General features: G+C 53.9%; 38 protein-coding genes (2 of these 38 only partly in view). 26 read left to right on the top strand and 12 right to left on the bottom strand.

Annotated elements, in window-relative coordinates; genetic code table 11:
• Window positions 1-62 carry the 3' end of a Sip1-related alpha-galactosidase gene (locus tag SCARR_RS03470; RefSeq protein WP_136060125.1) on the top strand. The gene continues 3280 nt to the left of window position 1, outside the view, so 62 of the gene's 3342 nt are visible here — the last part of the coding sequence; its start codon lies beyond the left edge, outside the window; the stop codon is at window positions 60-62.
• A 63-nt stretch (window positions 63-125) separates the two neighbouring features.
• On the opposite strand, the gene SCARR_RS03465 is transcribed toward SCARR_RS03470, so the two are convergent.
• From SCARR_RS03465 to SCARR_RS03455, 3 genes are read right to left on the bottom strand one after another with little or no spacing between them, the layout of a single operon-like run.
• Window positions 126-653 (bottom strand): protein-disulfide reductase DsbD domain-containing protein, encoded by a 528-nt coding sequence (locus tag SCARR_RS03465; RefSeq protein WP_136060124.1) that lies wholly within the window; start codon window positions 651-653, stop codon window positions 126-128.
• Between the two features lie 7 nt (window positions 654-660).
• A complete protein-coding gene (locus SCARR_RS03460) occupies window positions 661-2100 on the bottom strand; it encodes a sulfatase (protein ID WP_136060123.1) in 1440 nt (479 codons plus the stop codon).
• 6 nt (window positions 2101-2106) lie between these two features.
• Window positions 2107-4152, bottom strand: a complete 2046-nt coding sequence (locus SCARR_RS03455) for a Sip1-related alpha-galactosidase (protein WP_136060122.1) — start codon at window positions 4150-4152, stop codon at window positions 2107-2109.
• A gap of 174 nt (window positions 4153-4326) precedes the next feature.
• Here SCARR_RS03455 and SCARR_RS03450 point away from each other — a divergent pair, with 174 nt between their 5' ends.
• Both SCARR_RS03450 and SCARR_RS28035 read left to right on the top strand, forming a co-directional pair.
• On the top strand, window positions 4327-5964 hold the full coding sequence (locus tag SCARR_RS03450; RefSeq protein ID WP_136060121.1) for a sulfatase: 1638 nt from the start codon (window positions 4327-4329) through the stop codon (window positions 5962-5964).
• 23 nt (window positions 5965-5987) lie between these two features.
• Window positions 5988-6140 (top strand): hypothetical protein, encoded by a 153-nt coding sequence (locus tag SCARR_RS28035; protein ID WP_168432965.1) that lies wholly within the window; start codon window positions 5988-5990, stop codon window positions 6138-6140.
• Between the two features lie 159 nt (window positions 6141-6299).
• Here SCARR_RS28035 and SCARR_RS03445 read toward each other — a convergent pair whose 3' ends face one another.
• The 7 genes from SCARR_RS03445 to SCARR_RS03415 all read right to left on the bottom strand — a co-directional run bounded on the left by SCARR_RS03445 (window position 6300) and on the right by SCARR_RS03415 (window position 14435).
• Complete coding sequence (locus SCARR_RS03445; RefSeq protein ID WP_246044442.1) at window positions 6300-7082, bottom strand: CBM96 family carbohydrate-binding protein; 783 nt, start codon at window positions 7080-7082, stop codon at window positions 6300-6302.
• Complete coding sequence (locus SCARR_RS03440) at window positions 7022-7474, bottom strand: putative Ig domain-containing protein (protein WP_168432964.1); 453 nt, start codon at window positions 7472-7474, stop codon at window positions 7022-7024. Before SCARR_RS03440 ends, SCARR_RS03445 begins: the two co-directional genes overlap by 61 nt.
• A 212-nt stretch (window positions 7475-7686) precedes the next feature.
• Window positions 7687-8418, bottom strand: a complete 732-nt coding sequence (locus tag SCARR_RS03435; RefSeq protein ID WP_136060118.1) for a hypothetical protein — start codon at window positions 8416-8418, stop codon at window positions 7687-7689.
• 99 nt (window positions 8419-8517) lie between these two features.
• Window positions 8518-10155, bottom strand: a complete 1638-nt coding sequence (locus tag SCARR_RS03430) for a hypothetical protein (protein ID WP_136060117.1) — start codon at window positions 10153-10155, stop codon at window positions 8518-8520.
• A gap of 320 nt (window positions 10156-10475) precedes the next feature.
• Window positions 10476-11858 carry a sulfatase family protein gene (locus SCARR_RS03425; protein WP_136060116.1) on the bottom strand — a complete coding sequence of 461 codons (1383 nt, stop codon included), beginning with the start codon at window positions 11856-11858 and terminating at the stop codon, window positions 10476-10478.
• Between the two features lie 124 nt (window positions 11859-11982).
• A complete protein-coding gene (locus SCARR_RS03420; RefSeq protein WP_136060115.1) occupies window positions 11983-12855 on the bottom strand; it encodes a helix-turn-helix domain-containing protein in 873 nt (290 codons plus the stop codon).
• An 89-nt stretch (window positions 12856-12944) separates the two neighbouring features.
• Window positions 12945-14435, bottom strand: a complete 1491-nt coding sequence (locus SCARR_RS03415; protein WP_136060114.1) for a sulfatase-like hydrolase/transferase — start codon at window positions 14433-14435, stop codon at window positions 12945-12947.
• Between the two features lie 242 nt (window positions 14436-14677).
• Here SCARR_RS03415 and SCARR_RS03410 point away from each other — a divergent pair, with 242 nt between their 5' ends.
• From SCARR_RS03410 to SCARR_RS03370, 10 genes are all read left to right on the top strand, one after another.
• Entirely contained in the window at window positions 14678-16564 is a 1887-nt protein-coding gene (locus SCARR_RS03410; RefSeq protein ID WP_136060113.1) for an endo-1,4-beta-xylanase, read from the top strand.
• Window positions 16565-16574: 10 nt separating this feature from the next.
• Entirely contained in the window at window positions 16575-17645 is a 1071-nt protein-coding gene (locus SCARR_RS03405; protein WP_136060112.1) for a glycoside hydrolase family 130 protein, read from the top strand.
• Between the two features lie 21 nt (window positions 17646-17666).
• Window positions 17667-19085 carry a sulfatase gene (locus SCARR_RS03400; protein WP_168432963.1) on the top strand — a complete coding sequence of 473 codons (1419 nt, stop codon included), beginning with the start codon at window positions 17667-17669 and terminating at the stop codon, window positions 19083-19085.
• Complete coding sequence (locus SCARR_RS03395; RefSeq protein ID WP_222846163.1) at window positions 19082-21220, top strand: glycoside hydrolase family 52 protein; 2139 nt, start codon at window positions 19082-19084, stop codon at window positions 21218-21220. Before SCARR_RS03400 ends, SCARR_RS03395 begins: the two co-directional genes overlap by 4 nt.
• The gene (locus tag SCARR_RS03390) at window positions 21217-23022 is read left to right on the top strand and encodes an arylsulfatase (RefSeq protein WP_136060110.1); all 1806 of its coding nucleotides are present in this window, start codon (window positions 21217-21219) and stop codon (window positions 23020-23022) included. The genes SCARR_RS03395 and SCARR_RS03390 overlap by 4 nt, the downstream gene beginning before the upstream one ends.
• 25 nt (window positions 23023-23047) lie before the next feature.
• Window positions 23048-24655 carry a sulfatase family protein gene (locus SCARR_RS03385; protein WP_136060109.1) on the top strand — a complete coding sequence of 536 codons (1608 nt, stop codon included), beginning with the start codon at window positions 23048-23050 and terminating at the stop codon, window positions 24653-24655.
• 11 nt (window positions 24656-24666) lie between these two features.
• Window positions 24667-26097: an MFS transporter gene (locus SCARR_RS03380; protein ID WP_136060108.1), complete on the top strand. Its 1431-nt coding sequence runs from the start codon at window positions 24667-24669 to the stop codon at window positions 26095-26097.
• Window positions 26098-26122: 25 nt separating this feature from the next.
• On the top strand, window positions 26123-27589 hold the full coding sequence (locus SCARR_RS03375) for a sulfatase (RefSeq protein WP_168432962.1): 1467 nt from the start codon (window positions 26123-26125) through the stop codon (window positions 27587-27589).
• A gap of 108 nt (window positions 27590-27697) precedes the next feature.
• Complete coding sequence (locus tag SCARR_RS28030; protein ID WP_168432961.1) at window positions 27698-27859, top strand: hypothetical protein; 162 nt, start codon at window positions 27698-27700, stop codon at window positions 27857-27859.
• 5 nt (window positions 27860-27864) lie between these two features.
• Window positions 27865-28467: an RNA polymerase sigma factor gene (locus SCARR_RS03370; RefSeq protein WP_136060106.1), complete on the top strand. Its 603-nt coding sequence runs from the start codon at window positions 27865-27867 to the stop codon at window positions 28465-28467.
• A gap of 80 nt (window positions 28468-28547) precedes the next feature.
• On the opposite strand, the gene SCARR_RS03365 is transcribed toward SCARR_RS03370, so the two are convergent.
• Window positions 28548-30662 (bottom strand): serine/threonine protein kinase, encoded by a 2115-nt coding sequence (locus SCARR_RS03365; RefSeq protein WP_136060105.1) that lies wholly within the window; start codon window positions 30660-30662, stop codon window positions 28548-28550.
• Window positions 30663-30992: 330 nt separating this feature from the next.
• Between SCARR_RS03365 and SCARR_RS03360 the strand changes: the two genes are divergently transcribed.
• The 5 genes from SCARR_RS03360 to SCARR_RS03340 all read left to right on the top strand — a co-directional run bounded on the left by SCARR_RS03360 (window position 30993) and on the right by SCARR_RS03340 (window position 44547).
• Window positions 30993-33320: a hypothetical protein gene (locus SCARR_RS03360; RefSeq protein WP_136060104.1), complete on the top strand. Its 2328-nt coding sequence runs from the start codon at window positions 30993-30995 to the stop codon at window positions 33318-33320.
• A gap of 83 nt (window positions 33321-33403) precedes the next feature.
• Window positions 33404-34171 (top strand): PEP-CTERM sorting domain-containing protein, encoded by a 768-nt coding sequence (locus SCARR_RS03355; protein ID WP_136060103.1) that lies wholly within the window; start codon window positions 33404-33406, stop codon window positions 34169-34171.
• A gap of 491 nt (window positions 34172-34662) precedes the next feature.
• Window positions 34663-38205 carry a BNR-4 repeat-containing protein gene (locus SCARR_RS03350; RefSeq protein WP_136060102.1) on the top strand — a complete coding sequence of 1181 codons (3543 nt, stop codon included), beginning with the start codon at window positions 34663-34665 and terminating at the stop codon, window positions 38203-38205.
• Complete coding sequence (locus SCARR_RS03345) at window positions 38205-41021, top strand: BNR-4 repeat-containing protein (protein WP_136060101.1); 2817 nt, start codon at window positions 38205-38207, stop codon at window positions 41019-41021. The genes SCARR_RS03350 and SCARR_RS03345 overlap by 1 nt, the downstream gene beginning before the upstream one ends.
• Window positions 41022-41244: 223 nt before the next feature.
• Window positions 41245-44547 (top strand): BNR-4 repeat-containing protein, encoded by a 3303-nt coding sequence (locus SCARR_RS03340; protein WP_168432960.1) that lies wholly within the window; start codon window positions 41245-41247, stop codon window positions 44545-44547.
• 112 nt (window positions 44548-44659) lie between these two features.
• Here the strand turns inward: SCARR_RS03340 and SCARR_RS03335 are convergent, their stop codons facing one another.
• Entirely contained in the window at window positions 44660-45715 is a 1056-nt protein-coding gene (locus SCARR_RS03335; RefSeq protein WP_136060099.1) for a glycoside hydrolase family 43 protein, read from the bottom strand.
• 383 nt (window positions 45716-46098) lie between these two features.
• Between SCARR_RS03335 and SCARR_RS03330 the strand changes: the two genes are divergently transcribed.
• The 8 genes from SCARR_RS03330 to SCARR_RS03295 all read left to right on the top strand — a co-directional run.
• On the top strand, window positions 46099-47892 hold the full coding sequence (locus tag SCARR_RS03330) for a glycoside hydrolase family 2 protein (RefSeq protein ID WP_136060098.1): 1794 nt from the start codon (window positions 46099-46101) through the stop codon (window positions 47890-47892).
• Between the two features lie 65 nt (window positions 47893-47957).
• A complete protein-coding gene (locus tag SCARR_RS03325; protein WP_136060097.1) occupies window positions 47958-49757 on the top strand; it encodes a glycoside hydrolase family 3 protein in 1800 nt (599 codons plus the stop codon).
• A gap of 72 nt (window positions 49758-49829) precedes the next feature.
• Window positions 49830-51833 carry a DUF2264 domain-containing protein gene (locus SCARR_RS03320; RefSeq protein WP_136060096.1) on the top strand — a complete coding sequence of 668 codons (2004 nt, stop codon included), beginning with the start codon at window positions 49830-49832 and terminating at the stop codon, window positions 51831-51833.
• 14 nt (window positions 51834-51847) lie between these two features.
• Window positions 51848-53251 (top strand): sulfatase, encoded by a 1404-nt coding sequence (locus tag SCARR_RS03315; protein WP_136060095.1) that lies wholly within the window; start codon window positions 51848-51850, stop codon window positions 53249-53251.
• A gap of 26 nt (window positions 53252-53277) precedes the next feature.
• Window positions 53278-54162, top strand: coding sequence for an HAD hydrolase-like protein (locus SCARR_RS03310; protein ID WP_136060094.1), 885 nt, complete (start codon window positions 53278-53280; stop codon window positions 54160-54162).
• A gap of 1 nt (window position 54163) precedes the next feature.
• On the top strand, window positions 54164-55345 hold the full coding sequence (locus SCARR_RS03305) for an alginate lyase family protein (protein ID WP_168432959.1): 1182 nt from the start codon (window positions 54164-54166) through the stop codon (window positions 55343-55345).
• Between the two features lie 235 nt (window positions 55346-55580).
• The gene (locus tag SCARR_RS03300) at window positions 55581-56735 is read left to right on the top strand and encodes a hypothetical protein (RefSeq protein WP_136060092.1); all 1155 of its coding nucleotides are present in this window, start codon (window positions 55581-55583) and stop codon (window positions 56733-56735) included.
• Between the two features lie 318 nt (window positions 56736-57053).
• Window positions 57054-57671, top strand: partial view of a glycoside hydrolase family protein gene (locus SCARR_RS03295; RefSeq protein ID WP_222846162.1) — the 5' portion only. The gene runs 567 nt beyond the window's last position; the window shows 618 of its 1185 coding nt (coding positions 1-618); its start codon is at window positions 57054-57056; its stop codon lies off the right edge, out of view.

Here is a 57671-nt window from a genome sequence, read left to right as displayed (position 1 = left end):
TGCACGAAGTTGATCTCGCCACATCTGTCGGATTCTTCAAGATCGAGGCCCGGATTCAATAGCTGGTGCAGTACAAGACAGCAGAAGCGAGGAACTGGTCCATCTTGGCAGGGTTCTTTGTCGGGCTATTGCTTTTCCAGTGTGAACGACAGGTTGATCGTCTCTTTCTTGGGCGGCATGCAGACACCGGAGTCGAGGCAAAGCTGATATCCTGCCGTAACGGCCACGGTTCGGGGTTCGAAGGCGTATCCAGAGAGGGTCTTTATGGGTTTCTTCAAGATGAAGATGCCGTGGTATACTGTGTTCCCGTTAGGATCCTTTTCACCTTCGGGGCAGATCGTTTCGCCGAACTCCAATCCCTTGATTCCCGTAGTGGTGACGGTCATGAAGTTGAAGGATTTACTGACCGTTGCGTGCTGCCCCTCGGGAATGTTGTAGATGATCTGGAGTTCCTTTCCGGTAATCCGCGCCGACACCAACGGGAGCTTTGCGGCATCCAGGGTTTCGTCTGGTTCTGCGGTTGCGGGTTTTGCCGGGGCCAGCTTTAATTCACCCTGAGCGGTCACTTTGACGGGGAGTGCTGTGCTTGCTTTTTCGGCCATTGCGATGGTGGCAACGGCCAATGTTATGAGTATAAAGAATTTATGATTCATGATATTCCTATAGGGATGTCAGGCCGAGGCGCTGTTCAACCGCTTCCTTGTATTTTTCTGGCGGCGGGGGCATTCCCGCCATGTTCTGCTTGAGGAATTGAGTGAGCCGTTTCTGCAACTCTTTTGCTGCTTCGGGATACTGATCGATGAGGTTGGTGGTTTCGCCGATGTCCTTGTTGAGGTCGTAAAGCTCATCACCGTCCCCGTTGAAGAACATGAGATATTTCATGCCGCTTTTTTCGTCGAATATAGCGGCGTTGGCGCGTTGCCCCCATTTTTCGCGCGTGTCCGGGAAATACCAGACAAACTCGCGCGGCGGCAGCTGTTTCCCGGCAAAGACAGGAAGCAGGGAGGTGCTGTCGTTCGCGGGAGCCGTTTGCCCCGTCGCGTCCATAACGGTATTGAACACATCGCCAATATATATGCAGTGGTTGTATTCGGATCCGGGTTGGATATTCCCTTTCCATGCCATGAACGCGGGCACGCGAACGCCGGCCTCGTAGGTGGAGTTCTTTCCCCCGTTGAGCGGAACGCACGGTATCGAGTCGGTGGTGGAGCCGTTGTCTGAAAAGAAGATGAACAACGTATTGTCGTATTCGCCTATGGCTTTAAGCTTGTCGATCACGCGACCGACGGAGTCATCGACGGTTTCAATCATGCCCGCATAGACCGGATTGGTTTCGCTGGTAATCAGGTCCTTGCCGGTTTTGGGATCGTGGCGAACGGTTTTTTCCAATCCCATCTGCTTGATCTTGCGTTCATATTTTTTGATCAGCTCCAGTTTGGCCTCTTTTTGATTGTGGACGGAGTAGTACCAAAAGTTCAGGTAGAAGGGCTGGTCGGGCTTGCGCGCATCGATCAGTTTGAGGGCTTCCTCTGTCAGGCGGTCGGTGAGCTGCTCGCCCTCTTGGCCGCCTTTCTTGAGCATCGGCACGCTGTTGCGGTTGTGTGCTTTGCCGTTCCAGAGGTAGGGCCAGAAATAGGAACCGGGACCCCACGCCGTCCAACCGGCAATGTTGGCATCGAAACCGAGGTTTTCGGGATAGGTTTTATCCTTTTCGTTGCCCATATGCCATTTGCCGACGTGCCAGTTCTGGTAGCCCGCTTCTTTTAGATATTGCGGAAGAATTTTCTGTCCCTTGGGAATGAAGTGCATGTGGTTCCACATCTGCATCTTCATCGGGTGGCGGCCGGTCAGCGCCGTGGCACGCGCCGGCGCGCAGATAGCGGTGGAGGTGTAGGCCTGTGGAAAGCGTATGCCCTCGGCGCAAAGGCGGTCGATGTTCGGCGTTTCATAGAGCTTGGCGCCGAAGCAGCCGAGATCCTTCCAGCCCATATCGTCGATCAGAAAAAAGACGACGTTGGGTTTTTTCGTATTGTTTACCGCGCGGCAGGTTCCTGCGGCGGCCGTCACTCCGAGTGTTTGAATAAATCCTCTGCGTTTCATTTTGGTCTAATTCCTTTTGATGGCGAGTTCATAGGGTTCTGCATTTACGGGAAGATCGGCAACGAAAAATCCGTTTCCCTTTTCAATAAATTTGACGCCTTTGGCGATCGGTTTCCCATGGGCCAGCCAAATTCCGATGGGACCGGCTTCATGCACTAAAACCCAAAGCGTATCGCTTTCGCAGGAGAGCACTTCAACGGCGGCGGAGGATAGATATTTGTCGGTGCGTCCGATCACCGACCAGCCGTTTTTAATCGGGCTGAGTTGCAGGAGACGGTCGCCGAATCCTTTGATGGAAACGTTGTAGCCGCCACCGAGCTTTTGGGCAGTACCCTGATAGAAGTCAAAAACCACGAGACCCTCTTCGGGCAGTTTCCAATCATTGGAAAACGGCTGCATCATGCCACCGGCTGCGGCATAGTCGGCCGGGACAATGGTGGTGGGATATTCGGGGTTGTCGTTCTTGGCATCGCCATGGAAATTGTAGATTTCAATGGCGGCTGCGCCGTTGGCCAGCGGAGCCATGACCCGGTGCAGGCGTTTGCTTTCCAAGGGTTGAAAAATATCCTCGGGCAGCGGTGCGGCCGGGGCAAGCGGGCGCAGCAGCAGGCCGTCTTCGTAGCAGAGCGGCTTGATGTTTTCCATGTCGAGGTGGTCGTAGGGATCGGAGAGGTAGACCGGCGCGCCGGAGAGCGCCTTGGAGACGGCCATCATGCGTCCGGCAAATGGGTCGTTGGAATGGAACATGTCGTGGTCGCCCCAGGCGGTCTGGCCAAGCCACGGGATGGCGGCGTAGGAATCGTAGAGGTGTGCTTTGGCTTTTTTGAGGTTACCCTTGCTGTAGTCGGCTGAGCAGCGCCCGACGACCGAGTCGGCGGAATTGAACAGAAAGTGCGGCTGGTGCCAGTTGCAGTTAATAAGCCCCCCGAATTCTTCTTCGACCACATTCTGGTAAACGCGCGCGTAAGTGACGGTTGCCTCGACGGGGTTGTCGATGGCGTGGGTGTTGTCCGCGGGAAAGTTGGCCGTGATGGAGCCCTTGTCGGCACCGGCATAGTAGGGGAGCAACCCGCCGTAAAAATCGACTTTCAAGAAGTCGATGTTATCACGTTTGGAAAAGCTGAAGAGATAGCGAAGAAAGGCTTCCGTGTCCTGCGCGTTGGGTTTTGCTATCCGCTTTTTGTTGTAGGTGGTCATCATGTGCTTGCTGATATCGCCGAGCTGTCCCGGCGCGCGAATCGCATTGCATTCGCCCATCAGCGCATGCCACATGCCGACCCATCGGATGCCGCCTTCGGAGCGCAGGTCGGTCAGCGGCTTGTAGCCTTGCGGGAAGGTTTCGGCCTTCGGCTTGAGCGTCTGGTTGTTGAAGTGGCCATCATCGACGAGGAAATAGCGCACCGGGGCAGGGGAGGCGGCCAAACCTTTGAGCTGCTCGACCAGTTTGCCGGAGTCGATGTTCTTATGGAACTCCTCCCATGAACACCAGCCGAGGTAGCGGAACATTTCGGGATAGTCCTTTTCCGCGCGCAGCTTCATGTGGCCTTTGATCTGAGGTGTTTCGGCGGCGGATTTCCAAACCTTGGAACACGCCTCGTAGGGCGTGGTGCCGCGCGCCCATGCGACCAGAGGAAAGTCGCCCTTGATGGAGGATTTTCCATGGGTGCCGAACTTGAGGATGAAATCAGAGCCGTTCGGGGCGAACCAGGAGTAGGCTTGGTCTCCACTCAATGGAAGCACGGCCAAGTAGCCGCCGTCCTTGAGTTCGAGCAGCAGGAAGATGCCGCCTTCGTCGCCCTTGGGCGTGGTGATGTGGCGGCCGGAGACGCGATTGCCGGCATAAGGCCACCACTGGCCGCGGTAGTAGACCCCGCGGCTGAATTCCGGCACTTTTAAGGTAAAGGTACTCATCACGCCTTTTGAATCGGGGGAGGCGGAATGGTTTTCGAGAATCTTAACCCCGTTTTCCAGTGTTTGGAGATCGATTGTGGAGGCTTGGGCGGAGATAAGGCCGAGCAGGAGCGGCGTCAGCATGACATTTTTGAGATTCATAGATTATCCTGTTAGCTTGATTCGGGTTCTTTCAGTAAACGATGGCCAACCGGGAACTTTGAACAAAATTTGGGCAATTCCTCAGAAAACTGAGTTTTACAATTGAACCTGCAGATTAAATAAAACATATTATTCGCAACGTATACAACCTTCAATTGAAGATGGGAAACAATCATGATTAATCAAATAGCAAGACGCGGACTGGTTCTCAGCCTCGGGCTGGTCACCGTATTTATTTCAGCTGCTGCAAATGTACATGGAGCGGGTAATAAACCGAAGCGGCCTCCAAATGTATTGTTTATTCCGGTGGACGATCTGAAGCCAATGCTCGGCTGCTACGGTGACGACACCATCAAAACCCCTAACATTGATCGTTTGGCGAAACGGGGCATGGTTTTTCTGAACAACCATTGCCAGCAGGCGGTCTGCGGGCCGTCGCGCGCCAGCCTTATGACCGGCCTTTATGCAGACACCACCCGTGTCTACGATCTGGCGACAAAGATGCGTGATATGAACCCGGACATCCTGACCCTGCCGCAGTATTTCAAGCAGATGGGCTACGAAACCACAGGCCTCGGCAAAACCTATGATTCGCGTTGTGTTGATAAAAAACTGGATGAACCCTCTTGGTCGATCCCCTATTCAAAAGGCGGCGCAAATATGATCTACGCTGAAGGTTTTGAAGAACCGGTCTATGGGTTTCAAAATCCGGAGACTAAAAAGCGCAATTTGGCGGCCAGCAAGCTTTATCAGCAGGAAAAGAAGAAAGAAGGGGGGCGTAGCGAAAAGGAAATCATTAAGAGCTCGCCCGGCGCCCGTCCCGCCTACGAATGCTGCGATGTTCCGGACGATGCCTACTACGACGGCGCTCGCACGGCCGGCGCCATGAAACTGCTCGAAAAACTGGCCGCTGCCGACAAGCCGTTCTTCCTTTCGATGGGCTACCAGAAGCCGCACCTGCCATTTGTCGCGCCGAAAAAATACTGGGACCTGTACGACCCCAAAAAGATTGAGCTGGCGGAATATATCAAGATGCCAGCGGATGCGCCATCCATCGGCTATCAGCCGGGATGGGAGCTGCGCGGCATGTATTCTGATGTGCCGGCCGATGACAATCTTCCTGAAGAGTACCAGCGCACCCTCATTCACGGCTACATGGCCTGCGTCAGCTATATCGACGCGCAGGTTGGCCGTTTGCTCGACCAGCTCGACGAGCTGGGCATTGCCGACAATACCATCATCTGCCTGTGGGGCGACCACGGCTGGCATCTGGGCGATCACAACATGTGGTGCAAGCACAGCAATTTTGAGCAGGGCACCCATTCGCCGCTCATCGTGGCTGCGCCCTGGTCAAAGACCAAAGGCAAAACAACCGCTGCACCGTCAGAGTTCGTGGATGTTTTCCCGACCCTGTGCGATTTGTCCGGTCTGGAGATTCCATCCCACCTGCCGGGGAAAAGTCTCGTGCCGCTGATGGACGGCAAAGCCGGCAAGGTGAAGGATTTTGCATTCAGTCAGTATCCCCGCACGCCTTCCGGCAAGGTCTATATGGGCTATACCCTGCGCGACGAACGCTACCGCTACATTGCCTGGTACAAGGTTGAGGACGAGCAGGCCTATAAAAATGAGAAGCGCGACTTTGGGATGCAAGCCGAGCCCGCCTTCATCGAGTTGTACGATTATGAAAAAGATCCGCTCGAAACCCAGAGTCTCGCCGGGAATCCTGAACAGGCCGGACGCATAGCCGCCTATGAAAAAGCGTTGAAACAGAAGATTGCCGAAATAGCCGCCTGCAAAGTGAGCAGCAACTAGAGTAAATCTGAGAGTAGAAGAGTATGGTTAAGAAGATAACGATACTCAATGTTTTCATGATTTGTTGTTGCACGGGTAGCGCGTTGGCTAAGCAATCGCGCAAGTTGGAGCATCTGCTGGATGGCACCTCCATTAATTATTACTACCAGACCGGTATGACGATTCATCTGGAGTGACATCAAGAGTTTCTCTGGATATGAGGGAGAAGGAAAGCAGGGGCTTGAATATCTGATGCGAGTTCCCGGTTGGGCGGTTCTCATAAGAGGAACGCGAAGCGGATATCTGTACCACTCCAGTTGGCCCGCACCTTTCCTCGCAGGTGCGTCATGAGCATTTCAATCTTCCAGGCCGAGTTCCAGTTTCAGGAACTGCTGTGCTTTTCCCGTGGTTGGAACGCGGTTGGTGACGATTTCGAAATTGGCGTCGATGATGGCAGAACCGACCTCCTGGGTATCGTTTGTCCAGATATTGGAAACCAGGTTGGTGGTCGATTGTACTTCATAGGTCAGCTTGCGCAGGGCGGCGTCCCGGTGGCGGGTGTAGATGTAGTTGAACCAGTTTGTCCCGAGGGACTCGCCCATGGTGTGGAAGGGCAGAATGCTCGCGGCGTCGTTTGAAGTTGGATTACCGCCTAGCGCATATTCGGCAAGGTTTGCGAGCAGGTCGCCATCCGGATCGGAGAGGGTGTTGGTATCGCTCAGGGCGGGGTATGTGCCGACCCAATCGGTATAGAGCTGCGACGGTGTAAGAGCGATGGTGCCGATTTCTAAAACGGGAGGCATTCCACCTTCCTTGCTGGAGAGTTCCCCCAGGCTATCGACCGGGGTCTGGATGGCAGCGCTGTAGACGCCGTTGCTGGTGACCATGCTGCTGACATCGATTTCCGTCCATGTGTTCGATGTAGCTTGCGCACTGCCGATCAATGCGCCAAGTGGGAGCAGATTGTTCCAGGTCAGGGTATCTTCCGTCCAAGACGAGTCGGATATCCGGTGGAAGTCAATCTGGCCGTTCTGCGAAATGGAATGCACTTTCAGGATGGCACTCGACGGATTGCCTGTTAGGCTGACTGCAAACTTAATAAAGGCAATCCGCGCCCAACTGCTGTTTGTTGAGCGCAGCTGGAGGTAGGTTTTGTTCCCGTTGATGCTGTCCGGCCCCGTTTTCCGTAGGAGTCATCGGTTGCTTCGAATTCGAGCGTCTGAGGGGGAGATACCCCGTTCACGGTGATCTGCACGGTGGTCTGGTCGGAAAGGCCTCCGCCATCGGTGGCTTCCACCACGATTTGGTTGGTTCCGGCATCGCTGTTTTCCGGAACACCGGCCAGGGTGCCGTCACTCCAGACCAGCAGCCAGTCGGGGCCGGGAATTTTGCGGAAGGTCAAGGCGTCGTTTCCTGCATCGGTAATGTCGTTGGTCAGTGATGCCTGATAGAAAATCCCTTCCCGTACATCGGGTTTAATGATGGGATCGGAGATGAATGCCGGGGCGGTGTTCGAGGTCGTGATGACCAATTCGGGCGGGGTTCCCCCCTCCAATTAACAGCATTGCGCTGATGACTATTTTAATCCGTTCTTTGTATGGGGATAGCATTTTAATTCTCTTCTTTAAACATCCAGTGAATTTAGCAGCCTCATACGCACAGCCGTGGCGACCGGGAGGCCTCCACGTATTTTAAAATGCGCTGCCCACGCAGGCAGGGAGTCGTATATAGGGGGGAGTGCTGCTACAGAACCAGGCGCCGGATAAACAGCAGTCCGCCTCCGCACAATGCAATAAGTGATAGTACAGCCGGTTCCGGAACAACGGTCAGGTAATCCATATTGCTGGAGGTGCCGTTCCAGTCTTTGGCGGCTGGAATCCAAAAGCTAAGACTAGCGATATCCGTCAATCCAGGAACCCCAGTGGTTGTCGATGTCCAGACAGTATCGCTATCCATTTTCCAAGAGGTGGACAGCGTGCCTGCATCCAAATCGAAATCCATTTTCATAATGGCTCCGTCGGTTCCTGATGCATGGGCAAAATCATTAGCGGTGGTTTTTGTGCTCGTAGAGTCGACAAATTGCAATTGCGTTGTCGTGTTCTTTTTAATCCAGGTCGCCTTCGTGGTGGTACCGGCGGAGTTCTTTAGATTGATTTGGAATCCCGCGCCACTTGTAGCGGCTGCCATGGACCAGCTGTCCATACGAAACTGCATTGTAACGGTGCCGGAGGTTAGCCCCATTCCCGAAACGGAGCTGCCTACGCCATTCACTGTAGGGGCGAACACCATGTTGCTGGATCCATCTTGAGCAATACCAGCAATGTTGGAGTTAAAGTTGTTGGTAAGACTGCCCCCGCTCACGGATTGCTTCAGCTCAGTTCCTGACGAGTCGCCGAACTGGTAGTCAATGATGGCCGCCGAGGCAGTCATCGAGACCGCTAGTATTGCAATAGCTATTAGACCTGCTTTTTTCATATTTCTTATCCTTTTTTTATTTCTATCCGATCCGTTCGGGGAAAGTTCAAGTGACTTAATCTTCACGAGGCGTAGCGCCTCACGAGATTGTATCGCCGTTTAGTTTTTGATGATCCTCAGCTGAATGTACTGTTGGTCGTCGGCAGCAGTGGAAATGCGGTTGGTGACCGCGTCGAAATCGCTATCCACTTCGCCCGTACCCGTTACGGCATATTTAGATGTGTCGTTGGTCCATGTGCCTATTGCCAGATTGGGCGTCAGCTCAAGGTTGTAGTTCAGCCCATCTGTGGTGGCTGTTTTGCGTTTGATATAGACATAGTCCAGCCCCTCGATGGTCGGGGAGATGCCCATCTCAGCCGCATTGGTTGGATTGCCGCCCAGCGCATATTCATAGAGGTTGTTGTAGCCGTCTTTGTCGGGGTCGACCGCATATCCTGCGCCGGCGCCAACCAAATCATGATCCAGGGCCCACTGGCTATAGGGGAGCGCGGTGCCGCCGGCATAGTCATAACTCAGGATCAACGATCTCAGATAAATGCCGTTCGTTGTTCCGGCATTTCCCGTGAAGTGGATAGACCACGTGGAAATATTGGTCTCCGAGAGAGCGGTCAAGTTTTCCAGTACATTGCCGGCACCATATTCAGCAACATCCACATCCAGAGCAAATGGGCCCATTAGGTTGGTTGTGGTGGTTCCATCGGAAACACTGAGCGACTGCGGGTTGTTCCAATTACCAAAGCCGAATGATGCCGAAAGGTTGGATACCGAACCGCCTTCGATGGCCAGCGTCAATTTCAGGGATTCCGCATCGGGAACGCTGTCGATCCAGTTCGTTGTTCCTCCGGTTACACCCATGCCGGTATTGAGAGCGTAAATATTTCCATTCACGGATTCCGCAGAGACCGTGAAGATCAGTCCATTGGTGTCCATAGCAACAAAGTCGGCCGACGGAACGCCGGTATCCTTAGGCAGCGGCGACATCTCCCACCAGCCTGCGAGTCGTGTGTTTGGCCCGCCTAGGACCACCGTGTTGGCAGGGCCTGTATTCGTGGATGCGCTATCAGAAAATGTCAGGTAATCAATCTCAATATGATCTCCGGCCACATACTTCTGGTTGCCCACATTGAGCCGGACCACATCGACCGCACCATCGTTGACGGAAAGATCCAGGGACGATTGTTCCGAGTTGGTGCCGATTGTGTAGTAGACGTCCAGCAGGTCGTTATCCAGATCCACCACGGCGCGCACAACCAGATCATTCGTCAGAGTGTGCGAATTGAAATAGTGGACGTCGGTTCGAGTCGTACCGACCTTCACCTGCAAACGTAGCCCCTCGGCTTTGTTAATCAGCCCAATGCTCCACAGGTCGGTTCTATCATCCCCGTTTATGTCGGATAAGCCGACGGTGAAACTTCCGCCAAGGCCGTTTGAGTTTACGGTGCTGCCGCTGATAAATTTGGTTTCGACGGTGTAGGAGCCGCTGGTCAAATCCGGTGTGGTCAGTTCCGCGTTAGATAAAAGGCCGTAGTTGGATACAAAATATGAAGCCCTTAGGTGGCCGTTTGTGACGGTTACGCCGGCATTAGCGGTAGCAAACGTTGCTGTGCCTGCGTCGTTATTCAGCTTTGTAACCTTTCTTCCATCGATGTCGTTCATCTGCCAGTCTTCAAGGACTGCGGCCGAGGCCGATACTGCGAATGCGAGTATTGCTATTTGAATTACCGCTGTTTTTTTCATCTTTCAACTCCATCTTTGCCTGCCCGATTCATTCGGGCAGATCTATATTTGCACAAGCCTGATGAAACAGGTGGCTAAGGCTTTTATCCTTCCTTGGAGCGAACAGCCTAAGTGTAACAGGCTCACCGGGACACCTTGCTTGTATTTCTATAGTGCCATGATTAGCCATGAGAAGGCCGAACGTCCATGGTACGTATGGCATAAGGTTTGTGATGTTTGGTAACGCGGATTTCTGCGGTTTCCAGGGGCTGGAAAACAAAACAGCCCGGTGGAATAAATCCCGCCCGGCTGATAAGCCATCGTGTTATTATGCGCTTGTTTTAGAAATGAAGGCGGCGCGGCAGGATAGAGCGGGAGGCTTCGATGGTTCGTGCAAGGGCGCGTTCTTTGAGCTCGCGCGCCGGCAGGGTTTCAAGCCCGTTGGCCATATTTTTGAACTCGCCGGGATCGGCCTGCAGGTCGTAGAGCACTTCGCGATGGCCGTTCTCTTCGACATAACGCAGATATTTATATTCTTCCGTTCGCAGCATAATATGCCCCGGTCCATGCACGGCATAGACATCGTCTCGGCATTTCACTTCGCTGCCGTCGAGGAGTCCCCGGGCATAGGAGCGCCCGGCCATGGCCGGGTGCAACGGCGTACCGGTCAGGTCCAGCAGGGTCGGCAGGACGTCGATCATCTCCACCAATCCATCGATGCGGCGGCCCGGCGTGCCGAGCCCGTTAGGCCAGTGCATCGTCCATGGAACCCGCATAATCGAATCGTAGAAACTCGGACCCTTGCCCATCCGTCCGTGGTCGCCGCACAGGTCGCCATGGTCGGAGTTAAAGAGGATGAGGGTATCTTCGTAGACGCCAAGTTCCTTGAGTTGGTCGATCAGCTTGCCGATGGCCATATCGACGCCGGTGGCCATGGCGTAGAAGTGGCGGCGGTATTCCTGCAAATGGTCCGCGCTCCACTGATTCGGATCGTTCCAATCATTGGAATGGTGCAGCGGCAGATCCATTTCCTGGTCGCGGTAGGGCTCGAACATTTCGCGCGTGGGATTCATCGGCGGGTGGGGGGCGTCGAAGCCGAGATGCATGAACTGCGGGTCCTGGCGGAGCCCCCATGCGCCGAGGTAGCGGCAGGCCTGCGTGGCGATCCATCCGCTGTGCGAAGCCTGCCACGGAGCATCCAATACCTGGAACTCGGAATATTCACTGTGCCGCTCCTTCGACATTGGCCGCGGAAGCGTGAAGGTGTCGACCAGCTCCGGATATTCGCCGCGCAGCCAGGTGCGGTAGGCATCCTCGTAGCAGCCCGGTTCTTCCGGGGCCTGGAAAATATCGAAGCCGTAGGTGTTGCGCGGGCTTGGGTCGAGGTCGTGGTCTTCGTGTCCCTGGAAATGCAGCTTGCCAATCTGCAAGGTGCGGTAGCCAGCGTTGGCAAAGCTGCGCGCCATGGTCGGCGCGAAGTCGGCCGGCAGCTCCTGCCCGTTTTCCATGACGCCGGTCTGCTGCGGGTAGCAGCCGGTCATGAAGGAGCAGCGGCTGGGCATGCAGAGCGGATTCTGTGCAAAGCAGTTGGTGAAGCTGGCTCCGTTGTTGACGAGTTTATCGAGGTTGGGCGTCTGCACAACCGGGTTGCCGAGGGCGCCGATGGCGTCGGCACGAATGTGGTCGGTCGTGATCCAGATAACATTGAGGGGTCTTTTTTTCATTGGCGGAATTCACACTCAGTCAGGTCATGGGCGTCATAAGGATTTCCTTAAAACATCCAACGTTTATAACCCTGCTAGACCTGTGCACCAATGCGCCTGCTGGCATTTTGGTTGTGATATTTGGTCATTCCTCGTGGACGGAATCCAAGATGCCCTGTCTGAACTTTTTGGGGGAGGTACCGGTGTATTTTCGGAATTGGGCGCTGAATTGGTAGACATCGGTATAGCCGAGTTCAATGGCGATACCTTCGATGTTCTTTTCGCGGTGGGTAACGAGTAGGTGCTGCGCTTTATTGATGCGTTGGCGGATATAATATTTCCCGGGCGACATCCCGGTGATGGCTTTGAAGGTTTTGCGGAACTTTTCATAGCCCCAGCCGTTTTCCTTGCAGACCTGTTGGAAGTCGATGTGAGTGTGCAGCAGCGAGTCGATGATGATCAGTGCGTCATCGATCATCTTTTCATCGGTCGACTTAAAGCCGCCGCGAGCGAGCAGCATCAGGTTCTGTTGAAGCTCCATCATTTTAACGAGCACCAGATTTAATTGATCCTCCCGCGAATCCCGCACGGCTCGGCAGATTTCAGCGAAGCGGTCTACCCAGATTTGGGACAGGCCGATGTGTTCAGTCGGTCGTTGTGGATCGAACATGCCCGTTTTTTCCATGCATTTTGCAAGCGACGGGCTGAAAACAATACAGCATTCGTGCCATGGATGGCTTTTGTCGATCAATGTGGTGTGAGTCCGCCCGAAAAAACGGTGAAAAATGGTGCCGTCGGTGATTTTGTATTCCTTCTTTGCACTGTCGATGTAGAGTCCCTTTCCCCGGGTTATATACGAGAGGGTATAGAATGGGCTCCTTACATTGATGTATTTGCTTTTCCAACCGGTTTTATCGAGCAATCCAGCAGCAATATATTCGGCAGAATCACCCGTGCCAGCACCCAGGGCGCGGTGATGGTAGCAGTGTTGCAGCTCCTCTGGGATTACAATGTTCATCTCGTTAGTACGCTTGGTTTGGTCTCTTTTGCACACGTAAAATCATAGGATATTATCCAGTCATGTCCATGGCATTGTGAGCTAAGCTGCTAATTGGGGCGTTCCGGGGGCAGCGATTGCTTCCACCCTTCATCCAGCACTTTTTTCATCGCGGCCAGCTGGTCTTTGTATTCCGGCGAAGGCGCAAGGTTCTTGGCTTCGATCGGATCCTTTTCCGAGTTGTAGAGTTCCTGAAAAACTATCTTCCCATTCTGATCGCGCCACTCCGTATAGCGCCATTGCTCGGTGCGGACGGAATAGCCCTCCTTGCTCCCGCGCGGGTATTGGCTGAAGGCCGCGCGCTTCCAGGGCTGGGCTGGGTCGTCGAGCAGCGGGACAAAACTGTTGCCTTCGAGCCAGTCGGGGGCTTCGAGTCCGGCCAGTTCAGTGAGCGTTGGATAAAGGTCGACATATTCCACCAGGGCATCGGTTTTTTGGCCTTTGCTGGTCATTTGCGGTACGGAAACAATCAGTGGGGAGCGGGTGGCCAGTTCATAATTGGTGGCCTTGCCCCAGTTGCCATGGTCGCCCAAATGCCAGCCATGATCCGACCAGAAGACAATAATGGTCTTGTCCATAATGCCTTGCCGTTCCAGCTCGTCGAGCAGCAGGCCAACCTGCGCATCGATGAAGCTGACGCAGGCATAGTAGCTATGAATTAGCTGACGCGCGTTGTCATCGTCAATGCCGTCCTGAAAGTTCCACCATTTTATGGGGCCGGAATTGCCGGCAATCGTGAAATCGGGCTGGTTTTCCTTATTACGCACCGGGTGGGGCGAGAGGGTTAGTTCTTCGGGATTGTAGAGGTCGTAATATTTCTTCGGGCAGACAAACGGCAGGTGCGGCTTGGTGAAACCCGGTGCAATAAAGAAGGGCTTGTCCTGCTTAACGGCTCGGCGGATGGTGGCAATCGTTTCCTGTGTCATCTGGCCATCGATAAATTGTGCGTCCTCAACATCGGCGTGTTCCCAGGGTTTCACGTTTTTTACGGTACGCTTCTTTTTCCCGTTGGGTTGCTCGACCATGTATTTGGATTCATTTTCCGGCAGCTTGTATTCGGTGACGGTGGCGCGGTAGTTCGCTTCGGTCAGGCCCCGGTCGAAGTTTTCTTTACCATGGTGGATTTTACCCAGGGTGCGCGTGTAGTAGCCGTTTTGCGTGAAAAAGGTCGGAATGGTGGTGTGTTCGGGCACGAAGTCCTCAAACCAATTCTTGGGGTAGGGGTAGTCCACGCCCGTGGTGTCCGGGCGACAACCGGTCAGCAAGCAGGCGCGCGAGGCTGAGCAAATGGCCTGCTGAACATAGGCGCGATTGAACATCAGCCCCTGTTTTGCCAAACGGTCGATGTTGGGGGTGATCATTTGCGTTTCGCCGTAACAGTTCAGCAACGGCCGCAGATCGTCCACTCCGATAAACAGGACGTTCAGTTTGCCTTGTGCCTGGTTATTTCCAAAGCTTGGAAAAACGCACAAGACTGAGAGTCCGGCAAAGACATGAATCACGGCGTTTCGGAACGGGTTCTTAGGTTTTGTGGTTCTCATGAGTGGTCTCCGGGTTTATTTCCAACAAATGGATTTCCTTTTGTTTTTGAAGTAAACTCCTGTTTCGGTTGGTTGACAATGAATGGGATGGGCAAATATTTGTGATATTTGGGATTGTTTGTTTATGCGGGGATTATTGAGAAACCAAATATCACAAATCTTCTGCCATGGCCTACATGGACAGATGGGGCTTTGGGCTGTAGCTTTTACATATCTTTAGATAAGGACAAGAGAGACTGAATATGGTTGTTTTACGAAAATGGGTATTGATGGCAGCCGTGACTGCACTGCTTTGTTCGTGCATAGGCGCAATTGCCGGAGTGGGTGATGCGGCCATGGATGCAGACCGGAATATCCTGGAGGATCTCTTCCTGTCAACGTTCCAGGAACAGGAAACAGCACAGGACAGTTTCCGCTTGGTCGATCTATCTGACAGCAAATACAAAAAGGCGGTGGAAATTCGGAATGACCATCGTGGCAGCCCTTGGTCTGTCCGGTTTGAAGTGGCGGCTGCGGAAAAAGTGCATAAAGGCGACGTGCTGCTGATCCATATTGTTGCCCGGTGTCCCGAGACAAAAAATGAGAGCGGTGAGTGTGATGTGCCGGTGGCGTTTTCTCCTCAGAATTTGTGGGGTGAAGATTCTGCGTTCTCGTATGAACAACGGGATCTGATTAAAGGGGCGGGTTTGGTGGATGCGATTACCCTCCAGACGGATCATCGCTGGAAGAGCTTTTATTATTCTGTTTCTGTTCCGGTCGACTTAAGCGGGCATCCGGTGTTCCTGATGTTTGATGTCGGCCATGTTCCGCAAACCCTTCAGATCGCGAAGGCGGCCGTTTACCGCTATCCGGCAGGGTACGACATCAGCAAGCTACCCAAAACGAAGGCAACCTATCCGGGGCGCGAGTCCGATGCCGCCTGGAGAAAGGCAGCGCTGAAACGTATCGAAAAACATCGTATGGCTCCCGTTTCGATCCAGATTGTTGATGGGCATCGCAAGGCCGTTGAGGGCGCTGAAGTTGAGGTGGTGCTGAAGAGGCACCAGTTCGAGTTCGGCACTTCGGTTAATGCCCGGCAGCTTACGCCATGGAACCCGGACTATGTGAACCTGCGCGAACGGATCAAACACGATTTCAATGAGGTCTCTTTCGGCAATACACTTAAATGGTTTGCGATGAATGGCGAGTGGGGGGAGGACTACGACTTTGAAAAGGTGGCGGTGCCTGTTCTTGAATGGATCAGGGGAAACCATCTTAAAACGCGAGGGCATGTATTGGTATGGCCCTCCGCTGCAAACGTCCCTTCGGCCGTACAGAAGCTGTTGGCGGAAGAACCGCTCAACAAAAAAGCCATTCGCCAGGCCACCTACGAGCGCGTGAGGGATGGCGTTGAGCGGACGAAAGCTTATTTCGACGAGTGGGATGTGGTTAATGAATCCATTCCGGAAAACGAAATCATGGAGAAACTGGATTACGGCATCATGGCAGAATGGATCAAGCTGGCGCAGAAGACCAATCCGGACGGACTCTTTGCGATCAATGAGTATGCCATCCTGACGGCCCCGTCCGTCGGCAGCAAAAAACAGGATGTCCATCACCAGCGTATCCGGATGTTGCTGGAGCAGGGTGCGCCGCTGGGCATATTGGGATTGCAGGGCCATTTTCCAGGAACTCCCGTGGATCCCGAAACCATCTATAAACACCTGGAAAGCTTCTCGGAGTACGACTTGCCCATTCAGGTGACGGAGTTGGATATTCTGAGCAATGATCCGCAGTTGATCTCCGATTTCTTCAGGGACTTCCTCATCATCTGCTATTCCCACCCCAACGTTAAAGGGGTGCAGTTTTGGCATGCCTACAACTATTTCTATAAAAATTTCAAGGAGGGCTATTCCAAAAATCCGACCACGTTCGGTTGGGAGAAGCAACCCTGCGCAACGATGTACCGCAAGCTGGTGCACGGCAGGTGGAAGACCCGGGAAGAAGGTTTTACCGGTAAGAATGGAACCATGCAGTTCAAAGGCCACTTGGGCGAATACGTGGTTCGGGTTAAGGCCAATGGCCAAACCATCACCGTCCCGCTGACGCTGGAAGCCGGCGGTGCGAAGAAATTGATTACAATCAACTAAAGGAGTTTATATGGACTTTCATGGATTCAGAAAAATCGAGCCGCTCGGTGAGCTTAAGACCGCGCCGTTTGTTGAAAAATATGCAGGCAACCCGGTTTTGAGCGGGAAGGATATCCCGTACTCAGCGGCCTTGGTGTTTAACTGTTCTGTCTGGAAAGAGGACGATACGTACACCATGGTGTTCCGCAATGACTATTTTTACAGTGGCGAGCTGGTGGAACAACATCCGGATGATACCAATTTTGGTATTGCCCATTCAGATGACGGCATCAACTGGGAGGTCGCACCGGAGCCGATCTTTGAATACAAGACCGAAGATGTCGGTCGCGTGTACGATCCGCGTGTCATTAAAATTGAAGGCCGCTACTACCTGACCTGCTGCGCTTCAACCACGGGGACCACCGAAGATCGAGCACCCCATGGCCCGCGCGCAGCCATCTTTGTTACAGATGACTTTAAGAACTTTGAGCTGGTTGATATGTCGCTTCCGTGCAGCCGAAACAGCCTGCTTTTCCCGGAAAAGATCAATGGAAAATACTACCGCCTTGAACGTCCGTTCTGGGGGGACTGCATTGACAGTTTCAGTAATGAAACCGACCATTGGATCGGCCAGCCGTTTAACACCTGGGTCACGTCCTCGCCCGACCTGGTACATTGGGGCCAAGCCCAGCCGCTAATCATGGTTGACGACATGCCGTACGCGAATATCAAGAACGGCCCGGGGGCACCGCCGATCAAGACCGACAAGGGTTGGCTGCTGCTGATCCACGGCGTGGACTATGATCCAGCCCGCGGCAAGAACGGATGGGAAGATAAGTGGAAGCATCGTTACCACGCCGGCGTTGCCTTGCTTGACCTCGAAGACCCAACCAAGCTGATCGGCCTGGGCCAAGCGCCGCTGATTTGCCCGGATCTGCCCTACGAGACCGATGGCGGTTTCCGCAACAATGTGGTGTTCCCGATGGCCGGGATTGTTGAGGACGACGGAATGGTGAAGATCTATTACGGCGCGGCCGATGCACACATCTGTCTGGCAACAGCGAAACTCGACGACCTACTCGCAGCCTGCGACCCGGTCTAAAATAAAATCAGGGAGATGCGCGTGAATAGGTTGCGAAAAACTTCAATCCAACTATTTGGATGTGCCTTGGCCGCGCTTTGTATGCAGGCGGCCGGGGTGCAGGCGAAGCCCAATATTGTGTTTGTGTTGGCCGATGACCTTGGGTACGGAGGTCTCGGCTGCTACGGCAGCACGTTCGCGGAAACCCCGAACATCGACCGGTTGGCGCGCGAGGGCATGCGCTTTACGCAGGGCTATGCCTGCGCGCCAAACTGCGCGCCTTCGCGGGCGGCCATTGTTAGCGGGCAGTATCCAACACGCACGGGGATTCTCCGGGTGCAGGACCGGTTTAAGTCGCAGAAGAATCACATCAAGGTGGTTTATCCCAAAAACAAGCACGACTTGGATCTGTCCACCATCACCATTGCGGAAGCCCTGAAGAAGGAGGGGTATCGGACGGCCTTCCTAGGCAAGTGGCACATGGGGCACGGCGAGGAGTTCCACGCGTCCCGACAGGGCTTTGATCTGGCGATCGAATCTGCCGGAAAGAAGCACTTTGGTTTTAAGACCATCCCGAAGACCGATATTCCGAAGGATGTTTATCTGGCCGATTATCTGACCGACCGCTCGCTGGAATTCATTGACGCGTGCAGGAAGGATGATGAACCCTTCTTCCTGTATCTGGCGCATTATGCCATTCACATTCCGCTGGAGGCAAAAAAGGAATATCTCGACCGCTTTCGCGAAAAGCTCGGCGCTGATGCGAATCCCGTTGTGTTGAAGGCCGCCGCCATGACCGCCAGCCTGGACGACAGCGTAGGGCGGCTGATTGCGAAGTTGGAGTCGACGGGCCAGTTGGAGAACACCCTGTTTGTCTTTTCTTCCGACAATGGCGGCTATGCCTCCGGCGGCAAGAAAGATCCGCTCAGTGCTTTCAACGTGCCGTTCCGAGGAATGAAAAAAGATTTGTATGAAGGTGGAATCCGGGTGCCGTATATTTTCCATTGGCCTGGAAAAATAAAGCCCGGAACGGTTTGTGAGGAGCCGATTATCGGCGTCGACCTCTATCCCACGTTTGTCGAGTTCGCGGGCGGTAAACCCGAAACATCCCAAATTCTCGATGGCGAAAGCCTGTGGCCGTGCCTGCTGCCCAATGGAAATGAAACGCTGGAGCGCGACGCGATCTATTGGTTCTTCCCAAACTGGACGATGTTCAACGAAGATAAAGGGGAATGGTTCCAAGGCTGGCGTAACGCCATCCGGCAGGGCGACTACAAGCTGATTGAGCATGTCGATGGCGGCAAGGTGGAACTCTACAACCTGTCGGCCGATCCCGGCGAAGAAAACGACCTTTCACAATCCAATCCTGAAAAAACGGCTGTTCTGCAACGAAAGCTGGCCGACTGGAAAAAACATACCGGCGCCCCCGCAGCGGTGCCCAATCCGAACTATACGCCATGAAACTAAAACCTGAACAGACCTCTTTTCATGCCCATCATTCTCCAATGGGCGCATACGCCACATTAACCTTCGGCATGTTCGGTGCATCCGGTGGCCTGGCCGCGGAAGCTGCGCTGCCGGGCGAGGGCGGATTGAGTGTCGGCTTTATCGATTCCGATGGCGTAATCAATGAACTTCCCCTGCTTGGTATCCAGGAAGATGACCGTTCCAGTTATGTGGACCAGATCGAGGAGGGCGCGGCCAAAGAGACGCATCGTCTTATACCAGCTGCGGAAATCAAGCGTACCTATGACTGGGCAACCGACCGCTTCGAAGCCGGAAACCTCAAGATTGAAATCATCAATCCATTCTATTCGCTGCCGGATCCTGCCTGCAGTTCCTATGAAGACCAGCGGCGTGCAAGCTGTCCGGCTGGTTTCATCCGCCTCTCTTTCGACAATCGATCCGGCTCGGAAGACACCACGGTCTTCTGCGGTTTCCCCCTTAAACAACGGGAGCGGTGGCGGCTGTTCGAGTCGGATGGAATGGTTGGCGGAATCCACCGGGACTCCATGGGCTTTGCCACCTGCGAATCCGCCAAGCCATTTGTACACTGGAGCATTGAAGATGCCCTGCGTTTTCCCAACGAAGCCGATCCGTTTCTACTGGGCGATACAGCCGGGTTGTTGTTCGATGTGGCCGCAGGAAGGACGGGAGAATTCCTGATTGCCTACGGATTTTATCTGGGCGGAAATGTCACCTACGGCAAGCCGATGAAGTATTGGTACAGCCGCTATTTCCAATCCGTGGAAAATGTCCTTGGGTATGCTTTGGAGCATGCGGAGTATTACCTGGACGAAGCTGTGGCGCGCGACCGCGAGCTGCACGTGGCGGAGCTCAGCGATGCTCAGAAATTCCTGATCGCCCATGCCACCCACAGTTATTATGGATCGACGCAGTGGTTCGATGACGGCGGCAAGCCGCGTTGGGTGGTCAACGAGGGCGAATTCCGCATGATGAACACCTTCGACCTGACGGTGGACATGCTCTTCTATGAAATGCGCTTTAATCCGTGGACGGTTCGTAATGTCCTGGAGCAGTTTGTTGCTGAGTACAGCTATTACGATGAACTGTTTTTGCCGGACCATCCCGGAAAAATGTATCCGGGCGGGCTGACGTTTACGCATGACATGGGCGTAGCCAACCATTTTACGCCGGATGGGCAGAGCAGTTATGAGGTGAAGGGGCTGGATCGCGAATGCTTCAGCTTTATGTCGTGCGAACAGCTGACCAACTGGATCTGCTGCGCCGGGGTTTACTTTGCTCAAACGGACGATTTCCAATTCCTGGAAAAACACCGTCAGGTGCTGCTCGAATGTTTCGCCAGTCTTCTGAACCGCGATAATCCGAACCCCGAGAAACGCAATGGGATCATGGCGTTTGAAAGTTCGAAGACCTGGCCGGGCGGAGAAATAACCACCTACGACTCCCTGGATCATTCTCTGGGGCAGTCGCGCGGCAATACCTATCTGGCCGGTAAGAGCTGGGCATCTTACCTGGCTCTGAATCATCTGTTTAAACAACTCGGAATGGCCGATGAGGCCGACGAGGCCTACGTGGCGGCTGAGCGTTGCGCGGCCACTCTGGTTGCGGCGTATGATGATCAGCTGGGCTTTATTCCCGCCGTGCTGGAACGCGGAAACGAGAGTGCCATCATTCCGGCCATCGAGGGGCTCATCTTTCCTCATGAAATGGGATTGGAAGCCATGGTTTCGTTCAACGGTCCGTTTAGCGACTATATTTACACCCTTCAAAAACATTTGCTCAACATCCTTAAGACGGGCGTGTGCCTGTATGAGGATGGAGGGTGGAAACTTTCCTCGACGGCGGATAACTCATGGATGAGCAAGATCGGCCTTTGCCAGTATGTTGCCCGGCAGGTTCTGAACATTTCCGTTGATCCGAGATCGGACGAGGCGCACATGGATTGGCAAGTCAAGGGTTCAGCCGCGTATGCCTGTTCCGATCAGTTTGTTTCCGGCAAAGCACGTGGCAGCTGTTATTATCCTCGGATCGTAACCAATATTCTTTGGCTGGATGAGCAGTGTGGAACCTGTGGTAAAGCCAATAAAGTCAGCGAGGAGCAAATGCGATGAAAGGGATGCATCTTACTGTGAAGCAGCTTCTGTGTCTTCTGCTTTTGACTGCCGGTTCGTTGGCCGGTGCAAAACAACCCAATGTATTGTTCATTCTGACGGATGACCAGGGGTATGGAGATCTTTCGCTTCATGGGAATCCGGTATTGGAAACACCGAACATTGATCGTTTGGGCGCGCAATCGGTTCGGCTCGACCAGTTCCATTCCGCCGCGGTCTGCGCGCCGACGCGTGCTTCGCTCCTGACCGGTCGCAACCATTATGAAACCGGCGTTTGGGGGGTACATCTAGGTCAGGATTATCTAAACCTCGATGAAGTTACCCTCGCCGATGTGCTGCGCGATGCCGGTTACGATACGGGTATGATCGGTAAATGGCATTCCGGCCGCGCCGGCGCTTGGCTGCCGTGGAACAGGGGTTTTGACGATGCCTGGATGTCGGAACTCTATTGGCATGAAAACACCCTCATTTCCCACAACGGAAAATTGATGAAGACCCAAGGATATGCGGCCGATTGCCTGACGGATCTCGCCATCGATTTTGTCGAGCAGGATCGCGGGGAGCAACCGTTCTTCCTTTTCATGGCGTATATGTCGTCCCATGCCCCATGGGTGGCGCCGGAAGAGTACATCCAGAAATATAAAGCCAAAGGATGTTCCGACCGGTTTGCCATACTTAACGGCATGATTGATCATTTGGATTTCCAGATCGGGCGTTTATTGGAGAGCCTGGATCGGTCCGGTTTGGCAGAGGATACGCTGGTTGTCTTCATGACCGATAATGGACCCAATAAAAGCTGCCCCAATGCCGGCGAGTTGTCCAAAGAAGAGATGACGCAACGCAGTGCCGGAATGCGCGGCCAGAAGGGGAATATCTGGGAAAATGGAACTCGGGTACCCTGTTTTATTCGTTGGCCTGGAAAATTCAAACCGTCGGTCGTCGGTGCGTTGGCCGATGTAACCGACCTTTTCCCGACGATGCTGGATGCGCTTCATGTCGACATGCCAAAGAACGGGAAGCCGGTTCATGGCCAATCGCTGATGCCGTTTATCGAAGGTAAACAGGCCGATTGGAACGAGCCACGAGAATTGTTCAAACCCCATTGGTATCCGTTTAAGGATGACGGGTGGTCGCGAAACGGTGCGCTGGATCCGGCGGATGTCACCTATAACGACCAGATTAACTCCCTGTATCAGGGTTCATATAAAGTAGTGAAATACCGTAACAAATCGCTGGAGCTCTACGACCTGTCTGCGGATCCCGGTGAGAAGAAAGATATTGCGTCTGAACACCCCGAGGTGGCTTTGTCAATGGGTAAAAAGATGCAGAAATCCTATGAAGACATGGTGGCGACCGGCCACTGCTATCGGCAGCCGCGGTTCCATATCGGCAATCCGGAATATGATGCATACGACACCGTGGGGGAGATGCTGGCCGGCTCTCATATCCCATTCTGCTCGTCGGTGCGCGATGAAGGCAACGTGGTTTCCATGAACTATTTTTCCAAAGGTTGGAAAGCTCCGGGCGATGCCCAGACCATTCTTGTGGATGTGGTCTCGCCAGGGCGGTACGACGTTGTTTTGGAAGCAAAGAAATTTATGAAGGGAACCCGTGTGCGGCTTGAAGTGGGTTCATCCGTACTGGAAGCCGCTCTGCCTGCCGGGCAGGGTAAGGTTCCGGTGGGCAGCATCAATCTGGAAAAAGGCGGGCAGGATCTGCGGTTCAGCCTCCTGTCTGTTCCGGGTGGTGCGGACGATGTGATTGAGTTGATGAAGCTGGCGATTTTAAAAAAATCCAAATAATTGACCTGTTAGAAAAAGGATCAGGATGAAACCTCTTAACACTATTCTATTTTCCATGTTGTGTATTGCGACCGTCCTGCCGGTCGGTGCAGTCGCTGCGGATAAACCGAATGTCATTTTTTTCATTGCGGATGATATGTATACCGAGATGTTTAACTGCCTGCCGGATGGCAGGGGAGAAAACCTCACGCCGAACCTCGACCGCCTTGCGGAAGAAGGCACCGTGCTGCTGAACCAATACGTGGTTTCCCCGCTCTGTACGCCGAGTCGATACAACTGTCTCACGGGACGGTTTGCGAGTCGGGCGACTAATGAGAAGTTTGTGACCCAAACCAAGAATGAGGGAGGCCAGACGGTCATCCAGTGGAACACGTTTATCACCGCAAGCGATAAGTCGCTGCCTGGTTATCTCCGGAACGCCGGCTATAAAACCGGCATGGTCGGCAAAAACCATGTCTACGAAGTGGGGGGGCTCGAACATTTTGATGACTATTGGGACGATCCGCGCAAGCCGGAGAATGCTCGGAAGCTGGAGTCCAACTATCAAAAAACCAGGCAGGCCATTCTGGATGCCGGCTTCGATTTTGCAGAGAGTATCTATTTTGACAATCCGAGCTACATCGGGCTCGGGCAGCTGGCGGTGCAGAACATGGAGTGGATTGCCCAAGGCGGCATCGACTTTATCGACCGCTATAAGGACGACCCATTTTTCCTCTATTTCGCTACGACCGTTCCGCATGCCCCGTCGGACGCAGAGCGTTCATGGAAAGCGGATCCACTTGCAACGGCATACGGCTTTATGGATAAAGCGCCCAATGTAATGCCGCCGCGCGATACGCTGGAGCCCCGGTTGAAGGAGGCGGGCGTTGAAGGATATGGGAAAGAGCTTGTTCTCTGGATGGATGATGCGCTCGGCGCACTGCTGGACCGCCTTGAAAAGCATGGCTTGATTGATAATACAATCATCTTCTTCTTTAACGATCATGGGCAGCGAGCGAAGGGACATCTCTATCAGGGCGGTATATTAAACCCCAGTCTCGTATGGCGCTCCAAGGGGTTTACGTGTGGTTCGTCCAGCCATGCCAAGATACAAAATATCGACTTTTCGCCCACGATCCTTGATTTCGCCGGGGTTGAGTTGCCTGACGGTACGTTTGACGGAAAATCATTCAAGCCGGTTCTCGATGGGGAGAAAGAGGAAGTCCATGACAGCCTGTTTTTCGAGCTGGGCTATGCCCGCGGAATCATCAAGGGCGATTACAAATACATGGCGATCCGCTATCCCGAATATGCGGAGAACATGAGCATGGAAGAACGCACGCGGACCCTTGCAGCATACAATGAAACCCGTTTCCGCATGAAGGCGGAGCCCGCGAACTATGATCCGGCCGCGCCCTTTAGTCATTTCTCCACGGTACCGGGCGGCCAAACGGCGGAAAATGAGAGCTATGGCCGCACGGAGGCCTACTTTGATTCGGATCAGCTTTACAACCTTAAGATGGATCCGAAGGAAATGAAGAACCTGGCCGGCCGTCCTGAAAATGAAGCCCTTCTCAAGCAGATGAAGGCGGAGCTGAAGAACTATCTCGTCGAACTTCCGGGTTCGTTCGGGGATCTTAAAACGACAGACTAAAGGGCATATCGATGAAATATAAAACTGAACCCATGGTTCCGGCGGAAGATCGGGTACCGTTTTCTCGCAAGTTGGCTTACGCGATCGGCGGGCCGGTGGACACGCTCAGTGTCTGGATTCTGGTGAGCATTGCCTATCCGCTGTTCAACATGGAAATGGGGATGCGACCTCTTTACGTGTCGATCATTCTAATGTCGCTGCGCCTGTGGGACGGCATCATTGATCCGATCATGGGTTGGATCTCCGACAACACACGTACCCGGTGGGGGCGGCGCCGGCCGTTTGTGTTTGTCGGTGCCATCCTGTCGGCGATCACGTATCCGCTGATCTTCTGGTTCCCGGCGGGGCTCAGCCCCGAGGCGACGATGTTTTGGGTGATTGGTTTCGGCATGCTCTTCTATACCTGCTTCACCATCTGGGCCATGCCGTATAACAGCATGCTGCTGGAAATGACGCCGGATTATAATGAACGCACAAGGGTGACGGCGGTACGTGGGTATTTCCAAACCATGGCTGGGTTTGTCAACGGGTGGGTCTGGTGGATTACCCTGCGCCCGGTCTTCACCAGTTCGGTAACCGGTGAGCCGAGCATGGCCATCGGCATGCGCTATGTCAGTCTCATCATTGCGGCGATCATTCTTGTTTTCGGGATTGTTCCCGCGATTTTTGTGAAGGAACGATATTATGAAACGATCGGTTCGCGACAGAAGAAGATCGGTCTGATCAGCAGCTTGAAGGAAACCTTAAGCAATAGACCCTTTATCATACTCTGCTTTATTACGCTTAGCTTCCTGTTGGGAACGGCGATATTCGATAGCTACGGGCGATATGTTGGCACCTATTATGTCTTCGGTGGAGACAAGGAAGCCAGCGCGATGATCTCGGGATGGTCGACGTTGATTTATACGGTGTTCAGCCTCTCTTTCATTCCTATTTACAGACGCCTGTCTGAGCATATTGGCAAGAACAAGTGTCTTTTGATTTCCGTTTGCGTGGTCTTGGTTGCAGCTGTAACCACCTGGTGGACGTTTACGCCGAAATATCCCTACCTGATGCTGATCAATACGGCTTTCATCGGCATGGGGTATGCGGGCCTCTGGCTCATGATTCCGTCGATGCAGGTGGATATCGTGGATATGGATGAGTTGAAAACCGGGGAGCGGCGTGAAGGTGGATTTTCCTCGATCTTCTCCTGGGTGCTTAAGCTGAGCTTTAGCATCGGCTTCCTCATTTCGGGGCCGTTGCTCGAACTCACCGGGTTTAATGCTGCGCTTGAGGGGGCCCAGCCGGAGTCCGTCTATCTGAAAATGCGGATCGGCTATGTGGTGATTCCGGTCGTCGCGCTGGTGTTGGCGATTGTACTGATTAAGTTTTTTCCGATTAATGCCGAAAAAGCAGCCGAGATCCGCGGCCAGCTCGAGGCGCGGCGCGGCAAGGTGTAATCCTGTAAAAAAATCTGAGGAAATTATGAGAACCAGTCGTTCTGTTTTTTTGAGCGCCGCAGTGATTGCGGCCTGTTCCGTTTTTTCGTGCCGGGCAGAAGTAAGCGCTAAAACCGTCGCGCCGAAAAATGTGTTGTTTATTGCGGTGGATGATCTCCGTTTGCAGGGAAATATCTTTGGGCAGGACAACATGAAGACGCCCAACCTGGATCGCCTCTGCGCTGAAGGGGTGGTATTCAATCGTGCCTATTGCAATGTGCCGGTTTGTGGTGCATCGCGTGCCTGCCTGCTGAGCGGAGTTCGTCCGACGGCTGATCGTTTTCTTGGGTTTGCTGCTAAAAAAGATGAAGATATGCCTTCGGTTCCAAGCCTTGGAAAATGGTTTAGGGAGCAAGGCTATATCACGCTTTCAAACGGGAAAATCTATCATCATGCGAATGATGATCTCAAAGCATGGTCCGAGCCCTTGTTTGATCCTCCTAGAAACAAAACGTTTGGCGAAGAATGGTCAATGTATCAATCACCGGAAAGCGGGAGATTGATTGCAGAATATGGAGCCCAAAATCCGGGGGAAAAGCGCGCTAAAACTCCAGTGGTTGAAGCGGCGGATGTGCCGGACGAAGGCTATCCTGATGGCCGGTTGACGCAGAAGGTCATTGAGGATATGCGACGCCTGAGCAAACAGGATCAGCCGTTCTTTTTGACGGCCGGTTTCTGGAAGCCGCATTTGCCGTTTTGTGCGCCGAAGAAATATTGGGATCTATACAGTGACGATGAGATTAAGCTGGCGGATAATCAGTATAAACCTGAAAACGCGCCGAAGCAGGCCATGCACAAGTGGCAGGAACTGCGCAACTATCTGGATGTTCCGCAGAAGGGGCCTGTACCCCCTGACATGCAAAAGAAACTGGTCCATGGCTATTATGCCTGTGTCAGCTATGTCGACGCGCAGGTTGGCAAACTGCTTGATGAACTGGAGGCGCTCGGCCTGAAAGAAAATACCATCGTTATTCTGTGGGGCGATCATGGTTGGCATCTCGGTGAGCATTCATTGTGGGCCAAGCACTGCAATTTTAACCGCGTGCTGAATGCCCCGCTAATCGTCAGTGCACCCGGTTTAAGCCAAGGGTTGCAAACGGAAGCGATTACCGAGTTTATCGATATCTACCCCTCGCTTTGCGATCTGGCTGGAATAAAAAAGCCGGATCATCTGGCAGGGACGAGCTTTGTGCCGGTGCTGCAGAACCCAGCTCGCTCGGTAAAGGAATATGCATTTTGCCGCTTCCAAAAGGGCGAGTCAGTCGTATCTGCAACGTATAACTATACCGAATGGTATAACTACAAAACCGGCGAGGTGGATGCCCGAATGCTCTACAATCTGGATAAAGATCCGGCCGAGAATACGAACATTTCTGAAAACCCGGAGTATGCCGGGGTCGTAAAAAAGATGAGCGACCAGCTTTCTGCATTGCGGCAGGAGCTGAAGAAATAGATGCCTTTCAGCCGAAGCGGCGGGCAGGTCTCGTGCTTCAACCGTGCCCTCCTTACAATAACAGATATCCAGAGGGGAGGTTGATTTTATCCAGCCCTAGGCTTCGGCATGCAAGCCGAGCCCGCCTTCATCGAGTTATACGATTATGTAAAGGATCCGCTCGAAACCCGGAGTCTGGCCGGAAATCCTGAACAGACCGAACGCATGGCAGCCTATGAAAAAGCATTGAAACAGAAGATTGCCGAAATAGCCGCCTGCAAGGTACGTTAGGAACAATGAGTGGTGAGGAATACAATACGCGCCAGACACTGATACGCAGAATCAGGGATTGCGGGGATGACGAGGCTTGGGAAGAGTTTGTCGATATCTACCGGCGGTATATTTATGCCATCATCCGGAATATGAATATTTCGGATGCCGATGCCGAAGACCTCGTCCAGATGGTTTTGATCAAGCTGATGGACTGTTGTTCGAAACAGGATATGGGAGAAATTCGGCGCTTCAGAAGCTGGCTGAGCACGATGACCCGGAACTGCGTAATCGATTTCATCCGGAAACGTTCGGTGGAGACCGAGCGATTCGAAATGGCCGCCAAGGAGGACGCAATGGCCTACCTGAAAGATATCCGCCTGCCGGATATTGAGCAGATTGCTGAGCGGGAATGGGGCGTTCATCTGGCAAACATGGCCTTGGAAAACATTCGGCCGCTTTTTTCGGGAAAGGCCATCAAGGTGTTTCAGTTGAACCTGGATGGAATGAGCATTCCGAAAATTGCCGTGGAGATGAATTTGAAGGAAAACTCCGTGTATCGTTTGAGGAACCGGGTCAAGGCGCGGCTGATCACCGAGATCGAGGAACTCAGGAAGGAACTGGAATAAATACGAACATCGAACTCCGAATGCACAACGTTGAACGTCGAAAATTAGGAGCCGAGCGTTCAAATTTCGATGTTGGAAGTTCAATGTTCGGTATTCGAATCCTCTTCCACCACCTGTATGCCTAATGATTGGATTTTCCGGATGATTTTTTTCGGATAATCGCCTTCGCCAAGGATCACCTTTTCAACGCCCATTCTGTTCAGCATATTCGGAAGTCCATCCCGCGGTTCCAGCATGACGTTGACCATTCGGAGTTCCTTAAGCTGGAGATTTACCACTTCTTTCACCAGCGCCATCGTGGAATTGCTGATGTCCAGGGAATGCAGATGCAGCGGCTGCAGGATATTCTTGCGGTAGGAGCCTACAATCGGCACGGAATAGGTCGTGTACGGGGTTTCCGAAAGATCCAGATGGTAGCCCTCCTCCGTTTGGGTCAACTTAACGTGGGGGATGGTTTCATCGTGGATTCCGTTCACCCTTCCCAGCATGATGCTGGCCAAGGGCATGTAGCTTTTCGGACTGAAGCGCTTCTTTCTTTCCGTGTGGTAGTGGTACATCGGATAGGCCATGCTGCTTTTCACGGTGTTCCTTTGAGAGAGCAATTCTGCGAGCTGTAGATCCGGCAAGAGATCCCGATCCCGGGGCTTGATGGTCCCGTAGCGTTTTGCCAGTTGCCACAGGGGCTCGGTTTCGGGCGATTCCTCCAGCTCCCCGTAAGTGGTCGCGGACGCGTTGAAGCGTTGCAGCATAAATTTCAGGTGTCCCATTCGCTCAAGTATGATCTGCGCTTTGGAGGGGGCCATGCCGGTCAAATCGATTTCCTCCAGCAGCTTCAGACGCTCCTCGGGGTAGAGCACGCCTAGGGATTTTGAGGTCAGGAAGGATGCGCTTTCAAGCGCCGCATCGAGTTCTTCCGCCTCGACCTCCTTGCTGAGGTAGAGGGCAAAGTTTCTTTCCGCCGTCTGCCGGGCATCCTCTGCTTCCAAGTGTTTTTTTTGGATGATCATCAGGTTGGCGCTCACGACGGCGCTCAGCACCACGAAGAAGATCAGGAACCACAGGGTCAGCATACGGTGTCGCAGCGTCAGCAGGCTCAGCCGGCTGATCGGTCCCGCCCGTTCGGCGTCGGTCGGGAAACCGGTCATATAGCGACGGATTTCCATCTGCAGGGCCTGGGTGCTTCCATAGCGATCGGCAGGGTCGAGAGCCATGGCCCTCATCGCTACGGCGGCGAGACCTTTGGGCACGTGCCGGTCGGCTCGGCGTTTGCGGGGCGGAATAATATTCCCGGCTTGGGTGTTTTCAATCACTTCATTGGCGCTGCTTCCGAGCACGGGAATCTCGTCGGTCAGAATTTTATATAGAAGGGCTCCCAGGGCATAGATATCTGTTTTTGGGGTTTTCTCGCCGCCTTGTACGGTTTGCTCCGGAGCCATGAAGCCCGGGGTGCCTTTCATTGTTCCGGAAAGGGTCATGTCGTTCAGTACGTCGGCATCGAGCTGCCCGGGCTGCGTCTCCTCTTCCTCTTGGTTGATGATCCTTGCCATGCCCCAGTCGCACACCAGCACTTCGCCGAACTGTCCGACCCGTATGTTTTCGGGTTTGATATCCAGATGAAGCACCTTGCGCGAATGGGCATAGGCGATCGCGTCGCAAACCTTCAGATAGATGCCAAGCAGGACGTCCATCGTGTATTTTTCACGATAGTCGGACTCGTCTCGCTCAATTTTCTTAAGAATGTCACCCAGGCTGTCGCCGGGAACCAGTTCCATGGAGAAAAAGGGTTTCCCTTCAATATCAACGCCCATGTTGTGGATCGGCACAATGTTTGGGTGGACGATATTGGCGGTGAGTCTAGCCTCGCGCAGGAACTGCTCCTGGTTTTCAATGCTCTCGCCTTGAAGGGCGTATGCCATGGCAACGAAGCGATCCAGCCTGCGGTCATAGGTGCGGAAAATGCGTTTTTCGCCCCCTTCGGCGAGCAGGGTTTGTTCTCCGTAGCGCGAGTCCGTTGCCAATAGCGAATTATAGATGGGTGTCAGCGATTGGATTTCTTCTTCGGAAAGAAGAGGGCGGGCGGGCTTATAGAAGTCGTAAAGGGTTTCCTGCCGTTGTTGGAAGTCTTGTTCCAGTCTCTTTTCAGGGGTGTCATCCATTCGTTGCTCCGCCGGTTTCAGGAAACCATTTCTTTTCATTGCGCCCGCCCGGTTGCAAGCGGAATCGCATATGTGTTTTTTTTCCGCGAAAAATATTTCCAGCCAAATAGCAGCGCCAGGAAAACCATATCTATGAATTTACAAGGGGAAACGGGTCATAGGAGGAAGAATAAAGGGACTTGATATAATCAGGCGGAATAAAATGTATTATCCCGTGTCCAGTTTCTGAACCTTTTCCCGTCTCCACCGTAGATCATGCAAGACGAGAAGAGGTTTGTGCTCAGATCCGGCTTTCCGGGCAGACCTTTATTATAGTTGATATGGGATTAAATCCATACGTTGCAAACCAGATAACCAGGAGATGAGGAAATGATGAACAAAAAGATAGGAATGATGATGGCGAGTTTAGCCGTTTTGGCGGCTTCGGTGGCGCAGGGTGCGATCCTGCTCGATGGAGGTTCGAGTGTTTCTGGCTCGATAACCAATGCTAATGGTGGCGCGGATCTTAGAGATAGTTATGCTCTCACGGATTCAGACACGGGGTTGGCGGTTCCGCTGGGAATTGGCGAGACGTTTAATATCGAATTTACGCTTCAGACCGTGGCGGTTGATCCGACCACAGTGGGTGATAACATTGGAAGAAATGGTACCGGTTGGTCTCTTAATGACAGTCTGAAATTCGGGTTTGGCGATGGTGCCCAGGCGTTTGGTGTTCAGTTTGACTTGCCGGATTTCAACCCGAAGATTGAGTTTGGTGGCGATGCGGCTGCTACCAGTGCATCGGACTTTAAGATTGAGACGACCGGAAAATCGGGTGAGATCACTTCGGCGGGGGTTACGGGGACGGAAAATTGGTTGAGGTATGTCGGTGACACGGCCACTTTTAACCTGAGCGTGACTCACACCGCTGCTCAGACGTTTGACATGACAATGACCTGGGGTGCTTACACCGCTAACTTTGTCTATACGGGGGGCGCTGAACTTTCGTCGGTTAGCGATTTTTATGTCGTAATTAACGACCTCGATGTGAATTTGGGTTATGAGATCAACGTGATTACCCCCTCCGCGGGTACCACCCTCACGTACCAGCTCGGCGGGGATAGCGCTGTGCGGGATCAGGGTTGGGCAGAAAATGTTTCCACCAATTCAGGTGCAACTCCGACCGAATATTCATGGAGCTTCGGAGCACCGTATTACTACGAAGAACTAAGCAATGTCCTCTTCACGGTCACCGCCGTGGAAACCAACGATGCGATGGTTATCGCCAATACCTTCCTGGCAGGAACCAACGGAAATTCAGGCCGGTTGGATACCAACGAAATGGTCACGGTTAAGGTATCCTATGTCGATCCGGATAATAAGCTGATGGATCTAAAGGTGCATTCAGTGGGCCCGTGGTGGAACAACCAGGCGGGTGAGGAAACCCTCTTTAGCGATGGTTCGGTTGTGTATGCCTTCACAGAAACGGATAATGGATTCAAGAAGACTATTGATAACATGGGGCTGGAACAGCTTTCCTTGGACAATACGGCTACCTGGTTCATGTCCGTATATGAAACCAACAATACCACGTTTTCGGGCCTCGGCGGATTTAAGCTGGAATACACCGTGGATGCCGAGTATATCGAGCCGCCGGTAATTACCAATGCTCCGATTGGTGAAGTTGCATTCTCAAGCAATTGGGATTTTAAGGTTGCAACAAGCAACATGGCGGTGCTGGCGTCCTCCGCCGACGGGTTCTCGGTCGAAATGACCAACAGCGCATCGAAGCGCTTTATGTACCAGACGGGTACGAATTCCTTCAATGCTCCGTTCCAGGTGGGCGAAACCGCAACATGGTCGTTTACGGCGGGTGCGGGTTCGACCATGGCCTTCAATGCCGAAAGTGCGGGCTTACAGGGTGCGATGTGGGATTCGGGTATCGGAAGCGATAACGGTGTCTGTTTCCAGGTCGATTGGGGTGCGGTGGACGCAACGTATATACGGCTTGGTAAACTCAGTGCAGGTGACGAGGATGATGTCGGGAAAATAGCTGGTGCGGTTGACTCGGTTGGAATCCCGGGCACTGTAATTGGTGGAGCCGGTCAGTCAGCGGATTTCGTGATCTCCATGGAACGTACTTCGCCGACCGACATCGTGGCCATCATGAGCTATGACGACCTGTCGGTGACGAACGATTTGACCATCTCGGCGGATATGGACTCGCTCGACGAACTCGGCTTCCGCTTCAGGCAGACCGGAGACAATGCGTTGGTCATCAGCAACATGAAGCTCGTAATCACCAATCCAAACTTTGACGTGACCTTTGCAAGCTGGGCCGCCGACAAAGGTCTTACAGCCGGAAATGATGGTCCCAACGATGATGCGGAGCCAGGTGGTGGCGATGGCATGGAAAACCTGCTGGAATACGCCGTGGGTGGCGATCCGCTGGTGGATGATGCGGATGTTTACCTGCCGAAATCCGACGTGAATGGCGGCTTCCTGAACTATATCTATAACCGCCAGAATCCGGCTGACCCTAAGCTGATCTACACGGTAATGGACGGAACGGACCTGATGTTCGGTGGTTTGGATAACACGAATACGGCCGAAACCGTTTCCGGAGTGGTCGATGGATTCGAAACCGTGACCAACACCGTTCCAACGGCCACTGAAGACAAGCAGTTCATGAGCCTGAAGGTCGAATTGGCCGATTAAATTGATTGGGTCTTCCAACGCAGCATCCCGTATTTGGCGGGGTGCGGGTTGGAAGAACAACATAAGAACAAAAGGAGAATAAAATGAAGAAATTCATAGCACTCATTGCAATGCTGTCGGTCGGAGCCGCCCATGCGGGAACGATTTCGCTGGGCAGCACATGGACTACAAATGGTGCAGCCACGGCTCTCGCTGGTGAGAGTGCCACCGGCTACACCGTGACACAGACCGCCAACACCCAAGTGTATCAGGACAGTGGCCTCGGCGACGCCTTTGATGTTGGCAAGACGATCAACATGTCCTTTACCGTTACAGTAGGTGCCGACAATGGCCCGACTAAACGGGTTGGTGAGGCATTTCGTTTTGGGCTCATGGACTCAGGTTCAGGAGCATCGATCGCTGCTCGTTTGGACTGGGACAATCCCGCCGGTACCACCATGATACTGGGCTACAAACCGTCTGGAACCGCTATCACCGTGATTGGTAGTTTTACTGATGGTGGTTCCACAGGATCAACAGCCATCCCGACGGGAGAGGTATTGGGCTATGAAGGTTGGTCCAAGAAGTTGGATACTGAGGATGTACTGTTGAGCATTACCCGGACGGGTTCCGATAGCTACACGACATTCATGGACTGGGGGGATGTGAGCGTGACGAATAATATTGCTTCCGGACTGACCTTTGATTCCATCGATGCGATCGGGTTTAAATTGGACTCGGATCCAACTAGAACAAATGAATATACACTAAGCAATCTGTCCGTTTCAGTTATTCCGGAACCGGCTACGCTCGGTTTGGTTGCTATGGTTGGTGTTGGCCTGATCGCCATTCGCCGCACCTTCCTTGTCTAGGTCAATTCGCACGATTGATCGAAGCCCCGTCGTTTAGGCGGGGTTTTTTTATTTCTCCACACCCCTCCCGCTTAACTTGGCTAGTATTCTGTAAAACTTAAAAGGTTGTACCGGAAGAAATCATCCACCGATTTCCCCGAAACCACGGATGAATGGAAAAATCTTTCGCGTGTCCAGGAATCACCAATTTCCCCGTCATTCACAATGAACATATTTGCACATAGACTGTCTTTGGGAGCGGTAGGAAGGGATTCGACCCACATAGGTCGATATGGGCGTATGGAAAGAGGAGGAAGAACGCTTTCGCATGTCCAAGAAACACCAACTTTCGCGTCTCCAATAAAATGTTTAATATAGGCAGCCCGCCGAGCAGCACCCATTCTTGGGCTGGATACACGTACCAGCCGCGTCTTCACGAGGAAAAAACGCAGCAGTTCCTTCGGCTTAAAATCGGCATTACCGAATAATTTGAAAAACAAAGGATTGAGAGTATGAAAAAACAAAAATATAAGACTGCATTTCTTGTGCTCGCGATCTGTGGCGCAACGTCCATCCTGGCCCACGGGGAAATCCTCCTCGATGGGGGTTCGAGTGTTTCTGGATCACTGATCGGGGGCCATCCCACCGCGGATCTTAGGGGCGGTTATGCTCTCACGGATGGTGGGTCGGCGGTTTCGCTGGGAATTGGTGAGACGTTTAATATGGCATTTACGTTCCAGGCTGTGGCGGTTGGCGCGACCTCGGTGGGTGATAAAATTGGATATGGTGGTACCGGTTGGGATGCTACTAAAAGTCTGAAACTCGGGTTTGGCGATGGGGTCCAGGCACTGGCGCTTCAGTTTGACTTGCTGGATTTCAACCCGAAGCTCTACCTTGGTGGCGATTCTGCTGCTAGCGATGAAACGAACTTTAAGTATGAAAGCGGATCGGGTTCGATCACTTCGGCGGGGCTTTTGAATGCGGATAAGTTGAAATTTGCCGGTGACACGGCCACGTTTAACCTGAGCGTGGATCACACCGCTGCTCAGACGTTTGACATGACACTGACCTGGGGTGCTTTCACCACGAACTTTGTCTATACGTCGCTTGCTGCTAATGACATGTTGTCGGTTAGTGAGTTTTATGTCGTAATGAACAACCTCGATGCTGATTTGGGTTATGAGGTCACCGTGATTCCGACCCTATATCCCCTTTACGCGGATGCCGATCAACTCTACAGCAATACCAACACCTACGACCTGACGCAGGAAACGTATACGTTTTCCGAGCTCTGGAGCACGCCGGTTCAGACAGATATTACTTTCCTGCCGGAATTCTACAACAGCCCGATCGCCACCCGAGGCGACGACACCTTCGTCTTATTCGTGGATCCCGACCACCGCATGAAGATTGCGCACCTCACCAATGGGGTGTTCAAAGGGGAAACCTTCATCGATAACACCCTTTATCAGCCAGACGAATTCTATGCCAACCACGATGCCGATCCATCCAACGATGTGTCTGCGCCCGACTACCACCGCTTTAAATTTGAAGACAGCCACCATTCGATTGCGCTGGGCATTGATGAAGACGGCTATCTCCACATGGTTGGAGATATGCATAACTATCCCCGCTACGAAGGTTCGATGGATCACTTGCCTCTACGTTATTTCGACAAGAATATCATGTATTGGCGTTCGGACAACCCGCTCGATATCTCCAGCTTCTCCTTTAAGGGCGACCAGGCGGGCGAATGCCCGACCGGCTCCGGTTTCACCTATCTGTTTTTCTTCAACGATCTGTACGGTAAGTTGCACATCACCTCCCGCGCTATGCAAACCTTGAACAATGGCACCCGTTGCGCCACCTACAGCAGCTACAATGCAGACGCCGGACTCTGGTCCACCATTGGCGGCGCTCCCGACCCTTCGGACCCCGCCAGCATTCCGTGCACTTTTTATGATGATGGATATGAACACAACGAAGACGGCAGCAGTGCCGGTAAATACAGCAAGCTCCGCCCGCACGGGGTGTTCGACCGTCAAAACAACATGCATCTTTTGACCCCGCTATTGCGTGATCCGACGTTAAATCCTCTTGGACTGGGTAATGGCTTCCACTTTACCGACTGTCTGGTCTACGCGCAGTCGAAGGATGCAGGAGCAACGTTTACGTCGGTTGGCGGTCGTGAGTTCACCCTGCCGGCCACAGTGAACCTGACGGATAATCGTGCGGAACTTGTGTATGGAGCGGTCGGTGACTATCTCTCGCCCAATGGCCAGCTTGCGGTTGACTACATGAATCGGCCCTACACCTCGACGCAAAGGAAAGAGACGCCCACGACTCCCAGCGAGAATGTTCTGCTCGGTTGGGATGGAAGCAGTTGGGTTAACTATGGAAATATCACGACGGAGGGTGGCGACTTCCGCTTGGTGAATGATCCGGCAGGTGTGATGAGCTACATCAGTGATGGCGCGAACGTGCTGTACCGCTTCTGGAATCCGACCAATATCCGTGAAGTAACAACCCCTTGGGCCATCCGAGTCATCGACTACGAATACCAGAAGAAAACCGGGCATATCATGGGACTCGCCAAGGTTGACGGCGAACTCACGGTGGTGAAGATGGAAATCAACAACCGTCCCGGCATGGTGCTGATCGATCCTCCGGCAGCAACCATTACCAACCACCCTCCGGAAATCACGGCACAAGCGACGCTCAACGGCCAAATCCTCTCCGTGTCGGCCACCGATGCTGACAGCGACCCGCTCACCTTCACGTGGAGCACGTTCTACGGGCCGGGCGACATCATCTTGAGCCAAAACGGAACCACCGCCAGTTCCAACACGACCCTCTCCGTGAGTGAAGAGGGAACGTATGAAATCAAGGTCGCGGTGTCAGACGGAATCAGTACCCGTTTCTCCACCTTCACCGCCTACCTGACTCCTGCTGCCACCGATGCTCCGCAAATAGTAACTCCGGCAGTCGCATCGCCAGACACCCTCACGCTGGTGGAAACAACCACTCTTACGGTCAGTGCCACCAACGCCGCAGCAGGCGGAAATGCAACCTACACCTGGCTTAAATCGAGCGGGCCGGGAAGCGTTTCCTTCAGCATCAATGGCACCACGGCCAGCTCAACCACCGTGGCCTCGTTCGACGCAACCGGCAGCTATGAACTGCAGGTCATCGTCTCGAACAGCGCGGGTACCGCGAGCTCCAGCTGCACCGTTGATGTGAATGACCTTCCTCCTGTTCCGGCCAATGGATACCTTGCGATCGACTTCTCCTCGCAGGCCTTTGAAACCTTCGTGAACGACAATGAATTTTTCGACCGCACCGGCACGGTCGAGGTCGTCGAGAGTGGGGCAGGGGTTCGATTCATCGGCGACCTGTGGAAAGCGTTCCCGATTGATTATCAGATGACCTCCAACACCGTGATCGAATTCGACTTCAGCTGCCCCAATGAAGGAGAGCTTCATGCCATTGCCATGACCGACACCCCTAGTTGGGACTTTACCGGAAGCAGCTATGACCTGATCAAGCTGCACGGCACCGATAGCGGCCTCTACATCATGGACCGCGACGGGGAATACACCGGGGGGACCAACCGGTATTCGATTGCGATCGGCCAGCTGCTCGCGCTCAATACCGAGCAGAAAAACTATCTGGATTTTGTCAATGCCGACAACTCGGGAGAAATCACCCCCGATGCACAAAGCACCTTCGCCAACGTGATCATCTACGAACCTAACGGCGACAAGGATGGCGATGGCCAGAGCAACCTGGCCGAAATCCGACTCGGCACCGACCCGGAAGATCCCGCTTCCATGTTCGGCATCAACGGGGGAACCGTTCTTCCAGACCTCGAAAAAATCCGCATCTCGTGGCCCAGCCAGGCTGGCGTGCGATACCGCATCCAGCAAAGCCCCGACTTGGTCGCCTGGAGTTTGGCACGCGACTGGACCGTCGCCCAGACCCCGCCGGACGACCAGTTCGAATTCGATCTCACACCATCCAACGCCTTCTTCAAGGTGGAAGCGGAGATTCAATAATGAAAAACAGACGAAAAGCCCTCCTGTTCATCTCGGGATTCCTCGGCATAACGGTTCATGCCGCAACCAATCCTCCTCCCCAATACCCCCTTTACGCCGAGGCCGATGAACTCTACAGCAATACCAACACCTACGATCTGACGCAGGAAACCTATACCTTTTCCACTCTTTGGAGCACACCGGCTCAGGAGGAACTTAACTTCCTGCCGGGGAGCTACCACAGCCCGATCGCGACCCGCGGCGATGACACCTTTGTCCTGTTTGTTGATACCGATCATCGCATGAAAATTGCCCATCTGACCAACGGGCTTTTCAAGGGGGAAACCTTCATTGATAACACCCTCTATCAGCCCGACGAGTTCTACGACGGCAACGGCGGTGTTCCCGGTTACCACACCGTCCTGTTCGAAGACGGCCACCACTCCTGCTCGCTCGGCATTGATGAAAACGGCTACCTTCATATTGTCGGCGATATGCACAACTATCCGCGTTGGTCAACAAACCACCTGCCGTTGCGCTACCATGACAAAAACATCATGTACTGGCGCTCCGACAACCCGCTCGACGCCTCCAGTTTCTCATTCAAAGGCGACCAAGCTGGGCAGTGCCCTCCCGGATACGGTTTCACCTACCAATTTTTCTTCAACGATCTCAATGGGATGTTGCATATGACCTCTCGCACTCACCAGTGGACAAACAACTCCACCCGCTGCGCCACGTACAGCCGCTTCGATGCCGACACCGGGCTGTGGTCGATTATTGGCGGCCTTGACCCAGACGACCCCAATAGCGAACCCCGTACGTTCTACGACGACGGGCGCGAATATGATCTCGGCAACATAAACAACAAATACAGCAAAACCTGCCCGCACGGCGTATTCGACCGCAACAACAACATGCACCTCGTTACGCCGCTGCTCTCCAACCCGACGCTCAATCCATGGGGCATGGGTTCCGGTCAGCATTTTGTAGACACCATCCTCTACGCGCAGTCCACCAACGGAACCGATTATGCCAAGGCCGACGGCTCCTCCATCACCCTTCCAGCCACCATCGATCTCACCTCAAACCATGCCGACATCATCTACAACGCCCCGACAGACCGATATCTGTCCGTACTGGGCAACATGGCCGTCGACTACCAGAACAACCCCTACACGGTCGTGCGGCAGAAGAGCTATGATCCCAACGACAACAATGCCGACAACCAATCTATCGTGCTTGGCTGGGATGGAAACGCCTGGACCAACTATGGCGAAATCGTGGTCGCGACCACCGACTTCCGCCTCGTGCACGACCCGGCCGGCGTCATGAGCTACATTCCCGACAGCCTCGACCGGTTCTACCGCTTCTGGAATCCATCGGAAACGCCCGAGCAGGTCAACCTGCCCGCCGCCTGGCCCTACATCAAAACGATCGACTACGAATACCTGAAAAAGACCGGTGACATTCTGGGGCTCTCTAAGATCGGCGGAGAGCTCACCGTGGTTAAAGTCGAGATTAACAACCGCCCCGGCATGGCCCTGATCGATCCGCCCGTAGAGACACCGGCGAACCATGCGCCGGTCATCACGGCACCGGCAACCGCAACCGGGTACGACCTTTCAGTAGCAGCCACCGATGCCGATGGCGATCCGCTTACCTACACTTGGGAAAAAACCTACGGCCCGGGCGATGCTTCCTTTAGCGTCAACGGAACTGCGACGAGTTCCAACACCACGATATCCGTCTCCGAACTGGGCACCTATGAATTCAAGGTTGTCGTCTCCGACGGAACCGACCCACGCATCTCCACCTGCTACCTGCTGGCCACCGGCCCAGGCATCCCCGCCACCATATTCCAGATCGGCGGACTTACTGTAGAACGTGACACCGGATGGAACAGCCTCGTGTTGAACGCCTCCACCGGCACCTATTCGTTTGCCGACACCGAGGATACAAACCTGGTCTTCACCCTCACCGCCGTGGCGCTGAACGGGGACACTCTCGACCTGAACAGCACCCACCTGGGCGTGGACAGCACGGCTCGCCAGACCGATCCGAAAACCGGTCGAATCAACCTCGACGAGGCCATTGTATTGACCGTTTCCTATGTGGACCCGAGCAACTCACTCGTCTCGCTAGACGTCGACAAGTTTGGCTTGTATTGGGGTAACGGGGCAACGGAAACCACCGTCTTCACCGACGCCCGTGCCAACAGCACCAACATGGTGGCCTTCGATCACACGCTGTATAACAACCTGGTCGACTACGACTCCACTGGTCTGGATCCGCTCACCAAATACAATACGGCAAACTGGTCCATGACCGTCTCGATCGACGACACGCTGGGCCTCACCCAATCCGGCATGGGCGGCTTCATGCTGGCCTATGTCGTCGATGTGGGCGGCGACAACCTCGTACCGTACGACCAGTGGGCGGGAAGCTACTATCCCGCCATCCACGACAACGACGGCTACGGCGACGATGCCGAACCCGGCGGGGGAGACGGTATGGTTAATCTGGTTGAATATGCCCTCGGCGGTAATCCGCTCGTCGATGATGCCACAACGAAACTTCCAACCATTGGAATCAGCGAAGAAGGCGGAACCAACTGGTTTAACTATATCTACAACCGCCGACTCGACGCCTCCGCACGCAACCTGACCTACGAGGTGTTTGTTACCACGAACTTAGTGAGCGGCGCGTGGACCAATACCACCGAAGAGGCCGGATTAGCAGTTATTAATGCCGACTTCGAATCGGTCACCAACCGCGTATCCAACGAGGTGGAAATGCAGCAGTTCATGAAACTCGAAATCGGCATTACCGAATAATCGGCATACGAAACTATTATGGCAGATTAGCCGGCCTTGCTGTATCCAGTTGGACGCTTTATCAATTAAGGAAAAACCAATTAAAAGTATAAAATCTATTATTGCAGCAATCGCGGTTTGTGGCGCAACTTCCGTTGCCGGCGAAACCATCCAGTTGGGCGGTGATCTTGCAGTCCGAACAGCAGGTTGGCTTGAAATGGCCGGGGAAAGCGGTGCCCAACCCATGTCATACACCGATACGAACGGAATTACCTTCACCGTCACGGCCAAAGCAAACGCCGGCCAGACGGTTAATGTGCAGAATGTTGGCCTTGCCGTCACGGGAGGGTCAAGCGAGACGCGGATCGATGGTTCGGAGTCGCTTGAGTTGGCATTGTCGGTTTCCGGAGGAAATCTCGCAAGTTTGTCGGCCTCCTTCTTGGTAGGAAGCCTGGGTACGGATGAGGGTTTCGATGTCACGGACGGAACCAGCACTGTGGTGATCGCGGAGCTTGCCGATTCGCTGGTGGAGTATGGTACCGGCAAGGAGCTGGATGGCTTGGTGCCCCTCACCGAAAGCAATGTGTCAACCTGGTCGATCAACTTCAGCGTGAACGCGGGATATCCAGACACAAAAGGAATCCTGAATGCACTACTCCTAAACTATACCGTTGCAACGGAAACCAACCCGCCGGTTCAATATCCCCTTTACGCCGAGGCCGACCAGCTCTACAGTAATAATGTGGCTTATGACCTGACTAGTGAAAGTTATTCCTATTCCGAAATCTTCCGTACCGAGACCTACCCATACCCCGTCTTTAACGATAGCCATGGCACCCCGCTTGTTTCCTGGAACGACAGCACGTTTGTGGTATTTGCAGACGCCGGGCGCCGGGTTAAAATCGCAAAAATTACGGGCGATACCGTTGAAGAAGCCTATCTCGATAATGTGGAGTATCAGACCGAGGATTTTTATGCCAATTCAGATGGTGATCCGGACAACGATATCGTTGGCCCCGACTTTTACCGCATGATCGAAGCCGACGGTCATCACGATTTATGCATGAGCATTGATAAAGACGGCTACATTCATATTGTCGGCGATATGCATAACTTTCCTGATGTTGCGGGTAATATGGATCATTTGCCCATGCGTTATTTCAATTCGCACTGCCTCTACTGGCGTTCCGACAACCCAGGCGATATCTCCAGCTTCAGCTTTAAAGGCGACGACCCGACCACGTGCCCGCAGGGATATGGGTTCACCTATCTACAGTTTCATAAGGATCTTGAGGGCGAACTCTTTTTCAGCTCGCGCGCCTTTCAAGGCGACCCGGCCAAAAGGGCGCGGCGTGCACAGGCCACCAGTCGCTATGATGCCGAAAACGGTACGTGGAGCATCGTCGGCGGAAAAGCCTTCGAACCCGACGGCTACGATGTCACCTTCTGGGAAGACAATGCCGAAGGCGGCGGCTCCTACGTAAAGATGTACGGCGATCTCAGTTTCGACCGCGAAAACAAAATGCATATGGCAACGGGAATTCTGAATTATGATGCCGATGTTGTGCAGACGGTTTGGGCCGTCTTGACCGATCTGCTGTATCTTCAATCCACCGACGGCGGCCTTACCATGAAAAAAACGGATGGTTCCGTAGTCAGCATTCCCGCCCGCGCGGAAGCCGGCGCCAATCAGGCGGAAATCATCTATACAACCGATTATTTGTCCGATCCGGATAATCAGGAATACCTCAACGCCCCCGTGCAGATCGCCCACGACATCTCCAACAACCCGTATGTGCTTTGCAAGCCCAAGCATACGGATGGGCTGACCATACTCTCGCAAGGCCCGACGAAGCTTTTCGGCTGGAGCGCGGCCCATGGGTGGACCGGTTACGAAGACGTGGTCTCCGACTATCAATATTTTTTCACGGACCCGGCTGGAGTCATGACGGTCATTAATGAAAGCAAGGTGACTCGTTTCTGGGATGCCGCTTCCAACTCGGTTGTCACGGCCGACTGGGATCGTGTGAAAGCGTACGATCGCGAGTATGTGAAAATGACCGGCAATCTTCAGGTGCTATGCGAGGACACCGCGACCGGCGAGCTGGTTGTAAAACGCATGGAGATCACGCGACCGGGACTCGGCCTGATCACTCCTCCGACAGATCCTGTTACCAACCACCCGCCGGAAATCACGGGCGCGGCAACCATCAACGGAACGGCCCTTTCGGTGGCTGCAACCGATGCCGATGGCGACCCGCTCACCTACACCTGGTCCATGGCCTACGGCCCCGCCGACGTTTCGTTTTCCCTGAACGGAACCGAGGCCAGCTCCAACACGGTAGCCACGTTTACGCAGTCCGGAAGCTACGAGTTGAAAGTGGCCGTTTCCGACGGCATCGAAACCCGCATTTCCACCTGCTCATTTATTCATGTGGCAGGCGATCCAAACGCACCGCGCATCACAACCGAGGCCAATGCATCCCCCGCCGCTCTCATACTGGGGGAAACCGCAGCCCTTTCCGTCGGAGCCACCAACGCCGCAGCAGGCGGAAACGCAATCTACACCTGGCTTAAGTCGAGCGGGCCGGGAAGTGTCTCCTTCAGCGTCAATGGCACGACTTCCAGTTCAACCACCGAGGCATCCTTCGACGCAACCGGTACCTATGAACTGCAGGTCACTATCTCGAACAGCGCGGGAACCGCGAGCTCCAGCTGCACCGTTGATGTGAATGGCCTTCCTCCCGTTCCGGCCAATGGATACCTTGCGATTGACTTCTCCTCGCAGGCCTTCGAAAGCTTCGTGAACGACAATGAATTTTTCGACCGGACCGGAACCGTCGAGGTGGTCGAGAGTGGGGCAGGGGTTCGCTTCATCGGCGATCTGTGGAAAGCGTTCCCGATCGATTATCAGATGACCGCCGATACCGTGCTCGAATTCGACTTCAGCTGCCTCAATGAAGGAGAACTTCACGCGATTGCCATGACCGACACCCCTAGTTGGGACTTTACCGGAAGCCGCTATGACCTGATCAAGCTGCACGGCACCGATAGCGGCCTCTACATCATGGACCGCGACGGGGGATACACGGGAGGCACCAACCGGTATTCGATTGCGATCGGCCAGCTGCTCACGCTCAATACCGAGCAGAAAAACTATCTGGATTTTGTCAACGCCGACAACTCGGGAGAAATCACCCCCGATGCACAAAGCACCTTCGCCAACGTGATCATCTACGAACCCGCAGGCGATGCCGATGGCGATGGACAGAGCAATCTTGCCGAAATCCGCCTCGGCACCGACCCCGCTGATGCCGCGTCTATGTTCGGCATCAACGGCGGAACCGTTCTCCCAGACCTTGGAAAAATCCGTATCTCGTGGCCAAGCCAAGCCGACATACAATACCGCGTGAGTGCAAGCCCCGACCTGGCCGAATGGAACGTCGTACGCGGCTGGGCCGTCGCCCAGACTCCGCCGGAGGATGTTTTCGAAGCCGATCTCGCGCCATCCAACGGCTTCTTCAAGGTCGAAGCTCAAATCCAATAAACCAATATTTATTGAAGGGATATAAACTGATGCCGGTGCCAGCTGTCAGTGGAACAGGAATAAGCCCTTCGATGGTATTGCGTCGTGAAGAATGCTCAGCAGAGCAGTCTTATCAGTTATAGTAGGGGTCTATCGTCTGGATGGTTCCATCTTCGTTGTATTTCAGTTCCGCCATTTTGATATTGCGCAGGTGAGTCTGACCACCGGATAGTTGGCAGTCATGATAAAATAGGTACCACTTCCCTTGATACTCGACGATAGAGTGGTGGGAGGTCCAGCCCAGTACCGGCGTCAGGATTTTACCCTGATAGGTGAACGGGCCGTAGGGTGAGTCACCAACGGCGTAACAAATGTTATGGGTTTCGCCGGTAGAGTAGGAAAAATAATATTTCCCGTCATACCTGTGCATCCATGGACCTTCGAAGTAGCGGCGTTCCAGATCTCCGGTTTTAATCGGTTCACCGTTTTCATCCAGAATCACGATTTCGCGGACCTCTTCAGCCAGCTCGACCATGTTGTCTTTCAGCCTGGCGACGCGCGGCGGGATGGCCGGCTCGTCATCGGCAGGGTAGATGTCGCCGGTATGTTCGTTGCAGCTGTTCCACTGCTGCAGTTGGCCGCCCCAGAGGCCGCCGAAGTAGATGTAGTATTCGCCGTCGTCGTCCTGCAGGACGGCCGGGTCAATGCTGTAGGAACCTTTGATTTCGGTTTTCTCTGCAACAAACGGGCCTTCCGGGCTGTCGCCGACCGCCGCACCGATCGCGAAAATGCCGTTGGGCTTGCGGGCCGGGAAGTAGAGGTAGTATTTCCCGTCTTTCTCTGCGGCATCCGGTGCCCACATCTGTTTGACGGCCCACTCGACACCATCGATGTCCAGCGCACAGCCATGATCGTTCACTTTGCCGAACGGACGATCCAGAGAAAAGACATGGTAGTCGCGCATGGCAAAATGATCGCCGTCATCATTCATCGGCATGTCGGTTTCAATATCGTGCGACGGGTAGATATAGATTATGTCGTTGAACACATGGGCCGAGGGATCGGCAGTGTACATGTGGGTTACGAGCGGGGAGTTTTTCGGTTGCATGGACGCGGCTCGCTTCATGTCGCGCGCGGTAACAATTTCTGCATCGCTCAGACCTTCGGTATTCAGATTTTCTTCAGCCATGATTAATTCCTTCATGTTATTCAGTTGAATTCGATTTTTCCGGTTTGATCTCCTTGAATTCAACAGGGCACATTCTTTTCATCGAGCTTGAAGCCGCAGATATGTAACCAGAACCGGATTGTTGGTTTGTGAGATAAAACGGTATATTACAAGTCTATGACGAAGGATCAATCTAAAAAGTGCGAAAGGTGAACATAGATATGAAAGCCTGCTTCATACGATATTTATTCGGCAGATAGGGAATTTAAAGGGAGATAAAACGAATTAATAATATAGTAACTCAGGACTTGCTTGATAGGTATATGTTCCCTATAAACGTGATAAATCAATTTATTCACATGAGAAGGCATGTGGAGCGTTTTGAATAGATAAGGGATTGCAGCATGGATAAACCCAAGAATTTTGTAGATATGATTCACAACGAGGCCTATCTGGAACCTTTCCGGAAGGGTCTCATTACCAATGAGTCGTTGATTAATGACTACGGTCGCAGGATCGAGCTGTTGAATGGGATGTGGAGCTTTACGATTGATCCCTATGACACCTGTCTGCGCGGCAAATGGTGGCAGGAGGAAGATCGTGACAGCCGCGGAGCCTTTGTTCCGGTCGATTATAACTTCGATGACTGGGAGCTGACGTCGGTTCCATCCTGCATCAACCTGCAGAAGCCAGAATATTTCTGGTACGAAGGGCCGGCGGTCTATACGCGGGAATTCCACTATTATGAAGAAGTCGGCCGGGAGCGCGTCTATCTCAAGGTGGGTGCAGTGAACTATGAAGCCCTCATCTTTATCAACCGTCGGTTTGTCGGCCGGCATCTCGGTGGATCGACCCCGATGTTTGTGGACGTGACCGATTATCTGAACAAGGAACACGGTAACGAAACGAATCGCATCCTGATCGTAACCAACAACGACCGCAAGCCGACCCAGGTGCCGATGCACAACACCGATTGGTTTAATTATGGCGGCCTCTACCGCGATATTGGTTTGATACGCCTGCCGAAAACCTTTATTGCCGACTCCTCTGTCGGCCTGCAAAAAGGTTCCGGATTTAAGAAAATCGATGTGAGTGTCACCGTGGATGGCCCGGAACAGAGCGGTACAGCTGCCGTCGAAATTCCAGAGCTTGGAATTGTCCAGACATTGGAAGTCAGGGACGGCAAGGGGACCCTCGAAATCGTTGCAGAACCTGAGTTGTGGGACACGGATAATCCGAAGCTCTACGACGTAATGATTTCCTATGCCACCGATACTCTGAACGAAAAGATCGGCTTCCGCGAAATCGCCACCAGCGGCACCGAGATTTTGCTGAACGGCAAGTCGATCAAGCTGAAGGGCATTTCCAGCCACGAGGAAAGCGTGGTTGGCGGAAAGACCATGACCGAAGCCGAAATCCGGGAAAACTTTGCGTTGGTGAAAGAGATGAATGCCAACTACATGCGGCTGGCGCACTATCCGCATACTGAAAAGGCCGCGCGCATTGCCGACGAAGTTGGCCTGCTCCTATGGGAGGAAATCCCGGTCTACTGGTCGATTGCCTTCACCAATCCCGACACCTATGCCGATGCAGAAAACCAGTTGTGCGAAATGATCAAGCGCGACAAGAACCGCGCCTCCGTCATCATGTGGTCGGTAGGCAACGAAAACGCGGATACCGATGAGCGTCTGGTATTCATGCGCAAGCTGGCCGAAAAGGCCAAGGAAATGGATCCGAGCCGCCTGGTTTCCGCCGCCTGCCTTTGGAACAAGGACGAGTTGAGAATCGAGGACCGCCTTGCCGACAGCCTCGATGTTATGGGCATCAACGAATATTTCGGCTGGTACAATCCGCACTTCGACGATCTGGTGACGCTGTTTGAAAACTCAAGATCCGGCAAGCCCATTGTCATTACCGAGTGCGGTGCCGATGCACCCTTTGGCGAACATGGAACCAAGGACCAGATGTGGACGGAGGAGTATCAGGAAAACGTCTATATCCAGCAGGTGGAAACCATGCGTAAGATCGACTATATGGCCGGTTTCAGCCCATGGATCCTCTACGATTTCCGCTGCCCGCGCCGCACCAACCGCTACCAGCAATCATTTTATAACCGCAAGGGACTGCTTAATCCGGATAAGACACAGAAGAAACTGGCGTTCAAGATCCTGCGGGATTTCTACGCTGAATGGGAGTAGCGGGATAAATTCACCTTTAATTGAAACAACGAATAAACGAAGTGTAATTGCACGAAGGAGCCACCATGAGTGACATGAAGAAACGAAATGAATTTATTGATAATCTGATCGGCAGGATGACCGTTGAGGAAAAAGTGGGGCAGTGCTTCACCTTCTCTTGGCGCGGATCACTTGTTACCCCGGCCGTTAAGGCACTGATTGAAAAGCTGCATGTGGGCGGTCTGCGTATCGAGCCCTATACGGCCGAATCCGCACGTTCCACCTACTACGGCAAGAGCCTGGCGGACACCGACTATGAACAGCCGGAAGGCTACACCGACATGCCGAAGACCTACTTCACGGCAAAGACGCCCGGCAACTACATCATGCCGTCCGAGTATGCCGAGCGCATCAACCGGTTGCAGGGGATCGCGACTAGCTGCCCGGCCGGCATTCCGCTTAACATTTGCGCCGACAACGAAGGCGCCTGCACCAACGACTACCAGTTCGGCGGCATGCCCGGCTATCCGGCTCTGATGGGGCTGGCCGCCACCGGCGACCTCGAATTGACCGAAAAGGTCGGCAAGGCCATCGGTCAGCAGCTGCGCGCGGTCGGCATCACCATGCTGCACTCCCCGGTGTGCGACATCAACGTTAACGCCGCCAACCCGGAAATCCGCTTCCGCGGCTTCTCCGACGATCCGGAAATGTGTGCCGACTACGTTGCGGCATTTTCCAAAGGTCTGATCGCCGGCGGCATCATCCCGATGGCCAAGCACTATCCGGGGCGCGGCGACTCTTCCACCGATGCTCACTACGAGCTCGAACAGATCAATGTGGATAAAGAACGCCTGCACGATGTCGAGCTGCGCCCGTACAAGCGCATGATTGCAGAAGGCTGCCTGAAGGGCGTCATGACCTGCCACAGCGCATATCCGCTCGTGGTTGGCGAAGATCTGCCGGCTACGCTTTCCAAGGTGCTCGTCACCGATATCCTGCGGAACGAACTCGGTTTTGACGGGGTCATCACTTCCGATGCCATGGGCATGGGCGCCATCGTCAACCGCTACGGCCTGCCGAACGCCTGCGTGATGGCGCTGAAGGCCGGCGTCAACCTGATGCTCTGCAAGTCCGACGACGAAACCCGCGAGCAGGTTTACTACCGCATGCTCGATGCCGTTCGTTCCGATGAAGTCACCATGGAACTGCTGGAAGGCTCCGTCCGCAAGGTGCTCGAAGCCAAGTACGACCAGGGACTTTTCGAAAACGCCCAGGTCGATGCGGCCGCCGCAAGCGCGTATGTTCGCAACGACGAAATCCTCGGAGTCGCCCAGCAGGCCGCCGAACGGTCGCTGACCTTGATGCGCGATGAAGACAACCTGCTGCCGCTGAGTCAGGACAAGAAGGTACTGATCATCGAGCAGCTCAAGATGGCCGAGTTCACCCCGAACGATATCTACCAGGGGCACTGGCGCTTCAACGCGGAAATCCTGAAGCACTCCGACAATGTCATCAATGCCGACTGCACCTTCATCCCGACCGCCGAGGAATGCGACTTCCTCTGCGACGTGGCGAAGGAAGCTGACGTGGTGGTCGTCACCAACTTCTTCTGGCGCCACGCCGGCAACAAGGCCAATGCCGAGCTGGTGGAACGCCTGATTGCCGAAGGCAACAAGGTGGTGGTCGTGACCAACGACCCGTATGCCGAAGGCGCACCGGCCACCGCCGGCACCGTGCTCAACTGCTGGAGCCTGATGGGTGAATCCCTGCAGGAAGTCGCGGCAACCCTCTACGGCAAGAAGGAAGCCACCGGCACCTTGCCTGTCAACAACTATCAGGCCTACGCAGGTAAGACCGGGGAAGCAGAGGACCTGGTTCCTGCATAAAAGAATAGTGCCAATGCAAGGGAATCCGTTCCGGGTTCCCTTGCGTGTTTTTTTTAGGAAGGATGGTGAACAATGGCTTATCAAATTCAGAATCCCGATTACACTCTGAGCCCCGAAACCGGCATGACCCGTCAGCACTGGATCGATGCAGGCACCCATCTGCTCGAAGGGATTTTCAAGCATATTCCAACCATGGATGATCCGATCGTACTGCCGAAACAGAGCGATGTGATTTATCCGAAGGCCGACGATCCGGCCTGGCGCTTCAAGGCCGAGGAATATGAAGGTCTGTCCCGCACCTTCCTGCTGGCCGCCCCGCTCATTAACGCGAAGCCGGATCTGAAGTGCGGCGATTTCAAGGTGGCCGATTACTACGCGCACCAGTTGCTCCTGGCAACCGATAAAACCTCCGAGCGCTATCTCGGCACCACCAGTGAACTGATTGAGGAATACGGTCCCGGCTGGTATCAGCACACCTGCGAAGGTGCTGCGCTGGCCATCAGCCTGATGAATTCAAAAGAGCACATCTGGGACAACTACACCCAGGAACAGAAAGACCAGATTGCCGCCTTTCTCAGCGACTACGCCCACAGCAAGACCCTTTCGCACAACTGGCGCTTCTTCAACGTTATGCTGCTGACCTTCCTGCGTGTGAACGGCTACGAAGTGGACGACGGACTGCTGCAGGATCACATGCAGCACATCATGGCGCTGTATTGCGGCGACGGCTGGTATCGCGACCTTGGTTTTGACTACTACACCCCGTGGGGATTCCATTTTTACGCGCCGATCTGGTGCAAGTGGTACGGCAACGAGCACGAGCCGGAATTGGCGAAGATCATCGATCAGCGCCACGCCGAATTCATGCAGACCTATCCGTTGATGTTCAGTCGCGAAGGCCATCAGATCATGTACGGCCGCTCGATTATCTACCGTTTTGCGGCAAGTGCTGCGCTGGCAACCTCAGCGATGGTCAAAGACTCGCCGGTCGATTTCGGCTGGATGCGCCGCATTGCTTCCGCCAATCTGATGCAGTTTGTCGGTCGCGACGATTTCTACACCGACGAAGGCGTTCCCTGCCTGGGCTACTACGGCCCGTGGGATCCGATGGTGCAGTTCTATAGTTGCGCCGCCAGCCCGTTCTGGATGGCCAAGGCGTTTGTTTGCCTGATGCTGCCGGAAGACAGTCCGTTCTGGACCGCCACCGAAAACAGCGGTGAGTGGGACGAAATCGGCGACGGCTTTAAGACCGTCACCCTGCCGGGGCCGGGCCTGACCATCACTGCAGATGGTAAAACCGGAACCAGCACCGTGCAAATGGGCAAGGTTAAGTCGTCGGAAGGCTACAACAACCTGCCGCCGTACTACAGCCGGTTGGCCTTCAACTCCGACTTTCCGTGGGAAGACGATAACACCGATGGTGCCGTACCTCAGCAGTACTGCGCGGTTGAACTCGATTATCCGGAAGACCACCTGCTGCCCTACAGCGTCGGCTCCGCCGGCGAGCGTGACGGCGTGGTCTATCGCCACGTTGAAGTCAAAGCCCATGACGACGTCCCCGGGCGTTTCGACCTGGCCGATATCGTTGTGCCGGGCGGGCTGCTGCGCGTTGATCGCCAGCGCCTCTCCACCCGCCACGAAGTGTCGCTTGGTCACTATGGCCTGCCGCATATCGAAGGCGTTGCCGCCAAAGTTGAAAAACGTACCGTGAACGGTTGCGAATGCCTTACTGCCGCTATCCCGGGGCGTCAAGTTGCGTTGATTGCACTGCACGGCTGGGATGGGGTCGATCATCTCGTGCACACCGGCAAGCATCCGGAAGCCGACGAAAGCACGGTCATCTTCGCCCGGCGCCGCCGCGAAGAGCACTATCAGGGCATGCCGTTGCTGATTACCCTGATGCTGCAGAAGACCGATGACTCTCCCTGGACCGACGAGGAACTCTCGGTCGTCAAGCTCGTCAAACCGATTGCCTGGCTCAAGGACGGACAGCCCATGGGTGCCGAGATCGAGCTGGCCGACGGTCGCTCGTTCGTCATCGATTACGGTCATATCGAAGGCAACGTTTCTTATTAATCTAGGAGTTTTCGATGGTTGGAAAAATTCGAATCACACTGCTGACAGGCGCACTGGTTTGTCTGTCGGCCTTCGCCGAAATGCAACCGAACATCCTGTTCATTTCGGTTGACGACCTGCGCCCTGAACTGGGGTGCTATGGGCAGGACTACATGATCACGCCCAATATCGACCGACTGGCTGATGAAGGTGTACTGTTTGAAAAAGCCTTCTGTAACTATCCGGTTTGCGGTGCATCGCGGGCCAGTCTGATGACCGGGCTGCGGCCGACACCGGAGCGCTTTAATATTTATTATTCGCGAGCGGACGAGGATGCCCCCGGCATTCCGGACATTGCGGTAACGCTCAAAGCTGCCGGCTATCGCACCATCAGTAACGGCAAGATCTATCATCACAAAGATGATAATGAAGCGTCGTGGGATGAGATCTTCCGCCCGAAGGAGTTTTGTCAGTATTTCACTGAAGAAAACCTCAGCATTCTCAAGACGGCCAAGAGCCTGAATGGGAAGAGTGTGAAGGGGCTTCCATATGAAGCGGCGGACGAACCCGACGAGTCGTATCAGGGCGCCAAGGTGGCGGCCAAGGCCATTGAAGAGCTGAAGAGGGCGAAGGAAAGCGGGAAGCCGGTCTTTATTACCGCCGGTTTCACCAAGCCGCACCTGCCGTTCAACTGCCCGCAGAAATACTGGGATATGTATCCGGCCGAAACGATTGCCATGCCGGACAATTTCTTCGTGCCCACCAACGCGCCGGCCGAGGCCATTCATGACTTCAATGAGTTGAGGGGCTACTACGGTGTGCCTGAGTCCGGGCCCTTGCCGGAGGCGATGGCGCTGAATCTAATTCGGGGCTATCGTGCCTGTACCACGTTTTCCGATGCCATGATCGGCCGCGTTTTCCAAACCTTGGATGACTTGGAAATGTGGGATGATACCATCGTGATCCTGTGGGGGGACCACGGCTGGCAGCTTGGCGAACATACGCTGTGGTGCAAGCACGCCAATTTCAACACGTCGCTTCAAACGCCGTTGATTGTTCGTGCACCGGGTACGTCAAACAAGAACACATCGGCGCTGGTTGAGTTTGTTGATCTGTATCCCACCATCTGCGATCTGGCCGGGCTTAAAAAGCCGGCCCATCTGGACGGTACCAGTTTTGTGCCGCTGCTGGCCGATCCTTCCATGGATTGGAAAAAGGCGGTGTTCGGCCGCTACCAGAAAGGGGATTCCATCCGCACCTCGCGCTATCTCTACACCGAGTGGAGGAACAAGGAGGGCGAGACCGTGGCAAGCATGCTCTACGACCACAAGGTCGATCCCGACGAAAACAACAATGTTGCCGGCCATCCCGAATACAAGGATGTCGTGAAACGGCTGTCTCATGAACTCAAGGCCGGTTGGCCTCATTTGCAAAACTAAACTTTACGCACAAGGATATGGATTAAATGGATTATGTTGCACAACTGAAGGCGCTCCCGAAGGAGCATGATTATTTTATCGGATTCGATAGCGACGGCTGTGTGTTCGATACCATGGAACTCAAGCACAAAGAATGCTTCTGCCCGGCGGTGATCAAACACATGCAATGCCAGCCCGTCAGCAAAGCGGCGCGCGAGGTGTGGGATTTTGTCAACCTCTACAGCAAGACGCGCGGCTGCAACCGCTTTTTCGCCATTCAGTTTTTCCGCGACCTGTTGCGCGAGCGCAAGGATGTCCAGGCGCGTAATTTCCAGGTATTGGAACTCAAGGAACTCGACGCCTGGATCGAACGCGAAACCAAGCTTGGCAATCCGGCGCTGAAGGCCGAAGTGGAAAAAACCGGCAACGAAGAGCTCAAGCGCATGCTCGACTGGAGCATGGAAGTGAATGCGCGCGTAGCCGACATGGTTTCCGGCGTGGCACCTTTTCCCAGGGTGATGGACGTGCTGAAAACGGGCAACAAAAAGGCCGACATGATTGTTGTTTCCCAAACCCCGCTCGAAGCACTCGAACGCGAATGGGAGGAAAATGGAATGACGCCTTACGTCAACCTGATTGCAGGGCAGGAGCACGGCACCAAATCGGAGCACATCCATTTCGCCACGGAGGGCAAGGGCTACGATGCCGACAAGATCCTCAAGGTGGGCGACGCTCCCGGCGACTACAAGGCCGCCATGGACAATCGTGCATTTTTCTACCCGATTATCCCCGGTAATGAGGAAGCTTCGTGGAGTCGATTAGCCTCGGATGCATTGGACAGGTTTTTTGAAGGCACCTTTGCCGGCCTATATCAGCAAATGTTACTGAAGGAGTTCGATGCCGCCCTGCCGGAAAAACCGCACTGGGACTGATATGAAAACGCACGGATGTTTATATGCTGCACTTGCATCGCTGCCGGTGCTTCTGACGGCTTCATGCTCCACCATCGTACCGGTGGAGGTTCGGGAAGCCGTTTCGCCATCGTCGGGGTTGCGCCATCCCGGCATTCTGCAATCCAAGGCTATGCTCGACGCCATGAAGCGCGACCTCGAACAGAGGCACGAACTGCGCACCGCGGCATGGGAAGACATGCTCAAGCATCCGCGCGGAAAGATCGGGTGGGGTGGCGACCCATGGAAAGCGCCGAAGGAAATCTTCGGCCCCGATAACCTGCATTTCAAAACCGCAGCGGCCATTGCCAACAGCTATGCGCTGCAGTGGATCGTAACGGGCGACATTTCAAAGGCAGAGAAAGCCATCAAGATGATCAACCATTGGTCTTCAACGATGAAGTCCATCCGCCCCAAACCGGGAGATGAAAATTTGCACACCCGCTTGATCATGGGGATCCATAGTGGCTACTGGGCACAAGCCGGCGAACTGCTGCGTTGTTCCGGCGCCCCATGGCCGGAGGAGGAACAGGTGCAGTTTAAAGAGTGGCTGCGCAACGTCATCCTGCCAGCAATGGAGCCACGCCCGAACACCTACAACGGCAACTGGGATGCGGCCTGCACCTGGAGCACGCTGGCCGTCGCGGTGTTCCTTGACGACCGGGAGCTGTTCGATGCAAACATTGAGTATCTCAAGAGCGGCGACACCAATGCGCGGTTGACCCACTACCTATTGCCCAGCGGCCAGTGCCAGGAAACCGGCCGCGACCAGGATCATGCGCAGATGGGGCTGGATTTCCTCGCCCGTGCCTGCGAAATCGCATGGAATCAGGGCATCGACCTTTATGACTTCGAGGATGTGTCGATCGGAACATGCGTAGAATATTTGGCGCGCTACAACCTCGGCGACGACAATGTACCATTTGAAGTTTATCCTTCGCCGGTCGGGGAGGGCAACGCCCATGACAAGGCCACAGAACCTTCAGCCAAAAAGCGTGGCGAATACCGCCCACTTTACGAACTGGTCTACCACCACTATCATGATCGTAAAAAACTTCCGATGCCCTATACCAAGCAAGTGCTTGAAAAGACGCGTATCGAAAACCCCGGCTACTTCTGCGACTACTGGAATACGCTCTGCTTTGCAGATCTGAAGGAAGGGTAGGGTGGCATCGAGATCTACTGCACCGCCGAGAAACCAGAGGGCGTGCCCGCGGAGAACGGGTTGCCGACCGTTCGCCACGACGAGGCGCTCGACAGATTCGAGCCTCGAGAAGATGAAGACATGGATGCCATCCAAAGTAAAATTAGTAAAATAAACGACTGCAGAAATTCCTGCTAAAGCCCTATATTGGAGAGGTTGTTGTATATACTAACCCAGACAAGAGGTTCTTTGCTTTATGGCTATAGCAAAATACAATAGTTACATGGGGGTTGGTCGCATCGTCGGCAGACAGCCAACCGGAACGGCTAAGCACCGGGCTTTCGCATCCGCACGTTTAATTGTCAGTTGCCTGCTACCATGCCTGCTGGCCGGTTGTGCAAGCATTGGTCCACGCTCCATCACCGCGGGGCGGGTGGCCTATGCGGAGGCCATCAACCAGACTCAGGACGAGCAGATCCTCCTCGCGATCGTCAAGGGCCGCTACGGCGAATCGGCGACGCTGCTTGCGGTTAACGGGGTGGCTGCAAATCTAAAGTTTAGAGCCGAGCTGGGGATTGAGGCTGGCTTCAAAGGGGCGGGCGCTTCCGGCGAAGACCTTATTATTGGTGGCATGGCCTACGAGGAAAATCCCACGATTACCTATGCCCCGGTACAGGGCGAGGATTACATCAGACAACTCATGTCTCCTGTGCCGTTGGACTTTCTGCTCGTCATCGCGCGATCCACTAAGCCGGACCTCAGTGCGTTCAGCCTGTTGGTCAATCGAATCAACGATCTCAGGAACCCGGATTTCCTCCAAGGGCCGACCTCCGAGGCAAGCCCTGAGTTCAAGCGCTTGGTCGAATTATTCTCTGAACTGAGCTACACCGGTGCTTTGGATCTGATGCAGAGCAACGATGACGGTGGAGCATTCAATGTTTGGTTCGAGCCGCTTTCAGACAAAGACGCGGTCCGCATTGCAGAGGTTCTCGACTTGTTGGATCTCCCTGCTGCTGAGGATGACTCCAAGGCCATTGTTGTTCCCGCCTTTTTCGGTATCCGGGGCGATTCGAGCGCGCGAATCGGAATCACGACGAGGTCGACGTTCGATCTGGTTAAAATGATGCGGGCGGCGGTTCAGGTTCCGGAAGCACATGCAACCGCAGGCATTACGATAACCTACCCCCCGCCGGGACTGGCCGGACAGGATATTCGGATTCATTCTTCGACCCGCAAGCCGGATGGACAGGCGCTGTCTGTTAAATACAGAGGATATTGGTTCTGGATCGACGATGCCGATCTGAAAACCAAGGCGCAATTCAGACTCGTCCGCACCCTCTGGTCGATCAGTATCTCCAGTACTGTCGATCAGATGTCGGCTCCGGTGATGACGCTTCCTGTGGGAAACTGAGACAAGAGCCAAGCCGGTGCACGATCTGACGAGCATCGAAAAACCCTGATACTTTTCCGACTACAGGAACACATTCTGCTTCGGCGATCTTCAGGAATAGCGTGTCCATACATGGCTCGTTGCATCGTGATCTAAGTAAATAAGATGCCCAGGCGGTATTTCTACTTGCTGTATGAACACTGGTTTGTGGCCTGCAGGCCACAATCTGGCTTCAGTAAAACATAACGCTATTGCAGGAAGCGCCGACCGTTGAGTTCTATCGCTGCTCAGCAGGGTTTTAAGGAAACAGTAGTAGATCAAAAAAAAGGGATGTCCAACATGAAGGTCTTTAATTCTATTTACATCGGTGTGACGCTGAACTTGGGGCTGTTGCTGACCGTCGCTTGCGGCTCCCAGCCAAAAGTAAACGGGGGAAAGACGAATCCCTATATGGAAAAACATGATCCGGTGGAGATCCGGGGCAACGAAATATATAACAGCATGGGTCGGGCGCATGTGGAGGGTGGCTACAAAGACGCTGACTACTGGGTCTGGGGTAGCTCAATCGTCAAAGGTGATGACGGGAAATACCATATGTATGTTGCCCGCTGGCCCAAGGGGATTAAGTTTCACCCGGGCTGGATGGTTGCTTCGGAGATTGTGCATGCCGTTGCCGATCAGCCGGAAGGTCCTTATGAATTCAGCGATGTGGCCGTGGGGCCTCGCAGTCCCCAGTTCTGGGATGGCTGTTCGCAGTTTAATCCCAAAGTTTTCAAGCACAAGGATACCTACATTCTCTTCTATACCGGCTCGACCCACCCGTTTGCCACCGCCGGAAAGCATTTGGACGAAGTGATCCTTGGGTCTAAGTATTCGATTGTTGGACGCAACAATAAACGGATTGGCATCGCCACCTCCAAGAGTCCCTATGGACCTTGGACTCGCATGAATCATCCG

The sequence above is a fragment of the Pontiella sulfatireligans genome, from assembly GCF_900890705.1.
Taxonomy (GTDB): Bacteria; Verrucomicrobiota; Kiritimatiellia; order Kiritimatiellales; family Pontiellaceae; genus Pontiella; species Pontiella sulfatireligans.
The sequence above is the reverse complement of the archived record's forward strand: the minus strand, read 5'-3'. Positions and strand labels throughout refer to the sequence as shown.

Coding starts and splice junctions, on each gene's coding strand:
- SCARR_RS03375 (WP_168432962.1), top strand. CDS start 26,123: ATGAGAACCAGTCGTTCTGTTTTTTTGAGCGCCGCAGTGATTGCGGCC.
- SCARR_RS03315 (WP_136060095.1), top strand. CDS start 51,848: ATGGTTGGAAAAATTCGAATCACACTGCTGACAGGCGCACTGGTTTGT.
- SCARR_RS03390 (WP_136060110.1), top strand. CDS start 21,217: ATGAAAGGGATGCATCTTACTGTGAAGCAGCTTCTGTGTCTTCTGCTT.
- SCARR_RS03370 (WP_136060106.1), top strand. CDS start 27,865: ATGAGTGGTGAGGAATACAATACGCGCCAGACACTGATACGCAGAATC.
- SCARR_RS03430 (WP_136060117.1), bottom strand. CDS start 10,155: ATGAAAAAAACAGCGGTAATTCAAATAGCAATACTCGCATTCGCAGTA.
- SCARR_RS03325 (WP_136060097.1), top strand. CDS start 47,958: ATGAGTGACATGAAGAAACGAAATGAATTTATTGATAATCTGATCGGC.
- SCARR_RS03345 (WP_136060101.1), top strand. CDS start 38,205: ATGAAAAACAGACGAAAAGCCCTCCTGTTCATCTCGGGATTCCTCGGC.
- SCARR_RS03395 (WP_222846163.1), top strand. CDS start 19,082: ATGAAACTAAAACCTGAACAGACCTCTTTTCATGCCCATCATTCTCCA.
- SCARR_RS28035 (WP_168432965.1), top strand. CDS start 5,988: ATGGTTAAGAAGATAACGATACTCAATGTTTTCATGATTTGTTGTTGC.
- SCARR_RS03355 (WP_136060103.1), top strand. CDS start 33,404: ATGAAGAAATTCATAGCACTCATTGCAATGCTGTCGGTCGGAGCCGCC.
- SCARR_RS03415 (WP_136060114.1), bottom strand. CDS start 14,435: ATGAGAACCACAAAACCTAAGAACCCGTTCCGAAACGCCGTGATTCAT.
- SCARR_RS03320 (WP_136060096.1), top strand. CDS start 49,830: ATGGCTTATCAAATTCAGAATCCCGATTACACTCTGAGCCCCGAAACC.
- SCARR_RS03460 (WP_136060123.1), bottom strand. CDS start 2,100: ATGAAACGCAGAGGATTTATTCAAACACTCGGAGTGACGGCCGCCGCA.
- SCARR_RS03425 (WP_136060116.1), bottom strand. CDS start 11,858: ATGAAAAAAAGACCCCTCAATGTTATCTGGATCACGACCGACCACATT.
- SCARR_RS03360 (WP_136060104.1), top strand. CDS start 30,993: ATGATGAACAAAAAGATAGGAATGATGATGGCGAGTTTAGCCGTTTTG.
- SCARR_RS03465 (WP_136060124.1), bottom strand. CDS start 653: ATGAATCATAAATTCTTTATACTCATAACATTGGCCGTTGCCACCATC.
- SCARR_RS03330 (WP_136060098.1), top strand. CDS start 46,099: ATGGATAAACCCAAGAATTTTGTAGATATGATTCACAACGAGGCCTAT.
- SCARR_RS03380 (WP_136060108.1), top strand. CDS start 24,667: ATGAAATATAAAACTGAACCCATGGTTCCGGCGGAAGATCGGGTACCG.
- SCARR_RS03365 (WP_136060105.1), bottom strand. CDS start 30,662: ATGAAAAGAAATGGTTTCCTGAAACCGGCGGAGCAACGAATGGATGAC.
- SCARR_RS03350 (WP_136060102.1), top strand. CDS start 34,663: ATGAAAAAACAAAAATATAAGACTGCATTTCTTGTGCTCGCGATCTGT.
- SCARR_RS28030 (WP_168432961.1), top strand. CDS start 27,698: ATGCAAGCCGAGCCCGCCTTCATCGAGTTATACGATTATGTAAAGGAT.
- SCARR_RS03405 (WP_136060112.1), top strand. CDS start 16,575: ATGGACTTTCATGGATTCAGAAAAATCGAGCCGCTCGGTGAGCTTAAG.
- SCARR_RS03385 (WP_136060109.1), top strand. CDS start 23,048: ATGAAACCTCTTAACACTATTCTATTTTCCATGTTGTGTATTGCGACC.
- SCARR_RS03305 (WP_168432959.1), top strand. CDS start 54,164: ATGAAAACGCACGGATGTTTATATGCTGCACTTGCATCGCTGCCGGTG.
- SCARR_RS03410 (WP_136060113.1), top strand. CDS start 14,678: ATGGTTGTTTTACGAAAATGGGTATTGATGGCAGCCGTGACTGCACTG.
- SCARR_RS03300 (WP_136060092.1), top strand. CDS start 55,581: ATGGCTATAGCAAAATACAATAGTTACATGGGGGTTGGTCGCATCGTC.
- SCARR_RS03420 (WP_136060115.1), bottom strand. CDS start 12,855: ATGAACATTGTAATCCCAGAGGAGCTGCAACACTGCTACCATCACCGC.
- SCARR_RS03450 (WP_136060121.1), top strand. CDS start 4,327: ATGATTAATCAAATAGCAAGACGCGGACTGGTTCTCAGCCTCGGGCTG.
- SCARR_RS03435 (WP_136060118.1), bottom strand. CDS start 8,418: ATGAAAAAAGCAGGTCTAATAGCTATTGCAATACTAGCGGTCTCGATG.
- SCARR_RS03340 (WP_168432960.1), top strand. CDS start 41,245: ATGTCATACACCGATACGAACGGAATTACCTTCACCGTCACGGCCAAA.
- SCARR_RS03310 (WP_136060094.1), top strand. CDS start 53,278: ATGGATTATGTTGCACAACTGAAGGCGCTCCCGAAGGAGCATGATTAT.
- SCARR_RS03335 (WP_136060099.1), bottom strand. CDS start 45,715: ATGGCTGAAGAAAATCTGAATACCGAAGGTCTGAGCGATGCAGAAATT.
- SCARR_RS03455 (WP_136060122.1), bottom strand. CDS start 4,152: ATGAATCTCAAAAATGTCATGCTGACGCCGCTCCTGCTCGGCCTTATC.